Below are 47745 nucleotides of genomic sequence, written 5' to 3' on the forward strand. Positions count from 1 at the left end.
TTGGAAATACAAGGTTTTTAATAAAAAACGGGGTGTCAGACTTGACACTACCACACAGACACAGGGAGTAATCATATGAAAAAAGGCAAAGCCCCCGCTGTAAGCAACGGGGCATCAAATTTGGAACACGTAAACAACAGGGTATCGGGTCTGCGCACCGCTCCGGCCGGTGCGAAACAGGTGCCTCCGGCTGACCCGTTACCCGCGGGAATAATCCTTGAAACAAGGAAGCTGTGCAAGACCTTCACCAACGGGGGGATGCAGCAGCATGTAATAAAAAATATGGATCTGCAGATCCGGGAGGGGGATTTTACCATAATAATGGGACGTTCCGGCTCCGGCAAATCCACTCTGCTATATGCGCTGTCCGGTATGGACAGGCCCACTATCGGGGATATCTTCTTCGGGGAAGAGAATCTCTCCCATATGAGCAACGACAGTCTGGCACTGATGAGACGGGAAAACTGCGGTTTTGTATTCCAGTCCATGTATCTTCTTGATCATATGAACGTCCTGGATAACGTTCTTACAAGCGGCCTGCTGCCTAAAAACAAGGAGCCGCGCGTACCGCGCACCGGTTTCAGGGCTTATAAAAAGCAGACAGCCGAACGCGCTGCAGCGCTTCTGGGTTCGCTCGGCCTGTCCGAACAGGATTGGAAGAAATACCCGGATCAGCTTTCCGGCGGGGAAAAACAGCGAGCCGCCATAGCCAGGGCCCTGATTAACAGTCCGAAAATCCTGTTTGCGGATGAACCGACCGGCGCTCTTAATTCCTCTGCCAGCGAACAGGTCCTGGATGCCTTTACACAGCTGAATGGAAAAGGACAGAGTATCATTACCGTGACACACGATTTGAAAACCGCGCTGCGCGGGAACCGGATTCTGTACATGAAAGACGGCAGTATCTGCGGTGAACTTGAACTGGATCCGTACCGGCGGGCCGGCGATCCGGCCCGGCAAAGCAGACTGCAGCAATTTCTCGGGGAAATGGGGTGGTAATCATGATTTTATTGCATCTGGCAAAAGCAAGCCTGGCAAAGAAAAAAGGTATGGCCGCCACTCTCCTCTTCCTCTCTGCGCTGTCCACCCTGTTTTTAAATCTCGGGCTGACCATGAGCGGTCAAATGCAGGAAGCCTGTACCTCTTCCATCGAAAGGCTGCAGGGGCCTGATTTTTTTGCCGCATCGGACGCGGCGAAATATGATGCTTCCTTTGAGTCCTTCCTCCGGGAGGATGCACGCATACAATGGATAGAAAAAGAGGATATCATCTATCTGGAAATTACAAAAAACAATCATAACAGCTCCCGGGCAGGCGCCATTATTTTTAATATGGATCATGCGCGGCAGATCGAGCCGGTGACTCTGCTCCGCCAGGATCCTTCCATACCGGACAGCGAGGCCATCTACCTTCCTGAAGTTATGGAAGCGGAAGGTATCACAACAGGCGCCGAATATATCCTCACTTATAAAAATACCGATTATGCCTACCGCGTCGCCGGTTTTTTTGAAACCTCCTGCATGGGCACCACCGGTTATACCTTTATGAAATATTACATGCCCCGGGAAGCGTTTACCGTTCTTTACGAAACTGCCGGCGCAGGCAAGGCCCTTTCCGCCAGACTGGCGGACGGCCTGGATAAGGCGTCGGTGTCCCGGGAACTGAAGAAGGATTTTCTGGAGGCCACTGATTATTATAATAAAGTAGGGAGCCTGTATGGAGGCGCTGCCTGTATATCCTACGACGGGATGCTGGACAATATGCTTTCCCTGATCAGCATTCCCATGATGCTGATGATTTCCATTGCCTTTGTCATATGTGCCATCAGTTTTATAACTGTTTTTTTCAAAGTCAAGGAAGAAATCGGGGACAGCCTGCCGGAAATCGGAAGCCTCCAGGCCATGGGCTACACCACACGCCAGATCATTCTTTCCAAAACAGCGGAATTTTCCCTTATTGGTACGGCCGGCGGTGTGTTGGGTATCCTGGGTTCCCGGGCCGCGCTTCCTGCGGTCACGAATTACGGAGAAGGCATGATCGGCATCCGCCTCCGTTATACTCCCACCCCCGGCGGCTGTCTTATTTCCCTGCTGGTCACCCTTATTCTGATCACGCTGGCGGCTGTTACGGCCTCCTTTAAAATCCGGAAGCTGACTCCGGTTGCCGCATTAAGAAAGGGCCTGCAGACCTTCTGTTACGACAGGAATTTCTTTCCTCTGGGAAAAGGGCGTTCCGGCGTGGTATCCCGCCTGGCCCTAAAAAATAGTATTGCGGATTACCGCCGTAATACCGCCACCATCACGGCGATCGCCATGGGCACTTTTGCCGTAAGCCTGTCTGCTGTGCTGTATGCCAACTTCGGCTATGACACTTCCGCCGTCGCCAAAATGGCGGGAATAGAGGTGGCGAATGTCCAGGTCACACCGCTTCCCCACACGGATATCCTTTCGCTTCAGACACAGCTGGGGCAGCTGCCCGGCGTCCGTAAAACGAATCTTTCCGCCATTTATATGGCTGCCATTGAAGAGGAGGATATTTTCTGGGTGATAACCGGCGACTTTTCCAAAACGGAGCAGCTGACTCTGACGGAGGGGAGCTTTCCCCAATACGGGAATGAAGTCACGCTTTCCTCGGGCCTGATGCGCAAGCTTGGCAAAGAGACAGGCGATACGGTCAGCGTAACGCTGGACGGAATTACAAAAGATTACCTGATCACAGGCGTTTTCATCGGAACCAATAATAACGGAAAAGAAGGGCTAATGAGCCTGGAAGGCATGAAACGGCTGGATCCTTATTTCAGGCTTTCCAATATTGATATTTATCTGGAAGAGGACTCCATGCGTCAGGATTTCATCGATATGCTTACTTCGGACTACGGGGTATCTTCCGCAGATCCCCCTCCCTCCTCCGGGAAGGATTCCCTCTCCCCGGAAAAAGAGGAGGCTGACTATGCCGCTGCCAGGAGGCGGGCGGAGGAAAAAATCAGGGAAATGCTGGATCAGTACGGCGTATCCGACGCCGCATATGCGGTAATGCTGCGGGGAGAACTGATCCTGTCCGGCAGTTCCGCCGGCATCCGGATTAAAGAAGTCAGCAGCATGCAGGAATATCTGGACGGCCAGCTGGCCTCCTACGCCGCCACAATGACGGGAATGATGGCTATGGTACTCACCGTCATGCTGCTCGTCATGGGCGCTATTGTCTCCATTACGGTAAGCGCCCTGATCCGCCGGCAGAAAACCAGCTTCGGTATCTATAAGGCGCTGGGATATACCACCCGGGATCTCATCCGCATCGTGCGCCTGAACATGGCCGTAAATGCGGCTGCCGGTTCCCTGATCGGAATTTTGCTGTGCCGTCTTTTTGCCAACAGCCTTCTTCGCCTGCTGTTCCAAAACATGGGGCTGGATCTGGCGAGGTTCCATATCAATCCGTATCTGCTGGGCGCCTCCGCTTTATTCACGTTTCTGTACGTGTGGCTGCTCTCCTCCTGGAAAGCCCGCCGGGTAAAGGGGATTTCCGTATACGATCTTCTTACGGAATGAAGCGGGCTTCTGAAAAATAACAGAAATATGAGGTATATTTATGAAAAAACACTGGCTCCTTCTGTTCTTCCTCCTGTGCTGCAGCCTGCTCTTTTGGCCCGCGGCGGCACAGGCCGCCCCATCCGATGATACACAGGAGGTTTACGGGATCGGTTCCGTCAGCAAACTGTTCGGCACCGCCGCCGTGATGCTGCTTGCCGACAGGGGCGAAATCCTGCTGGACGCTCCCGTAACCGACTATATCCCGGAATTTGAAATGGCTGACGAACGGTATCAACAGATCACCGTACGCATGCTGTTAAATCATTCCTCCGGGCTGCCCGGAACCACCTTCCGGGATTGCTTTTTACTGGGGGAATCCCATACCGATTATCACAGCACCTTGCTAAATAACCTGAAATCCAGGCACCTCAAGGCGGATCCCGGCGCATACAGCGTCTATTGTAACGACGGCTTTACTCTGGCGGAAATCCTCGTGGAACATGTGAGTCAGATGAGCTTTTCCGCCTTTATCCAAAAGGAATTTATCCGTCCGCTGGGTCTTACCCACACCTTTATGCCCGAAGAGCTGCCGTCTTTAACAGCAACAGCTTCCATTTATTATAGGGACAGACCGCTTCCTTACGAAAACCTGCAATGCCTTGCCGCAGGCGGGATTTACAGCACAGCGGAAGATCTCTGCCGGTTTTCCCGGCTTTTCACGCAGAACGGAAGCGGGCTTCTGTCCGGGGAAGCTGTACAGGCCATGGCATTTCCCGAATACAAAAGGGATACCATCTGCGTGCAGGATGCAGAAAGCAACTTCGGCTACGGACTGGGCTGGGACAGTGTGGATGCATACCCCTTCCGGCGGTTCGGAATCACCGCACTGGCAAAGGGAGGGGATACCAAAAACTACGGCACGGGCCTGCTGGTACTCCCGGATCAGGAGCTGTCCGTCGGCGTTACCGCTTCCGGCGGAAGCGGGGAGCTTTCTCTGAAGCTGGCGTCGGAACTCGCTCTGGAAATCCTGAAGGAAGAGGGTCTTATCACGCAAGAAGAAGAGGAAGCGGCAGCGCAGCCCGCCATCGATACCGCACAGCCCTCCGTACCAATTCCGGAGGAACTGAAAAAATATGCGGGCTATTATGACTCTGCGGGAATCTGGAAGCTGGAATTTACGGAACAGGATACGGTACGCATTACTTCCCTAGAAAACAACGCCGATATGGTACAGGAATACCGGTATACGCAAGACGGCTATTTTGTTTCCACAGACGGAAAATACATCTCTTACACCGGCCTTTCCCAGGCCTCCGGGGGAACCGGCGGCATTACCGCATTTTATTTCCGGGAAGAATCCAACGGAAAAACCTACATCCTGGGCACCACCTATTCCCTGTCCGGCGGGAAGGCGGAATCCGCCATCGCCATGCCCTTTGCCGAAAAAACAGAGGAAAACAAACTTCCCGGGGCCATACAGAAGGTGTGGGACGGACGGGACGGCGAAAAATACTATCTGATAAACGATGCATACAACTCCTACTTTTACCTCAGCCAGCCCTGTATGAAGCTGGAGCTTTCCGCCGCATTTCCCGGATACACCGGGGCTTCGGAGTTGTATAAAAACTGCAGGATCACCGATGCCGACAATGCGGTCTGTGAGCTGGATCTCCCGGTCATGACCGGACGGGACTCCGCCGATTTTCATTTTTACAGGACAAAGGGGGTTGAATACCTGCAGGCCGATGCCAGCAGGTATATAGAAGAGAAAGCCATTCCCGACCTTACCCGGCAGGACGTACGGATACGGACAGCACAGACTGCGCAATGGTTCCGGTTAGGGAATCAGGCCGCCGGGCAGGAAATCCGGATCCGCCTTCCCGGGCAAAGCGCATATTATGTATATGATAAAAATGACATTTGTGTGGCTTCTTCCCTCTTTACCGACGAAAGGGATACTGTTATCCTTCCCCTGGACGGGAAATTACTTCTCACAGGCCCGGAGGGCAAATCTATTGCTATCACCTGGCTGAAGGCCGCTAAATAAGCTTAATCATCAGAACAACGGTAAATTCGTTTCCGGAACAGGTGCAGTATATTTCCCCCTGCATCTGTTCCATCAGCTTTTTGCATATATACAGCCCCAAACCGCTGCCGCTCACCTTCTCCGCATTCTTGCCCCTGTAAAATTTATTCATCAGAAGCGACAGCTCTTCTTCCGATACCGGGTTCCCGCTGTTACGGATATACAGCTTCAGATGGGAGTCGATCAGAGATGTGTCCACCCGGATATCCGATTCCCCATATTTGCAGGCGTTGCTGATAATATTGGACAGCACCTGTGTAAACCGGATTTCATCCAGATACAGCATGCAGTCAGGTATGCCTTCCGCCCGCACCTTTTCCCGGGGATCCGCGCTGCGAATCAGCCGTTCCAGCTCCCTGCTGTATACCGCTTCCGGGGTGACCGTCAGCTGCTCCATATCCTGCAGCGTAGTGGAAAACAGATTGGTTACCAGTTCTTCTATCTGTTCGGTTTTCCGGTAAATCATCCTGAGCTTTTCTTTCAGCCGCTCTTCTTTTTCCAGTTCCAGCAACAGTTCGGCGGATACCCGGATAGAGGTCACCGGCGTTTTGATATCATGGCTCAGGGAGGCCACCAGCTCCTTTTGGTTCCGGTTTGCCAGATATTCCTTTTCCCTGGCTTCCTTCAGCTGCTCCCGCATCAGGTCAAAGCTTTCCGTAAACGCGCCGAACATATTGTTCTTATTTCTTTCCAGGGCAAAATCCAGATTTCCTCCGGCCACCTCGGCCGCAAAATGCTCCAGCTTCCGGAACGGCCTGAGAATGGTATGATTCAGAAATGCCAGACATCCCCCTGTGCAAAGCGCAAATATAGCGGCAGCCGCCAGGACGCCAAGAGCGGCCCTGTTTCTGTAGGCAAGCAGAAGCTCCCCCGGATTCCGGGAGACAAGAACCTTTCCGATAATCCCGCCTTCCTTTTCCACATCCAGGACCGGATTTCCCATGGAAACGGCTTCCATCACCGAAACCGGAGCATCCTCCCCTGATCGGTAGCGGACGGTTCCGTCCAGCCCCAGCACGCTGAAGGAACCGCCGTAATCCGGAAATTCCCCTTTCTGCAAATCTTCCCAGCAGCGGGCGCTTTCTTGTGCGATACGGTTCAGCAGGATAATATCGTTATCCCAGCCGGCCGGCATCCGGTAAACGCCGGCAGCCCAGAAACAGCCGGCCAGAAAGACCAGGATCGGTAACAGCAGAAACCTTTTTTTCATATTACCGTTCCCCCTCAAATACATAACCCACGCCCCACAGCGTTTTAATCCGCCGGAGAGAATCGGGATCCTTTTCTATTTTCCGGCGCAGATGTCTGATATGTACGGAGAGCGTGCCCTCCTCCACAAAGCTGTCTCCCCATACCTTTTCAAATAATTCTTCTTTCGTGACCACGTTTCCCTGATGCTCCATCAGATAGTGCAGCAGCTTATACTCCATTTCTTTCAGAGCGACAGGTTTTCCTTCCACAAGTACCTGCCTGCGGCCATGATCCAGCACGATAAAAGCCCCTGCCTCCCCCGGCTTCCCGGCAGCCAGGCCGCCGTTCTGTCCCTCCTGCCTGCGCAGAATGGCTTTCACCTTCGCCAGCAGGATATTCAGGCTGTAGGGCTTGGTAATATAATCATCCCCGCCTATGTTGAGCGCCGTCAGGATATCATCATCGCTGGTGCGGGCGCTGATAAACAGAATCGGGATATCCAGGCTCTGCCGCAGCTGCTTGCACAGTTCAAACCCCGACCTGCCGTCAAGATTGATATCCAGAAGCAGGAGAGACACCCGGTTTTCTTCCAGGAATTCCAGGCACGCTTCATAACCGGTCACATAATAGGAGCTGACATCAAACATATTAAAATACTCGCAGGTGGTCTGCGCGATCACTTCTTCATCATCCACAATAAGACAGCTGTAGTCCATCCTTTCTCTTCTTCCCTTTCTGTTGAATTCCTTTTTCTATTGTACCATGTTTTTGCAGGAAACCTTACGTAATTTTATGGATACTGTTCCAAAAGTTTATGTCCGCTGTCTTGAAAGTCGGCAGCCCGTCCTTTACAATAGAATATATCGGAACACTTACCGCTTAATCGGAATCGGCTTTGCCGTTTTCGGAGACTGCCTGCAAAACACAGAAAATACGGATACAGGAATATAACAGGAGGGATTATGAGCGCTGCCGGAGATAACTGCCGAAACAAAGGGATACCCTGTCTATTGACCGTCATACTGTTTGCCGCCGTGCTGCTTCTTTCCGGCTGCGGGGGACAGGCTTTGTCCAAAGATGCTGCTGAAGAAAACCCCACCCTTTCTTCGCATCAGGAAGCGCATACGGAAGAAACAGCAGATGACCGGATGATCCTCTCCTTTATCCATGTGGGCAAAGGGGACGCTTTTCTTTTGTATATCCCCGAGGACGGCTACTATATGTGCGATACCGGGAAGGCGGAGGATTTTCCGCAGATCTCCCGGCTTCTCCGCCAAAAGGAAGTCACCTCCCTGCGCGGTATCTTCCTGTCCCACGGGCACAAGGATCATACGGGAAGCCTGGAAGCCATTCTTGCGGCATATCCCACAGAACGGATCTATCTGTCCGGCAGGGATACCGTAACCTATGAATCCGTGGATGTCCCTGCCCTGGCTGCAGAATATGGGGCTGAAATAGTGGCGCTTGCTGGCGGGGAATCGCTGCAGCTGGGATCCGCCCTGGCGCAGATATGGATCCCTGATAAGGTGTATCAGAAAAAAGATAACAACAATTCCATGGTAATACGCTTTTGCTATGGGGATACTTCATATCTGATGACAGGGGATATGGAGAAAAAGGCAGAGGCAAAGCTGTTGGAAAGCGGCTTCCCCCTGCAGGCTGATGTTCTGAAGCTGGGGCATCACGGAAAAACAGATTCCACCAGCCGGGATTTTCTGGAAAGAGTTCAGCCGGCTTACGGAATTATCACAGGTAATCAGGAGGAAAGCCCCAAATCCATGAACGAAGAAATTGCGGGGCGGCTGAAGGCCTGCCATGTACAGGCTTTTTATTCAGAGGGCGGACTGCTGGCCGTGGATTTTATATCTGACGGGACGCATGTCCGTACAGAAGAAATCCCCGCTTCGTAAGCATCGGAGGGATGCGCGCACATAGCGTTATATTACTGCCGGAACATTCCGCCCTTTGGCGCTACCTTAAAAGCAGGTGAACGCACCGTCAATCACAAAATCCGAACCGGTGGTAAAGGTGCTGGTATCTCCCGCCAGGTACACGCAGATGGACTGCAGCTCTTCCGGGCGTCCCATGCGTCCCATTGGGGCCATGTCATTCCACTGTTCGATCAGGGGCTTCAGGCTGGGGGAATTCAGGGTCAGTTCCGTGCCGATATAACCGGGACTGATGGAATTCACGCGCACACCGCGTTTTGCCCATTCCACGGCAAGTGATTTGGTCAGCTGGATCACTCCCGCCTTGGATGCATTGTAGGCGCACTGCGGCTGGGGAACATTCACAATATGTGCCGACATGGACGCCGTATTGATAATGGAACCGAAGCCCTGCCGGAGCATGACCCTGCCCGCCGCCTGCGCGGTGAGAAACACCCCGGTTAGATTGATGTCAATGACCTTTTTCCATTGTTCAAAGGTCATTTCCTCCGCCGGTATGTTCATACAAATACCCGCATTGCAGAAGGCCGCGTCCAGCCTGCCGAAGGTGCCCACTACCTGTTCCGTCATGGAATGAACCTCTTCCGGTATGGTGACATCTGCCTTAATTGCAAGCATACGGTTCCCATATGCATCTGCCAGCTCATCCGCTGTTTTCTTTGCTTCTGCAATATCCACATCCACAATTGCAATATCCGCTCCTGCCTCCGCAAAAGCGGCGGCAACGCTTTTTCCGATTCCCCTGGCGCCGCCGGTAACAAAAATTTTCTTTCCGTCCAGCCTCATTTTTTCAATAATTCCCATCTTTTCCTTCCTTTCTTTTTGTCATCTGTTTCCGGGTTATATCTGCCTATACCTTCATATTAATCTCCTTTTCCCATTCCTGCAATAAGGAATCCCGGGAAGGATAATTATCCGGTATTTGGGAAGCGGATATGCTATACTTACTCATATAACAAGTACGGCAAACATACAGAAGGGAGGAGCATGCGATGACAAACAGGGAATACATGGATCAGGCGATGTATCTTTTAAAACAGGGCTGCATAAGGCGGGCGGAGGATCTGGATAACCGGTATATAGGCGACGCCGTTACCACAAGCACCAATATATATAATGACTTCGGCAAAGGCTGGATTACCGATTTTTATGACCTTACCAGAGATCAGTATAACAGCTATTCTGCGCGGATGAATGAGGAAGGCGGCAGCCGGGCCTGTTTCGTATCGGATAATATGAGCCTGGAAACCCGGAAATATATGTGCATTTTCCCGTCCTCCATCATTTTGTCGGACAGCATCTCCGCCGGGACTACGGAAGGGGTTGTTTCCACAAACTATGCAATTCCGAAATCCTTTATCCGGGATTTACTCACCGGAAGAGAGCTTATAGAGAATGATGTTTTCACGCTGCTTCCGAAAAGCTTCCAATTACATATGTCCTACGGCGCAGGGCTTCAAGTCACTGCCTTAGGCGGTGTATACGGACCCGGAATGGAGGCGGATTACCTCGGGAAAAACGGGGTATTCGTAGAATCGAAAAGCGTGGATCGGCTGTTAGTCCGTTTCCCCTGGCTTTATGGGGCCAATACGGATGATTATCTGAATATTATTGAAAAATACGCTGCGGAATACAGGAATTACCGGATTTCTATGTATGATTTTCTTATATCGTGCAAAAATGGCTGTGCGGATTTTGAGAAAAAATACAAAACACTGGAAAACGCGCATGCCGGCATGCAGGTACAACTGGAGAAAGCCAAAAGCCGCTTGAAAGCCAGAGGTATCCAGGCCGTGACAGGCTTTGCGTTTACCTTTATCCCTTTGCTGCTGGATATCCCCGCCGAGGTCAAAGCTTCTATGCAGGCCGTACTGGGTATGACTTCCCTTAAGGACGCCCAGGCCGTACTATTCGAAGAACGGCTGAAGCTAAAAGAACTCGGGAGAGAGGATCCCTTCTATATCACATGGCAATGGGAAAAGAAAAGCCCGATAAAAGTGCCGAAAAATAAGAAATAGCCGGGGCTTCCAAAACGGAACCGTTCTTGTGCCGTTTTGTTTTCTTAGAAATTCTTTAGAGATTCAACTGCTATGATACCTCTTGAAGCAACCATCAAGAAAGAGAGGAATCCTACAAATGAAAAAAGAGAAGCAAAAGACCGGAAGGAAAAAACAGATGCTGCTGACGGCTGTTTTGTTATGTGCTATGGTTTTAGGAGCCTGCGGTTCCGCAGCCGACACAGAAGCCGCCTCCACAGCAAACCGGGGAGAGTCAGCGTCCCCTGCTGCCGCTGCCGGAGATACCGCAGAGGCCGGAGATAACGCTTCCGTTCCCGATACCGGGGATGCGGCCCCGGAAACGGCGCCCGCTTCTGAACCCCCCACTGCGGCGCCTGCCTCCCATGAGGAACTGGACGGATCAATCATGGAAATCGATGCCTCCAGCTTTAAAGTCAGCAAAACCTATTATGAGGATTTGGGAGAAGACGGCCTGCTGGCAGTAAGTCCTGCCAATCCGGATCCTGCGGATTCTATTGAAGTCAGATATTCGGAGGAAACTGTTTTTATTATCCGTTCCTCTTCTGACATGGGCATCACCTGCACCGACAGCGAAGCAACCGCTGCCGACCTGGAAGTCGGCAGGAGCATGATAGCCACCGGAACCTGGGACGGTTCTGTTTTCACTGCCAGTGAAATAGTAATTTACCATTTTGATTAATCTTCTTCTTCCATTTCCCAGCCCCGGCAATTTTTGCCGGGGCCTTTATACTCCATCCGGCCAGATGGAGTATTTAATTGGCTGTAAAAATATAATCCAAATTGGATGTTGAAAACCGATTAGATTGCGTTCATACTGAAATTGGTTCGAACCAATTGGAGGAAATATGAAAATTCAGATTGATAAAAAGAAAAAAATACCGCTGTATAAGCAGATTGCGGAACAGATACAGGCACAGATCACCTCCGGCGAAATTCCCGGCGGCTTCCCGTTTCCCTCGGAACGTCAGCTGGCAGATGCGCTGGGCGTCAACCGCACGACTGTACTGAACGCTTACAAGGAACTGAAGGCCGACGGGCTGATGGCTTCCCATGTAGGCCGGGGTACCGTCGCCGTATCGGCGGAAAACGGCCGGCCGGGCAGAACCGGCTATCCGAAGGAACCGATCTGGGAGTATCTGTACAGTGATTATGTGAAAAACCATGATCCTTTTGATGTGAACAAATATCTGGAAATAGCCAACCAAAAGGACGTCATTTCTTTCGCGGCGGGAATTGCCTCTTTTGAAAATCTGCCCGTACAGGCCTTTGAAGGAATCGAAAAGGAAATGCTATCCAGACAAAAGGAACTGCTTGTTTCCCCTGTGGCAGGCTTTTCCTCTCTCCGCAAGGCGATCAGTTCCTACATGCAAAAGCGATCCTGCTTCTGCCAGCCCTCTGAAATCATGGTTTTGTCCGGTTCCCAGCAGGGTATCGATCTCATTGCCAGAGCGTTCCTCAACCCGGGGGATATCGTCCTGCTCGAAGAACCGTCCTTCTTTCCCGCTATACAGAGTTTCCGGGCGGCCGGGGCAAAAATGATGGCGGTTCCCATGGAAGCGGACGGGATGGACATGGATATCCTGGAACAGCTCTTATCCAGGTACCGGCCCAAATTCCTATACACCATGCCCACCTACCATAATCCTTCCGGTATCTGCATGAGCCTGCCCAAGCGGATACGGCTGTTGGAAATGGCCGCCGGATACGGCGTTCCGGTCGTAGAGGACGACCCGTACGGAGAACTCTATTTTGACGGGCAGCCGCTTTCCCCCTTAAAATCCATGGATACAAACGGCTGTGTCCTGTACCTTTCCACCTTCTCCAAAACCATTTCCCCCGGCCTGCGGCTGGGTTGGATCTGCGCCAATAAGAAACTGATACAGAAACTCTGCACCATCCGCCAGCTCATGGATCTGCATACCAATTGTGTCTCGCAGCAGATAGTGGAGCGCTTTCTGACCGGAGGCGGAATGGCGGACTATCTGTCCCTTATCCGCAGGGAATATGAGGAACGAAGAAACATCATGACCGGTGCTTTAAGCAAATACGCACCGCCCGGACTTTCCTGGAATATCCCCTCCGGCGGCTACTACCTGTGGTGCACACTGCCCGATGGCCTTTCCGCAGAGGTTCTTGCTCCCAAAGCGGCGGAAAAAGGCGTTGCCATCCTGCCCGGGATGCCTTCCTATCTGACCGGGCAAAAGGGAGAAAGCCACATCCGGCTGAATTATACGTTTCCTCCGAAAAACAGGATCGCAGAAGGCGTACGGATTTTATGTAATGGCATCCAGGAACTTATACGGATGCAGAAAGAGGAAATGTGGCCTGCAGCCCATGAAATCAACCCTATTTTATAAGGAGCAAGCAAAATGGTATACAAATATGCAAAACGTATGGAAAACATGGAAGCGTCTGAAATCAGGGAATTGCTGAAGCTGACGGAAAAACCGGAGGTAATCTCCTTCGCAGGCGGTCTGCCCGCCCCGGAGCTTTTCCCCATCGAAGAAATCCGGGAGGTAAACAACTATGTCCTGGATCACTGCGGCGGCCAGGCCCTGCAATACTCCACCACGGAAGGCTGGCAGCCTCTGCGGAAATGGATCGCGGAACGCATGAATACCCAGCTGGGCACCTCCTTCTGTGAGGATAACATCATGATAACCCACGGTTCCCAGCAGGCCCTAGATCTCTCCGGAAAAGTATTTCTGGACGAAGGGGATGTGGTGCTGTGCGAAAGCCCTACGTATCTGGCTGCCATCAGTGCCTTCAAGGCCTATGGCTGCGAATTCGTGGAAATAGAAACCGACGGGGAAGGAATGCTCCCGGCAAGCCTGGAAAAAGCGCTGGAGGACTACCCCCGTGCAAAGCTGCTATACATCATCCCCAATTTCCAGAATCCCACAGGACGCACCTGGAGTCTGGAACGCAGAAAGAAGATCGCCGAACTATCCGCCCGATACCAGGTTGTGGTCATCGAAGATAATCCCTATGGCGAACTTCGGTATGAAGGGGATTTTTTACCCTCCGTGAAATCCTTCGACCGGTCCGGAAGCGTCGTATGCACGGGTACCTTCTCTAAAATATTCTGTCCCGGCTACCGGATCGGATGGATTGCGGGGGATGCGGAGGTTATCCGCAACTATGTGCTGGTAAAACAGGGGGCCGATCTGCAATGCAACACCATCGCCCAAATTGTGATTTCCACTTATATGGAGCACTATGACATCGATGCCCATATTTCTAAAATAAGGGAAGTCTACCGGAAGCGGCGTGACGCCGCCATAGATGCCATAAACACCTGCTTCCCTGCGGACACGGTTTATACCCGGCCCGAAGGCGGCCTCTTTCTGTGGGTGGAAGTAAAGGAATCCGTTAACACGGTCAGGCTCCTGGAAAGCTGCCTCGCCCGGAATGTCGCCTTCGTGCCCGGCTATTCCTTTTTTCCGGGCAAAAGCAGGCAGAACACGCTCCGGATTAACTTTTCCAATACCCCGGAAGATAAAATCAGAGAAGGCATTTCCCGTATAGGCCATGTTTTGAAGCAGGCTCCCTTTCAGTAAACGGATACTCCCTGCCTGGCGCCGCCCGGCGAACCGGGCATGGAGTTTACGCAAATAGCTGCCGGAGATATCCATAGCCCTCCTCTTCCAGCTTATCAAACGGGATAAAGCGGACGGCAGCGCTGTTGATACAATAACGCAGCCCGCCCCGTTCCTCCGGGCCGTCTTCAAACACATGCCCCAGATGGCTGTCCCCCGCACGGCTGCGTACCTCCGTGCGCACCATAAAATGGCTGGTATCCTTTTTTTCCTTCAGGACGTCCGGGATGATAGCCCGGGAAAAGCTGGGCCAGCCGCAGCCGGATTCGAACTTATCCTCCGAAGAAAACAGAGGCTCCCCCGTAACCACATCCACATAAATCCCCTTATCAAAATTACCGGCGTATTCATTTGTAAAAGGCCGTTCCGTGGCGTTTTTCTGTGTCACCTCATATTGGATCCCGGTCAGCTTTTCTCTCCGTTCTTTCTCCTCCGGCACCGGATAAACCGCTTCCCGGATGCGGCGGAAAAGGTCATCTTTTTCCCCTTCCTTCTCCCTGATGAACTCCTCCGCCCTGTTTAAATTGATATGGCAGTAACCGCCCGGGTTCTTATCCAGATAATCCTGGTGGTACTCCTCGGCCGGCCAGAACGCCGCCAGGGGAAGCAGTTCCGTCACCACAGGCCGTGTATTTTTCCGCGCCTGCTCCTCCCGTACCTTTTCCGCAATATCCCGGTCCGCTTCCTCCACATAATAAATGCCGGAACGATATTGGTTCCCCCTGTCATTTCCCTGCCTGTCCACGCTGGTGGGATCCACTACATGGAAAAACCCTTCCAGAAGCCGTACTGTAGAGATACAGGTCCTGTCATAATCCACCCTCACCGTTTCTGCATGGCCCGTTTTGCCGCTGCATACCTGCTCATAGGTGGGATTTTCCGTAGCCCCATTGGCATAACCCACAGCCGTATCCAAGACCCCGGGCAGTTTCTTCATATAAGCCTCAAGTCCCCAAAAGCATCCTCCTGCCAAATAAATCGTATGAATCTTATCCGTATTTCCCGACATAAGTATCACAGCTCCTTTCTTATTGGGCCAATCAGGCGTAACACATCCACCTGCCCGGCTTTTTCGGTTACAGGAATAAGGATTCTGTCACCGCCGAATAGTTACTATTTTCTATCATTCTAACCAGATACGGGTAAGCCAAACATTCCATTGAAAAAATACGTTGTATAATGCTATAATAATATAACTGGAACAGGCTGGTTCCTCCTTCTGCAAGCCTGTCTTTTACCGGTATCGCCGTTATTGTTCACGGCCTTTGCCTGCTGCCGTGAACAGTAGCTTATCGGAAGCTGTAATAATGCGGTCCGGCTTCCGTTTCTTTTTCTGCTTTTGGCGCGCAGCGCAGCGCGCAGATTGGTATGGTTATGAAAAAGGTCACACTGCAGGATATTGCCAATTCCCTCGGTATATCACGCACCACTGTCTGGAAGGTATTCAGCGGTCAGAAAGGTGTTTCCGATAGCCTGCGCAGGAAGATTCTTGCAAAAGCGCAGGAACTGGGTTATGAATTCCCGGAATGCGCTTTCCTTCCCCCGTCACCGGAGACTGCCGCGCCTCCGGTTAATATTGCGGTTGCCGTCTGCCGGCCGGAATCTTCTATTTTCTGGATGAATATTATCCACCAGATTGCAAAGGAGCTATCCTTTCATAAGGTCAATCTGATGTATACGTATCTGCCTTCTGCCATTGACAGGGATTATACGCTGCCCGACTCCCTGGTAAACGGAAATACACATGGGATTATTGTCATGAATGTATATAACGAGCAGCTGATCCGCCTTTTGTCAGAGGCTCCCGTTCCCAAGGTTTTTCTGGATACCGCCACATCTGTTCCGCCCTCCTCGCTGAACGGCGATCTGATTCTGATGGAAAACAGCAGCAGCATTTCGGAGATTACGGAGCATCTGCTGAAGCAGGGGCGCACTAAAATCGGCTTTATCGGGGACATCCGTTATGCACAGTCCAATTACGAACGGTACGAGGGGTTCTGCAAAACGCTGGAACGTCACGGTCTTTCGCCCTGTCCTGAGCTGTCCCTCACCGGCTCCATCGGAACCGATACGCATAAAGAAGAAATCGATGCTTTTCTCAATACCCTTCCCTTCATGCCGGACGCTTTTGTCTGTGTGAGCGACTACGTGGCCTGCCTTCTGATGCAGCTTTTGTTAAAACGCGGGCTGCGGATACCGGAGGACGTTGCGGTATCCGGGTTTGACGGAAATATGGAAAGCCCTCTGGCAGAGGAACTGACTACCGTGCAGGTATTCAACCAGGATATCGGGCTTCGGCTTGCCCTGCAGATTTTATACCGCATCGAACATCCCGACACGCGTCCGGAAATTGTCTATATTTCTTCCCAGACTATATTCCGTTCCTCAACAGGCGGCGTATTATAAATCAGTTTATTTTATGATGCATGTCCGTTTCCTGTCATGATACCAACTAAAAGGCCGCTTCCTCGATAGGTTTAGAAAGCCGGGCATTCCTGCCCGGCTTTTTTAGTTCCGCCCTTTTTATATCAATGTGTTTGCCGTACGGCTTCCGATTATAGCTGCGCCTCCTTCAGCAGATAATACAGCGTTGTCACGCCCGCGCCGGTTGCCCCTTTGCTTTCAAAGGCATAGGTGGGAGTCCCGCACCATGCGGTTCCTGCAATGTCCATGTGGATCCAGGGCTTACCTTCACAGAATCTGCGTAGGAAAAGCCCGGCCGTAATCGTCCCGCAGCATCCGCCTCCGATATTTTTGACATCCGCCACATCGCTGTCTATCATTTTTTCATGCTCTTTTCCAAACGGGAGCCGCAGATAACGCTCTGCCGAGCAGGTCTGCGCCCGTTCAAACATATGATAAAACGCATCGTCGTCGGACATGGTTCCTCCGATGGTATTCCCCAGCATCTGCGCCGCAGCGCCTGTCAGGGTGGCGATGTCCAGCACTTTGGTAATGCCTTCCCTGCGGATCCCGTAGCTGATCGCATCCGACAGCACAAGCCGGCCCTCCGCGTCCGTATTGAGCACCTCTATGGTCCTGCCGGAATAACCGGTGATGACATCGCCGGGCAGCAGCGCCGATTGGGAAATCCGGTTTTCACTCAGCGGCAGGCATGCCGTGATATTCACCTTAAGCTTTCTCGCCGCTGCCGCATGAACGGCGGCGGCCACCGCGGCGGCTCCTGCCATATCCCCTTTGATCCCTGCCATGGAGGAGCTTTCTTTTAAACAATAGCCTCCCGTATCACAGGTGATCCCCTTCCCGATGAGTCCATAAATATCGCCGCTTCCCGGAGCGCCCCGGTACCGCAGGATAAGCAGGCAGGGCGGATATTCACTGCTGCCTCCCACGCCATAAAGCGCTTCCAGCCGCAAAGCCCGCAGCTGTCCGTATACCAGCAATTCCGTTTCCACATCGCCGCCGTCCACGTAGTCTGTAATTTTTCTTGCAAAATCCATAGGGCGCAAATGGTTGCCCGGCGTATTCACCATATCCCTGGCAAAAAGGATCCCGTTTAAAAGCTCCCGTCCTTCCTGCAGGCTGTCCGCAAAGCCTTCCCCATTTTCCAGCTGGAAATTACAGTCCGAAGCGGTATCCTTCTCCGTTTTCCTATATGTATAAGAATAGCCGCCCAGACCCAGCCCTAATACCACAGCCGTAACCGCTTTTTTCCCCAGCTTCTTTACAAAAAAACCGGGATCCAGGGAAATCTCCCCGATATGCAATTCCTTACACCGCCGGGAAACAGCGGCCGTTATTTCCTTCACCTGTAAAAGCCCCAGCTCTTCCTCTTTGCCGCAGCCTGCCAGCAGCACGGCCTGGCCGCGCAGCGGCACCAGCATGGTTTCCAGGTATTTTCCTTCAAAAACCTTCTCCAGCCCCATCCTGTAGCTGCGGATATGGGCATCCTTTTCCCATACAAAATCGATGGAATAGGTCTCGTTTTTCTTTTTTACAACCGATATCATTTCCTGCTCCTTTATTGCTTCGCTGCCCCTTTGGCGTCCCCTTGGCTTACAACGGGGTATTGGCTTTCCTGCGCCGCTGTGTTATCTCGAGCATAAGCTCCACGCTCCCCACATGATAGCCGGCGCAGGCGTATATTCCGGCCGGCCCGTCTTCCGCAAGGATCAGCACAGGAAGCTTTTCCTTATCCACCCCCATGCTTTCCGCCGCTTTTTCCCGATCCTCATGCCCGGCGACGTATACGCGGATACCGGGAATGCTGTCCAGCACCTTCTGCAGCGTCCTGTTTTCCAACTCCTCCGGGCTGCGAAGGATCACCGCCAGTCCCGGGCCGCTCTTGTTCCACCGGGGCGCACAGTCCAGCAGCTCATTGAGCACATGCTCCGTCGGTTCTTCTCCCGGGCCGAGGAAGGCCAGGGCCGCCGTCCCGTCCGCCGTCAGGCCGGAGAGCACCGCAGCCTTCCCGTTTTCCTCCTTCAGGGCAAAATCCTGCAGAGGAATACTTCGCAGCGTTCCCCCCTTCCCGTCTTCCGGCCATTCCAGCTTTATGCGTTTCTCTTCCCCCGCTTCCAGGACAAACGTCCTGCGGAAAACGCACTGGCTCCCGTCCGTCCTGCGCCGGACGGTAAGCAGCCTGTAAATGCCTTTTCCCAGATCCAGACGCAGCGAATTTCCTTCCGGCCGGCAGCCTTCATAATCCAGGGTACGAAAACAGGTACCCTCCAGCCTGCCGATTGTCCAGTTGTGATAATATGTCCAGCTGCTGCCGTCATTTGCCGTAAGCACGAGCGCCGGCTGGCTGTTTCCGGCGCCGTTTCCGTTTTCTCCTCCGGTTACCTTCCTGATTTCCCCTCCGGCCTTCCTGCCGGCTTTGTTTCCGACAGCATCCTCAACCTTGTTCTCTGTCCATACCGCTGCTGCAAAGGCATCCCCCGTCCAATATTCCGCTTCCCCGGAAGCACGGTTCAGTCTTGCCGGAATGCCCAGGCTGCGGCATATGGCTGTAAACAGGATTTTCTGCGCTTCGGGGCTTCCATGTCTCAGTTTCAGGCAGCCTACTGGTGTTGCGCAAAGCGATGCATAATCCCGTTCCGGCTCATACCGGATATTCTGCTGTATATATTGCCGGATCCTGACGGGATGTTCCCGGAATTCCCTTTTCTCCGCCTCTGTAAAATAAGCCCGGATATAGCTGCGCCAGGCAGTCAGCTCTTCTCTGCCGATTCTGGGGCACAGAACGTATGGTACATAGATATCCTCCGGCAAGTCCCCTCTTTCGCACAGGAGATGATCTTCCAGTATTTCTTTCTTCAGATCCTTATAGTCCTTCACCGAAAGGGAATGCAGCAGGCGCTTTCTCTCCTCCCTGCCGTCCTGGCTGAGGAATGCGTGAAGTTCTTCAAAATTTTCTCCCGCAAGGCGCAGCATAGAAGCCTCTTCCGGATATTGTGCCGCTATCTCTTCTTTATAATAAGCGGCAAAACGGCGTTCCCTGGATATGGCGGCTTCGGCAGACCGTTGTTCTTTTCTTCGCTTCTGCTCCTCCGTCTGTATGCCGGGATGCATGGGATATTCCTGCGGAGGTATCCATTCTTCCTGTTCCCATATATCCGGCACCCAATCGGATTCCGCAGCCGAAAGCTTCGGTGTCAGCCTGATTTCCGTTTCCTCCGGCAGGGCCGCCAGGGTTTCCGCAAACCGGCCGTCCTTCCACGCCCGCACGCTGACCGTTCCCCTTCCAACCGTGATTTCAACCCTTCCCTGTCCGTCGGCGGTGAGTACGGCGGCAGGGTAATATTCGGCCATATTCAGGATTTCCACCGCCACGCCCGCATATCCGCAGGGCCGCCCCTGCTCATCCGTAACCGTGATCCCAAGGCGGCACGTTCCGGCATACGCCGGCGTATTGTTGTAATATACCACCGCTCCGTCCTTATACAGGAACTCGCCGCGTTCGACGTCCCCGTTCTGCCGCGGCCGTATGCTCCATTCCCGGCTTTCCTGCGCCGTCCCGGCGGAAAAATCACTGAAGGCCCGGCTGTGAATCAGTATGGCCCGGCTGGCGGGTTCGGCAAACCATCCTTTATTGAGCACCTCCTCCGGTTCACAGGCGCCCAGAAAATACCATGTGCCGCGGATATACACCTCCACCCAGGCATGATTATCGTCACAGTGCGCCCAGCGGGGCGTATAGATCTGCCTGGCCGGGATGCCTGCGCTCCGGTAAGCCGTAACCGCAAACACCGATTCTTCCCCGCAGCGGCCCTTCCCGGAACGGTACACCGTCAGAGGGGAAGCCGTTCGTTCGTCGGTCGCCTCATATGCCGCATGTTCCGCACACCAGTAGTTTATTTCCTTTACCGCCTCCGCCGGATCCAGGCCGTCGATCCTGTCCCGGATCCGAGAATAGAAAAAGGCCCTGCAGTCACTGATACCCTCGTTATTAACCCGGTAAGACAGAACATAGTCCGCAAAAATATCCTCCGGCAGCTCCCTGCACCATTTCACATGTTCCCGCAGCCACAGGGCATGGCGCACAAAACCGAGAAAGGTGGAAAAATCATATTCTCCGGCATCCCGCACCGGCATGGTGCCATAGAGGAACTTCATACAGACCGCCTCATCGCCGGTACAGCCGGAAAGCCCGTTTTCGATCTCCTCCCGAAGGGGGGCGTAAAAGTCTTCTCTCTCTGCATATTTCTTCAGGGCATATTCCTGAAAGCGCGCTGATACCATTCCTTACTTCCGCCTTTCTTCCGCCAGTCTGTCCATTTTCCCGCGGATGAAGCCTGTCAGCACACCGGCGGAGTCACATTTATATTCCCAATACATGATTCCGTACAAGCCTTTTTCCCGGCAATAAGTTATTTTTTCCGTGATGGATACCGGATCTTCATAGCTGATGAAGGTTTTCCCGTCAAACAGGTAGGGAGCCTTTGCTTCTTCATCCCAATAGCGGCAGTACCCGTTTTTTCCGATATAGGATGCTGTCAGTTCCCCATAGTCCGGCCCGTAACCTCCCACGGTGAGGGCTTCCTGTCCCAGCCCGGTGCCGCCGCCCTTCACATCTTCCCATTTCCTGGAGTAAAAAGGGATGCCCAGCACGATTTTCTCTGCGGGAACCCCCGCTTCCATAAAAAGCCTTACCGCTTTATCCGCACAGGCGTCGGACAGGTTCCTTCTGCCGAAAAAGAGAGCCGCATGGTGACCGGTCACCTTCTGGAAACCGCCCTGCAGGTCATAGGCCATCAGCTGGACATAATCCAGATACCGGATCGCTTCCTTCATATTCGTCTGCGCCGTAAAATACGTGTCCCCTCCGGCCGCGATGGTGAGCATATACCCGTTTCCCGCACGGTCCAGCTTTTCCCTGACCGCCCGGAGAAGCCGTGTAAAGTTCTCCTTGTCCTCCGGATCCGAACCGATGCCCGCCAGAGAGGTACCCGGGTATTCCCAGTCAATGTCAATGCCGTCCAGCCCGTATTCCTGAACGAGTTCCGCGGCGCTGCGCGCCATGTTATCCCTTCCTTCCCCGGTGCGGGACGCCTGGGAAAACCCATCGGCTCCCCAGCCGCCAACGGAAAGCAGGATCTTTATGCCGGGATGAATCCCGCGGATTCTTTCCAGCGCTTCCTTCGCGCCGGTTTCCTCCCACACCATGCGGGAATCCTTCACCTGTCCAAACGCGATATTGATCACATCCAGGCTGCGGATATCCGCATTCCGCATCCCTGCCAGATCCCTGGTGCCTACATATCCTATTATCTTATTCATCAGCTCTCTGCTCCTTCTTCCCTTTGCAGTGCATATACTCTGGCTATCGGTGCCGTTTTTTCCTGTGCAGGAGGCATGGCAACAAGAAGGCCTCCCTGCTTTGCGGTAAAGGAGACCTCTTTCCCGGAATCCGGCAGGGTCACCCTCCCCACTTCCCCGTCCCAGGGAATCCATACCTCCTCCGGGACCGGGGAATCCTCCTCCGGGAACAGCTCCAGCGCATAGACCGTTCCGTTCTTTTGGGTAAAGGCAATATTCCCCTTCTTATAGGGAGCGCATACCCGTGTGCCGTAAATGGCATCGCCGTATACCTTCAGCCATTTCCCCATACCCTTCAGGGATTCCGCCGCCCCTGCGGGCAGTCTGCCGTCAGGCTGCGGGCCTACGTTAATGGCGAGGTTTCCGCCCTTAGCCACGATGTCAATGAGCAGCAGCAGCAGCTCCCTGGGCTTTTTATAGGTATCCTCATAGGCAAAGGAAAAGGAGGTTCCCAGCGTAATGCAGCTTTCCCACGGCACGCCGAGAGGCCGATCCGGCACGCACTGCTCCGGTGTAACATAATTTTCATACGGCCCGCCCACCGTCCTGTCCGCACAAAGCATTCCCGGCTGCCAACCGCGTATTTCCTCTATCACCTCGCCCAGGCGTATATCCTGGCCGGACTGCGGGCATACCCATCCCGCGTCAAACCACATGATATCCAGCTTTCCGTACCGGCCGGCCAGCTCTTTGATCTGGTTCTGCGTAAACGTCACGAACCGCTCCCACTCCTCCGGGTATGCAGACGGATCATAGGAAGGGCCGCGCCACATATATTCTCCCCTGGCGCAGCCTTTTTTCCAGTAGCTGTCCGCATGCCAGTCGGCTTTGGAAAAATAGGCGCCGATCCCGATCCCTCTTTTACGGAAGGCTTCGAATAAATGCCCGCAGATATCCGCATATTTGTGGGTATGGAAAGGACAGTCCTCCGCGGTAATCCGGTAATCGGAATACCGGCTGTCCCACATGCAGAAGCCGTCGTGATGCTTGGTGGTGAACAGCAGATAGCGGATTCCTGCCTCCGCCGCCGTATCCGCCCATTTCTCAGGTTCAAACCGGATGGGATTGAAGGTCTTGTTTAAACCGAAGTACTGTTCTTTAAACTCTTCCCCGCTCGCCTCCCAGTCCACACCTTTTCTCGCCCATTCCGCGTCGGCATCCGATAAGGCCCAGGACTCCACAAGCCCCAGCTGGGAATAAGGCCCCCAGTGCATCATCAGCGCCAGCTTCTGATCCTGAAACCACTCCAGCTTCTGCCGCACCTTCGGGTCCTCCGGCCACACATAGGCATCTGCGGCGCTGTAATTATGTACACCCTCCTGCACCGTTTCTTCCTGCTTTTCCTTCTCAGTCATTGTTCGTTACCGCCTCTCCATGTCCCAGATTATAGGTTATTTTTCCTTCCAGCTCCACCTTCAGCACGGTTGCAAAGGGATGCAGCTGCATATGCTGCGCCCCTATCCACAGGGTTCCGGGAATCCCGCTCCAGGGCAGGGCGCCGGTATAGCGAAAGGACAGCTCTTCCCCACTGTGCAGCACCGTCACCCGCTTTACCGGTGTTTTCAGTCCCTTTACGCACACGGTTTCCAGGGGTTTGTCATACACGATTAAATACAGCGTTTCCTGATCCCCGGAAATCGTGCTTCCTCCCAGGAACTGATGATAGCTCAGGCCCTTCCCGGTTCCGTACACCGCTTCTTCATGATCATGGATCCAGCTTCCCAGATCCAGCAATACTTTTTCCTGGCGCTCATCCAGCGTCCCGTCCTCTTTGGGGCCTACGTCCAGCAGGAGCCTGCCTCCCAGCGTGATGCAGTCGCAGAACATACGGATGATCTGACCGCTCGTTTTATAGGCATTGTCGCTGGGACGGTATCCCCAGGAATCATTTATGGTGGTACAGAATTCCCATTCCCCTTCCGGCCCGTAAATAGGGATTCCCTGTTCGGGCGTCTCATAATCCCCATAGCCCTGCATCCGTGAGTTTAAGACCACGTTGGGATTCAGGGAATGAAGATATTCCCGGAACCGGGGCATCCGCCACTGTGCGGCGCTGCGTTCCCAGTCACCGTCAAACCACAAAAGATCCACGGTCTGATAACCCGTCATGAGTTCTTCCAGCTGCCGGTCGTTAAACCGCAGGAATTCTTCCCAGGCATCCGGATCCTCTTCCCCTCCCGCGGGGGATCCGTAAATATCCTTCCGGCAGTCCTCCTTTTTCATCCCTTCCGGATATACGCTCCGGTAGCGGGGATCCGACCAGTCGATCAGGGAAAAATAAATTCCTGTTTTCAGCCCCGCCGCATGCATGGCATCGCTGTATTCCCGGATCAGATCTCTTCCCGCCGGCGTTTTCTTCACCACGCTTAAATCACTGTACCGGGTGTCAAAAAGAGCCATCCCGTCGTGGTGCTTTGCGGTCATCACCACATATTGCGCCCCCGCCTTCACAAAAAGCGCCGCCCACGCGGCGGGATCGTATTGGGAAGCGGTAAAGCCTTCGCATTGCTTCATGTAATCCTCATAGGAAATATTTCCGTTATGAAAGGACCAGGACTCCGATACGTCTCCCACGGCATAGATTCCGTAATGGATAAAAATCCCCAGCCTGGCCTTTTTGAACCATTCCTGCATCATATTCTGTTTCCTCCGGTTTTTTCTTGCTGACCGGAAAAGGACATATTACTTTTTTACGGTAATATGCCTTTTCTCCCTGCCGCCTTTGCAGGCTCTCCTTTATTCCGCTACCTTTTCAACCCCGCGGACCTCCATCCAGTCCTCCAGGCCAAGTGCATAAAGGCCGTCAATATAATTCTGCCACTGGGTATCATCGTCAATGTCCAGCTCGCCGGATACAAACATGGCCTGCTGCTGGTTGAAATAATCGTTGATTGCGGTGGCAATATCCGAATACCGGTCGATTTTGTCGAGGGGGATCCAGAAGGAAGGAACGGTTTCTTTGGTCAGGTACGGCTCGTAGGCTTCTTCCAGCGCCTTCTTTTCATCATACAGCGGGTTTGCTTCGATGTATTTGAAGCCGGAGGGCATATATTTGGGAAGGGACTGCGGCCACAGGTTGCCCCAGCTCAGTTTTTCCTGTTCTTCCTCGCTGAGCGTCTTGGTATCGATGGCATGGTAGCCGTCCTCTTCTTTAAATACGACGGTTCCCACAGGGCCGCGGTTGCAGCCGATGCCGTTTTCCAATTCAAACGCGTTGTCGAACCAGCGGCAGATTACCTCGGGATTCTTGGCATTATCGGTGATTACGGCCTGGGTCCGGTATACGGAAAAGCCGTTGGTGTCTCTCATCCAGCTTCCGCCCTTGTCGGTATTCAGCACGGGCAGGACGTCAAACTCCCCTTTTTCCGTCGTCGCCTGGATCCCGGAAAACTCGCTGCTACCGTAGGCGATGGACACACCATACAGGTCCCGGTTCCCTTTTCCTTCCCAGGTGGCGCTGTCCTGTGTGAAAATTTCCAGATCGATAAGCCCCTGTTCATACATGCTGTTGAGCCAGCTTAACAGCTCCCGGTAGGTACTGCTGGCACCGGCGTATACCACTTCGGAGTTTACAATCCCTTCGCCGTATTTATTCATGGGAAGACCGAACCAGCCTGCCATAGCTTCGATATGTTTATTATTCGGGTCTGTGGAAAACGGGATCTCATCATTCGGATCCCCGTTTCCGTTGGCATCCTGTTCCTTGAAGGCTTTCAGCACCGCCTCGAATTCCTCTGTGGTTTCAGGCATATCCATCCCCACGTTTTCAAGCCATCTGCTGTTGATATACGGCGCATAGCCCACCGTTGTATCGTCACATACATAAGGAATGGTATAAATATGCCCGTCAGGGGCCGTCATTTCCTCCCGCACGCCGGGAAGCTCCAGTATCTCCGTAATCTTAGGGCAGTACGCGGCAAAATAGTCCTCCAGCGGAACGAATACGCCCTGGTTTACACCGTAGGTCAGGATCATGCTGTCATTCAGCGTCCAGCCGCCTATCACATCGGCGTAATCCCCGGAATTCAAGTCCAGGTTCAGCCGTTCCGTCGCCGTTTCATACGGGAAAATACGCATCTCCACATCGACGTTCGTCTGCTTCTTAAACTCATCCAGCATATAAAATTCCCCGCTTTCGCTGGAATCATCGCAGAATATGGAAAAGCTGTAGGTCCCTTCGTCTACAAGGGGCAGGCCTTCTTTGTACAGCACCCCGTTCACTTTTCCGCTTTCATCCACCTCTGCGCTTTGTACACTTCCCCCGTCCGGGGCAACCGCTTCCGCCCCTGTGGTATCGCTGCCGCCGCAGCCCGCCAGGGAACCCGCACACATCGCCGCTGCCAGCAGCAGTGCAACCGTTTTCTTTTTCATCCTCTTTCCTCCTGTTTTTTCTATATTTATCGGCACAGCACCGGTAAATACTCTTTTTCCGATTACCCCTTCAGGGAACCGATCATGACGCCCTTTACAAAATGCTTCTGGATAAACGGGTAAAGGAGCAGGACCGGAATACTGCTGATGATGATCAGTGAATATTTCATCACATCGATCAGCTGCTGTTTTTCCCGGAGCGCCGCTCTGGCGGCTTCCGTGGTGGCTGTCTGGGACAGCGCCGTTTCATTGGTGATCAGGATATTGCGCAGCACCAGCTGCAGCGGATATTTTTCCGAATCGGATATGTACACCAGGGCGGAAAAATAAGAGTTCCAGTGCCCAACCCCGTAATACAGCACCAGGATAGCCGTGATCGCCGCGGACAGCGGAAGTGCGATCCGGAAGAAAAACTGCCCCTGCGTACATCCGTCAATCTCCGCCGCTTCGTACAGCTCCTCCGATATATTGGACTTAAAAAAGGTTCTGGCAACGATCATGTTGTAAACGCTCAGGCAGCCCGGAAGGATCAGCGCCCACATCGTGTTGAGCATATGCAGGTTACGGATAACCAGATAGGTAGGAATCAGCCCTCCGCCGAAAAACATCGTAACCATATAAAAGAGCGTGACGGCTTTCTTTCCCCCGAACCGGTCCCGGGAAAGCGCATAGGCCGTGGGCAGGGTGACGATCAGGTTAATGCATACGCCGCATACCGTATATATGAGGGAATTCAGAAAGCCCTTCATAACGGCACTGTTTTTAAATACCTCCGCGTAGCCCTTGAGCGTGAACCCGATAGGCTTGTACAACACCTTCCCCCCGGATACGGCGGCAGGATCACTGATAGAGGAAATGATAACCCAATACAGGGGATATGCCACCACGAGCAGGATTACCGTCAGCAGGATAAATACGACCGCATCGAAGATCACGTCCTCCCGGCAGCGTTTCATTTTTTTCTTTGTACCGTTTTTATTGTTTGTCAAATTCATCGTCATCCTCCTACCACAAGCTGTTGCCGGAAAGCTTGTCTGCGGTTTTGTTTACAATCAGCAGCATCACCAGGTTTACCAAAGTATTGAAAAGTCCGATCGCCGTGGAATAAGACATATCATTATTGATCAGACCCACTTTATAGACATAGGTGGATATAATTTCCGAAACATTAAGGTTCAGGTTGTTCTGCAGAAGATACGCTTTTTCGAAGCCGATGGAAAGGATGCTTCCGCAGTTCATAATCAGCAGGATCGTTGCCGTGGGCAGGATAGACGGGAGATCAATATGACGGATGAGCTGGAATTTGGTCGCGCCGTCACATTTTGCCGCTTCATGCAGCTCCGGGCTGATACCGGACAGCGCCGCAAAATAAATGACGGAGCTCCAGCCCATTCCCTGCCAGATGCCGGTCCAGACATAAATATGGCGCCAGTACTCTTTTTTAGCCATGAAATTGACCGGATCGCCTCCGAAAAACTGCACAACGTTATTAATAACCCCGACCGAGGGAGAAAGGAACAGAATGATCATACCGCACATAACCACCGTAGATATGAAGTTCGGCGCATAGGTAACTGTCTGGATGATTTTCCGGTATCTCTTGTGCCGGAAGGAATTCAGCAGCAGGGCCAGAATGATGGGAATCGGAAAGGATACCACCAGTCCGTACAGACTCAGTATCAAGGTATTCTTAATCGTGGACACAAAATACGGGGATTCAAAGAAGCGCTGGAAATAATAAAGCCCCACCCAGGGGCTTCCCCATATCCCCGCTTTGGCATTGTATCTGCGGAATGCCAGCTGGACGCCGTACATGGGTATGTAACTGAATATAAATGTCAGTACGACGCCCGGCACACAAAACAGCCAGAGGGATATATCCCTTCGCAGCGCCCTCATTGTGGAACCTTTCTTTCTTACCTTTTTCGTTTTCATACATTCTCCCTTCTGAAAATACTTTCGCAGCCCTTTGCCGTATGCGATACCGCTATATTTTTTACATCCGGCAGCACTTTTTCCAAATATTTGTGAACATTAATGAACATTTTTTCCTCAAAATGCGATTATACATTATGAACAACCGTGGGCTTTAATTACCTGTTTGTCATGCATTTTTATTAATAAAATAATATGTTTTTACACCGCATCTGTCAACAATTCTGCCAATAGTTTTCCATTTTTTCCCTTTTAAATAAACTATCTTTTCTTTTTAGTGTATTTTTTTGTTCACTTTTACCATTAAAAATATTATATTTATGTTCATTTTATTACCTTGTATTGCAACTATTTTCTTCAGATGTTATAATCGGAATGCTGCATAAAACTATTTTTTTCTGTGTTGCACGTTCACAAGCTGTTACTTTGACTACGTGCAGAAAAGAGGTCGGTTATGGACAATATAAGAATCCCGGTTCCTTCGGTTGGTTTCCACCCTCCCGTCTACCTGTGCAGACGGGCCGTGCTCCCCTTTGAACCGGACGGGAGGCTGGACAAGCCCTTCTGGGAAAAGGCGGAATTTACGGAGGCTTTTACGGATATTGAAGGGGCACATATGCCTCTTCCCCGTTTTGTAACCCGCGCCAAAATCATGTGGGATGATGAAAACCTGTATGTCGGCGCACAGCTTGACGGGAATGAAATATGGGGGAATGTCACCCGGAGGGATGATGTGATTTTCCGGGATAATGATTTTGAGATTTTTATCGATCCGGATTCGGATACCCGGCAGTATTATGAATTTGAAATGAACGTTCTGAACACGGTATGGGATCTGTTCCTCCCCTGCGCCTACCGGGACGGGGGAAATGCGGTAGTCGGTTATGATATCCATGGCCTGCGTTCGGCCGTATCCGTCTGCGGGGAGATCAACACCCCTTCCCCGCTAAACAAAAGCTGGTCCGTGGAGGTGGCCATCCCCTTCGCGGCCATAACGGAATGTCTGCCCGATAAACGGCCTCCCAAAGCCGGCGAATATTACCGGATGAATTTTTCCAGGGTCCAGTGGAAGGTATCGGAAACGGATGGCTGTTACCGGAAGCTGACGGATCCGGAAGGGAATCCGCTGCCGGAGGACAACTGGGTCTGGTCCCCCACCGGCGTCATTAACATCCATTATCCAGAACTGTGGGGGTTTGTCTTTTTTACGGAGGAAGGCAGACAGGACGGAAGCTTCCGGATACCGGAGGATGAACGGCGCAAATGGGAACTGCGCAAGCTTTATTACGCCCAGAATATCCATATGGATACGTACGGCACCTGGTGCACCAGCCTGGATATCCTGCGGGATATTCTCCGGGAATCTTCCCCCTGCGAAGAAAACCGCAGCCTCAGGCCCCTGGACTATACGCTGGAAACCACTTCCCATACTTATGAAATATCCTGCCCTTCTACGGAGGAAGGGAAACGTATCCTTCTGCTTTCCGACGGACGGATCATGACGGAGAAACCAGACATAACGCCATCCTGTCTGCCCGTTTTATGAGACGCAAAATACCGTCCAATGCCCTGTTAAGCCTGCGTCAAGTCCTTATAATCCTTCGGCGCCAGCCCGGTGTGTTTTTTAAAGAAGTGCGAAAAATAGGTTACATTTTCAAACCCAAGAAGCTCTGCGATTTCATATATTTTCATATCCGTATGGGCCAGATATTCCATGGCCTTACGCAGCTTTTTTTCATGGATGGTATGGATTATCGTATTCCCCGTCTCTTCCCGGAATATCCGGCTCAGGTAGCTGGCATTCACGCCGATCCTGCCGGCGATATCCGCCACGGAAAGGCTTTCCGGGTAATGGGCGTCGATATACCTTAAACAGGCGTCTATGAGGAATTCCCGCCCCTGGGCGGCGCCCTTCATGGCCTGCGCAGCGTTCGTCAGCAGGCTTTCCATCAGCAGACTGTACTCCTCCAGATAGACACAGCTGTAAATCTGATGAGCGATTCCTCCCGGCCTGCCCTGTCTGCTGCGATCCTCCGTATCCCCCGCCGTCAGCAGCTTCCGGCACCGTTCCTGAAGGGACATCCCGGAACTTCGGATGGCGGCGGCGGTACAGCCAAATGCCTTCTGCCGCTCCAGCAGCCCGTGAAATGCCCGGACGGCATTTTCCGCATCTGCCTTTTCCACCGCGGCACAGATCTCTTCCATCCATTTATCTTCCTCCGGCAGACGCCGTTCCTCCTGCTCCGCCCCTTCCCTGTAAAAATGCAGTTTGCCGGCTCCGTCCGGGAACCGGTAGTCCAGGGCGGACGCCGCCTCTTCGTACAGGCGCTTCAAATCCCCCGCCCGTCTGCCTATGCCGCTGATTCCCACGCACACGGAAAGCTGCAGAAAATTATCCATCATCTCAAGGATTTGTCCGCATTTCGTGCCCATACGGGTTTCATACCCTTCCTGTACCCCGCCCAGCAGCACGCACAGCATATCTCTCTGAACGAAAAGCATTTTTTCCATATGCTCCTCAAATGCTATAGAAAAAAAGTCATTCAGGCTTTTATGGATACGGCTGCGCGTATCGCCGTCTGTTTCCGGGCCGAGGCGGAAACGGAATAAAAGCACCAGGTAATTTTCAAGCCGGAGGGGCAGCGTCCGGTATCTTAGCTCCAGCTCCTCTTCATCGTAAAGGCTTCCGTCCAGGACGGCCCGCAGGAAATTCTCCACAGCCTCTTCCCTTCCGTCTTTCCCCTCCGCCCTTTTCTCCTTTTCCAGCTGGCTGCAGCACCTGGAAACGGCCGATTCCAGACCGTCCAGCGCTCCAGTTTTCGTCACATAATCCGCCGCACCGTATTTCACAGCCGCCTGGGCGTAAGAAAAATCCGCATAGGCGGTCAGAATAATTACCTGCACCGGCAGCTCATGCTCCTTCACATATCGGGTAAGCGCAATCCCGTCCGCACCGGGCATACGGATATCCGTCACAAGGATATCCGGCGCTTCCTCCTCCAGATGCTCCAATACCTCCATCCCGTTGGACGCCACAAAAACCACTTCACATTCCAGACGCTTCCAGTCAATCAGCGTCTGCAGTGCTTTTCTCATGATCGGTTCGTCATCTGCCAGCATTACCCTGTACATGGCGCTCTCCCTTTCCGCTTACCTTTATCCGTCCTTCTTCTTCCCGCTTGCCCGGATTATCCGGATTTCCCGAAGCCCCTGCACACCCGGAATCTTCCGCCTTCCCTGAAGCTCCTGCATTCTCCGGTATCCGGATCCGCACCGTGGATCCCCTGCCGGGAGAAGAAAAGACGGTTACGCCGTAGGCCTCCCCGTACATGAGCTGAATCATATGGTGTACATTACTCAGTCCCACATGGTTATGGGCATTGTCCTTTGCCGCCTCCCCGTCCATACCGAACCCGACGCCGTCGTCCACGGTATCGATACAGATGCAGCCCTCCTGCCGGTAAACCTTCACTTGTACGAAGCCGTTGCCCACCTTCGGCTCCAGCCCGTGCACCACCGCATTTTCCACAAGAAGCTGGATACACAGCTTGGGAATATACTGCTCCTTCAGCTTATCTTCGGATACCGTAATCTCGTAGGACAGCCTTTCCCCGAAACGGTAGCTTTGCAGATACAGATAATATTCCACATAGGAAAGCTCCTGCCCCAGCGTCACCTTTTCTTCCCCGCTACGGTATATCTTGGCCTGGATCAGCTTGCTGAAGGTGGATATCATGCGGAACAGTTCTTCATTGCCGTCCATTTTGGCCTGCAGGGACAGGGTATTGAGAACGTTAAACATAAAATGGGGATTCATCTGTGTCTGCAGGAATTTCAGTTCCATTTCCTTGATGGAAATCTGCTTTTCGTATACTTCCTTGATCAGATTGTTCACATAAGCTGTCATTTCGTTGAATACTTTGCTGATTTCATGGAATTCCCGGCTGTCATAGGAAGGAAGCTTGGTTTCGAACTCTCCTTCCCGCACTGCCTGGAGCTTGTGTGTAATCTCCTCGATGGGCCTGGTCAGACGGTAGATCAGAACCAGCAGAAACAAGCAGCCGCAGCCGGTTACCACCGCGATAAGCAGCACGTAAATACGGACGGAGGAATACATCAGCCGCATGGCGTGGTTTTCCGGGATCCCCAGAAACACCTGTAATTCCATGGGCAGAAGCTTTCTGTAAACCCGGTAATCCTTTCCCCCCACATCCATACGGAAAGGTTCATAACGGTACTCCTCAAACGTTTCCCGTTTTGTACCTGCCGTATTCCAGAAGGCTTCCTGGTTCCCGCCGTCCAGAAGCTTTTCCTTCCTGTCGCAGAGCACCCAAAAGGAGCCGGGATAGCTTTCCGCCAGTTCTTCCATCCGTTTGTCCAGAGCCTCCTTGTTCAGCTTGAAAAGGACGGTGCCCGTTTTATCCATAAGGCTGTTATATAAGGGAAAAGCCAGATACAAAAAGCCCTCCTTTTCCTGGTAGGAGTATCCGGCGCCTTCCTCTGCCTCCTCCTTCTCATAGGCCAGGCAGACCTCCCGGAACACCTTCGCCCCCGCTTCTTTTTCCGAGGTCGGCATCGCATAATAACCGGTGCTGACAAAATCACCCTGCCGGCCGAACAGGCTGGCTTCAAGCACCAACGGCGTCTGTACATTTCCCAGGTTATCCGGGCTGCTGATATCCACCGCACGGGAAAAAGCGGCTTCCAGCGCTTTGCATTCCTCCCCAGTGAGCCTGCCGTGCCTGCTCTTATCCATAACCTCCATTACGGTTTCCGAGTCCCGAAGCGCATAGATCACCTGTTCCAGATACGAAAGTCCGGAATCCATACTGTCCGCCGTGGTGGTCAGGAAAAAATCCATGTCATGGTGTATGTAGTCGCTGACGATGAAAAACACGGAAAACACAAAGATGCCCCCGCACAGAAGCAGCGCGCCCAGCATGATTCCCATATTTACCGTTATCATTTTCCCACGTATGGAATACCGTTTTCTCTTCTTCCCTCTCATCGCTTCCCCGCCTTTTATATCCTGCCGTTTCCGTCAGAACCATTATACCCTTCCGGGAGCCTGAAGTCACGCCCTATACTTTGCAGCGGGCGCACTCAGCCCTTCACGGCGCCGGCCGTCAGCGATTTGACAAAGGTTTCGGACAAGAGGCAGAAAATCAGGATGGTAGGCACGACGGAGACAATAATAGCGGAAAACATTCCGTTCAGATTCTTGGAATAGGCCGTTGTGAACTGGCCCAGCAGCGCCGGAATCGTCATTTTTTCCTTACTCTTGAGCAGAATGGAGGCGAAATAAAACTCATTCCAGTTATTCAGGAATACCATGATAGCGGCAGTGGAAAGCCCCGGCCTGGCAATCGGTACTATGATCCGGAAGAAGGAAGCGCAGTAGCCGCAGCCGTCAATCCTGGCGGCTTCCTCCATTTCTCTTGGAATTGTAAGGAAATAACTGCGGATAATGAAAAAGGTTACCGCTATCCCAAGACCGGAATAGATGAAAATAAGCCCGCCCCTCGTATCCTTCAGCCCCAGATCGCCCAGCAGCCTGTATATAGGAAAGCTGATGGAAATGGACGGGATAAAAAGAGTGGTGGTAAACATCAGGGTAACAAGCCCCTTCAGCTTAAATTCCATCCGCGCCGACACATAGGCGGACATCGCTACCACCAATACGCTGATAAACGTGGATAGGACCGTAATAAAAATGCTGTTTCCAAAATAAGTCTGTATGCCCAGCTTTGTAAAAATAGTGATATACCCGTCAAATACCCATTCCGTAGGCAGCGCAAGCCCGCCCGGGTTCTTCTTGAAGGAGGACAGAAACACCCAGAGGATGGGGTAAATCGAGATAAACAGGACAGCCGCCATAATAAGGCCGCGTCCTGCGCTTGTCAGAAGATGGAATGCGCTGCGTTTTTCAGATGATTTATGATTCATACCGGTTCCTTTCTGTTCTGCATGTCGGCGCGCCCTTACCCGGCCCGCCCGCTTTTTCCTTAATCCACATAATCCGTACGGAAAGCCCTGTTAATCAGGCCTACCAGAAGCAGACCCAGCAGGAACTGGATCACCCCTGCCGTATTGCCTCGGGCAAAATTCAGCTTCGTGCTTCCCAGTGCGGTCTTGTAGACATAATAGCTCAGGCTGTAGGTGGCATTATCCGGCCCGCCGCCTGTAATCAGGGCGATTTCATTATACAGAAGAAGGCCATAATTGGCCGCCATCACGGATACCGTGCCGAGCATGGGACGCAGAAGGGGCAGGATGATTTTCCGGTCTATCTGCCCTGCATCGGCCCCATCCACCCGGGCTGCCTCCAGCAGGCTGGCGTCGATGCTGAAAATCTGTGTCAGCAGAAGCAGGCAGGAGGAACCGCCGAAGAGGATAAAGGAAAAGGTCACCCCCCAAAAAGCATAGGTCTCATTTGCCAGCACACTGATATCACTGCCGGGCCATATCCGGTTGCACAGCTCCGTTACAATCCCTCTTGAAGGACTGTACAGATTCAAAAAGATCAGGCCGATAGCCGCCGTGGAGATGATGTTGGGAATGATGAAGGTATTTCTGGTAAATTTCCAGCCCAGGGGCTTTTTAGCCAGTATCAGGGCCACAAGCAGCGTAAACGGGATTTGTACCAGCATGGTAAGGGCAACCCATTTCAGGGAATTCACCAGTGCCGTCTGAAAGTTCCTGTCTGCGGTAAACAGCCTGATATAATTGTCAAACAGACTGTCCCAGCCCAGGAATTCCGGCTTGAGGAAATTCTTGTAATTCCATTTGCAAAAGGAAGTCACAAAAATATTCACAAGAGGCCAGGCATAAATAATACCGAACAACAAAATCCCGGGCAGCAGAAACGCCAGGATAAACCCATTCTTTTTATTCAAGAATTTCTTATCTTTTCTCATACAAAATCCTCTTTTCCCCTACCGTTGTGTTCCCAGCCGAAGAAGGCCGGATGGGTACACATATGGAAAGAGGCCATCCCGGAGACAGCCTCTTGTATCCTTCTTTCCGTCCGTACTGCCGGCCGCCTTTATTCCGCCGCTTCCAGGAACGCGTCCAGTTCTTCCACAGCATCTTCCACGGTCTTGCTTCCATCCTTAAGGCCCGCATATTTGGCCTGGATCTCGCCTTCCGCATCCCCGAAGTTGTTGCCAAGCCCCAGCGCCTGGTAATCCGCACTCTGGCACAGCCTGCACGCTTCTACCAGAAGCTTTGCCTCCGGCGCTTCCACTGAATCCGCCAGCGCCTCATAATCCACCGCCGTGCTTGGCGCCATGCCGATTCCGTTTTCGATAATACGGGCTGCCACCTCCGGGCTGGTCATATACTTAATAAATTCCACCGCTGCGGCCGTCTGTGCCTCATCCAGCTTTGCGGATACGACATAACCGCAGCCACCGGACAGCAGTGCCGCCTTCTTACCGGCTTCCTCGGTAGGGAATACCGCCGGTTTGATGTTCTCCGCACCGGCCTCACACGCTACGGAACCGCCTGCATCCCACACCCCGTTAAAAAGCATTGCCGTCTTTCCGTCAAAGAAATCGGAACGGTACGCTTCATCATCGTCACCCCCCGGCCCGAAATTAGCCGAATCGATTTTCTGCAGGGCATTTTTCTGTATAAAAGAAAGCGTGTCCGCAAAGACCGTCTGCTTAAAACTCTCCACATTTTTCCCTTCTGCATAGAAGCTTCTGGAATCCGCGCTTCTCTGAAGATAGGCCGCGGTAAGGATATTAGCGGGCCATCCTGCATTCAGGCCGAAGGGCATAATCCCCGCTGCGGTCAGCTTATCCACCGCCGTATTAAAATCATCCCAGGTATTCCATACATCCGGCGTATCCGCTCCCGCCTGTTTAAAAAGCGCTTCATTATACCAGAAACCAACGCCCTCAATCTGCTCTCTCACAGAATAAATGTTCCCGTCTTCCGTCAGATTCTGCTCATAACAGACGCCGACTCCGTCCTTAAAGCTGCTGTCCTCATCCAGATAAGGTTTCAGATCCAATATCATTCCTGCCGCCGATGCCACGGGTGTGATGTCCCAGCCTCCGAAATCCGCAATATCATAAAATTCCCCGGCACTGATATCATTGAGCGCGGTGTTATAAATGCCTTCCGCTCCCGTCTCATCCGCTTGTATCACAAAATGGAACTCATCCTTATGGGCATCCGCAAATTCCTGGTAGATCGCGCGCATTTGTGCGGCAGCCGCCCATTCCGATTCGTCATGGTAGTAACCGTGTACAAAAGTGATGGTAGGAAGCTCTCCGTCCGCCGTCTGTGCATCCGCTTCGGATTCCGCCGGCGCGCTCTCCTGCGCAGGCTGTTCCTCCTGTTTACTCTCCGCCGGCTGCGGGGAATCCGCCGTTTCCGCGCTGTTTCCGCATCCTGCCAGCATAAGAGCCGTCATCGCCGAACAAAGCAGCCATACCAAAGATTTTCTTTTCATATCCTGTACCTCCCTATTGGTAACGAAGCTGCAACGGTTCCTGTTCCGCAGACAGAAGCCGCTGCGTTTTCCTGTTGCTTTCAATTTACCACGCCCGGGTTAGGTTCTGAATAAACAAAGCTGCAGATATCTATGCTATTTTTTCACCTGCTTCCGATGCCGAAAGAAAAAAGATGTTATTTTTTTACCCGCCGCCCTTTTTCGGGACGGAGCAGTAAAAAAATAACATCCTTTCCGGGAAAGGCCCGGGCCTGTCCGCATATCAGCCGGGTATCCCATACCATATGCCGCTGTCACCCTTTTACAGGCTTTGATCCAGCTCCGCGATCAGGGAATCCAGAGCCTCCTCCTCCGTACAGGCACGCCGGATATCCGCACCGATGGTTTCCATGATCCTGCTGTTCCAAACGCTGGTAATCGTCTTTATCTGGATATCCGCCCCATGCGCCTGCTCCAGCGCATTGCCCAGCAGCGGGTATTCTTCCCTGATTACCGCCAGATCCACATTGGGATTGGAAGGGGCCTGCCCCGTTTCCAGCGCCAGCTTCAACTGCACCTCCCCGCTGAGCATGTACTTTAAAAAACGGACGGAGGCTTCTTTTTTCTTTTCATCATAGCTGTCAAAGAGCACGTATCCGGAGGAAGGGGAGATATAAGAAAGGCTCTCCCCCGATTCCGTGGGATAGTTGGCGTATGCGATATCCGCCTCCGCCGCACAGCCCTTGAATTCTTCACATTCCCACACGCCGTTAAAATAAATGGCCGTCCTGCCCTCCCGGAAATATTCCCTGGCATCATCCAGGCTCTCCGCCTTCACCGAATGGCTGAAAATCCAGGCGAAATCCCGTACCGCATCCCGGAACACAGGCGTATCAAACGCAGCCGGCAGCGTACGGGCCATCTCCAGCCCCTGCGGCCCCTTCCCTGCCAGCACTGCAAGAAAAAGATTTTCCGCCACCTGCACCGTTTCCAGCGCACAGGCATCCGTCCTGTCCCCTCCCCAGGCATCCAGCTTTTCAAGGGCTTCCCGGAATTCCTCCCAGGTACGGGGCGGCCTGGCATTCCCCTTTTCATCCACGATCCCGGCCTCCCGGAAATATCCGGCATTGTACCAGTAGCCCATCACCTCCAGCGCATCCGGCACCGTATAAAGGCCGCCGTCTTCCCCCGTCCAGGTTTCCAGGACCGAGGGGTGGATACTCCGGATGAAATCCGCATCCGCTTCTATAAAAGGAAGGAGATCCAGCGCCATACCGCGCTTTATTGCATTCTGTACATAATAGGACTGTCCGTTCGTGCTGACAATTTCCGGCATTTTATCTACGGCAAGCATATTGTTGGCCTGCTCCACAGCGATATAGCTGTCGGAGGAGGGCTGGTAATTCAGCACAATATCCGGATTTTCCTCATCAAAGGCACGGTAAATCTCCTGCATGGTGGAATGTGTGTTGACCGTCCCTCCCCAGCCGTGGATAAAGGTCAGCTCCGTCACCTCCGGCTCCTCCTGCCTGCCGCAGCCGGTGATAACCGCTGCGGTTAAAAGCACCGGCAGAACACGCCGGAACACTCCCTGATAAATTCGGTTTCTTTTGTCCACTTCCCAGCCTCCCGTCAGCGTATCTGCACATCAGCCCCAGCCGGGCGTTTCTGTAAACAGCTGTGTGTCGGAAAACAGGGTCCAGCCCTCTTCTCCGGTACTAAGCCGTTTCATTTTTACATAAATCATATCCTCCGCAGCAGGCACGAGCGCAAGGCTGTTCATCTGTTCGCCCGGTTCCATAATAAAAGAGGGTTCGCCCGAAGGGTGCTCTTCCCACGCTTCATAAAAAGGGATGGCAAGCTGTGCCGTATACACATACGGTTCCTCACTTACAAGAGGAACCTTTATCTCATATTCCGGCTGCATCATCTGTTTCATCCGGTTTTCTTCCAACTTGAAATCCAGCTTTACGTAATAACATCCGAACCCCTGTGTAAAAACAGGAGTATCCGCCCATACTTCCATTGTTCCGTCACCCGGCAGCTTCATATATCTATTGCTGTCAAAATCGGATACCCCTATCCGGTACAGATTTCCTGTCCCATTCAGTACCTCAGCCTCCTTCAGATCCCCAAGCTCCCTGAGCGTTCCCTTCTCCAGGCTGAAAAATTTCATCATGGAAAAACAGTCGTTATCTTCCTGCCCCTGCAATACCAGTTCCTTTTTTCTGTCGGTTCTGTCCAGATCGATCACCCAGAGCCGGTAAGCGCTGGAAACCGTCTGCTTTGTTTCCCAGGCCGTCTTTCCGTTGATATCGATAGCAGCGCCGTCCGTTTCATACGCGTCCGCTTCCTTCCTGACATGATACCGGATGCTGTCCGGCATACCGTCACCGTCCAGATCAAACCAGGCCGTCTGCTCCGGCCGGACAGAGAAGAAAAGACCGTTTTCTTCTTGTTCGGCACACCGCTCCTCCCACAGTTGTTTTAACACACCGCCCGGGCCAAACCATTCCGCCGTCGCCAGTTCCCCCGTCAAAAGCCCGGCAATACCGTCATTTTCATTTTCTACCGTCAGTGCCCCGTCCTTCCAGCTGCAGGTCAGATTCACGTTCCGATCCTCTTTGCCCAGATTCAGCTGTACCAGGCCGTTTCCCCGCAGCCAGATTTCCTTAATCCAATAGTTATCCGACTCATAGGACGATAAGCATTCCGCTGCACCGGGCAGGGTGAGAAAGCTATCCCGACCCACAGGAACCGCTCCGTATTCATGGAAACTTCCCTCTTTATAGTAAAAATAACAGGGCTTTACCGTGCGCCCGGTCCCGTCCTCCCTGGCATCCAGGCTGCTTTGGTACAGGAGATAGGTTCCGTCCCCGCTGCCCGTAAAAGCTTCCCCCTTGCCGGAAAGTACGCTTTCATAGGGCCTTCCTTCCGAAACACCCCACAGCAGGGAACATGCGGAGCTTCCCCCGCCGGACTCCGTATACCAGAAAGCGGTATTTTCCGGTGTTTCCACAACAGCGCTTATATCCTGCAGAGATTCCGGCGTTTCTCCCCCTGTCCCCACAGGCACGGCTCCCTCCTCCGATACAAACCACCGGCGGCCTTCCAGAACACCGTTATGATTCACTCCGGTAAAAGCGAAGGCCTCCCGTTTCCCGTCCCCGTCGAAATCGGCACAGTCAAACAGCAGAATCTCCTCTCCGGCCGTTTCCTCCACCAGGGAAAACAAAACGGCATCTCCGCTGCTCTTATCCTCCTGCGCCCCGGAACCGGCAGCCGGAAGCTGTGTGTCTTTTCCTTCGCAGCCTGCCAGCAGCAGGCCCGATAACAGGCAGAGAATTATTACACGTTTTATTTTCATCATTTCCACCTCTTCCTTCTAATAAACAATAAAAATAAAGGTTCCGGAGGAATCCTCCGCGGCTTCCAGTATTACTGCATAGGTTCCGGTTTCCGGTATGGTATACTGACAGTTAAACGGTGTTTCCGTATCCATCTGAATTACCTTATCTCCCTTTTCATTCGTTAGGGTAAGTTTCATTTGCCCGCTTCCTGCATTTCTTGCCGCAGCTACAATATCCCCTTTTTCCAGTTCTATTTTTCCTTTCCGTTCCTTTGTCAGCGCCAAATCACAGGAAAAATCTCGCTGCTCCAGATATTCCTTTTTATCCTCGTATATGGTTTCCTCCGCTTCTGTCATCTCCTGCATGGTAAAACGAAGCCTGATATTGAAATTCTTTCCTTCCGGCTTTTCCAGTATGAGCTTTACCGGCCCCTCAGGAAGCGTAATCCCTGCATCAATGGAATTGCTCCCGGTCCAGCCTGCGCCGCTTCCCATCAGGCTATTTACGTATACTACCTGCTCCGTTCCATCCTCTTCCACGAACTTTAAACGGAACGGATTTTTGATTTCCGTCCGTTTTGCACCTGCTGAAATAAGCGCCGCTTCTCCCTGAATGACGATATTTTTCGGTACGGCAAGCTCTGTATCCAGAAGCACCGTATCCCCTTGTGTATCATCGGTAAAATTGGCTTCATACCGGCCGCTCACAGCCGCTTCGTCCAACTGCTGCCAGCCTGACGCAGGGTCTGCCTGCGCCCGGCCGGATACACCGCAGCCGGATACAAGCATATGAAGAATTACTATGGATATCATGAGCTTTCCCGTTCCTGTTTTCATCCACTTTCTCCCCGCTCCCGTTTTACTTTTATCCTTATGTTTTGCCGTTGCAAACAACGGATACGAGCTTTTTATATTATTCTACTCCAAAACAGCCGCGATGTATAGAAGCAAGACCAATTGGAATCAGATAAAAAACATCTCTGATTTTACGCAAATACGCCCCTCATAGACAAATCTACTTTTAGCCGGCAGTAAAATCCTGTTAAATTTTTTATAATTCAATAAGAAACACCCCCAATCAAAAAGTCTGTACCTGCTGCGCCGGAACGATATGCCTTTTTAATCAAGGGCGCGAAGCGCAGAAGCCGCATAAAATAAGGCTTAGAGATTCCGAGAGTCTATATAAGAAGTGCAAAGAAGGCTGAATATGGAAGCAATAGATAGGGGTAACAGAATTACAGAATAAAAAAACAAAAATCATGTGCATTGTATTGCAAATTAGGTGCAAACAATATAAACTATAAGTATCAGTTAGAAGGGAGTTGATAACATGGCCGGCAATACAACCAACATCAGCATTCGTATGGATGCGGAACTGAAATCTCAAGCGGATGAACTTTTTGCAGAATTAGGCATGAATATTTCCACAGCGTTCAATATTTTTGTCCGTCAATCGCTCCGTGAAGGTGGTATTCCTTTTGATATTTCGCTGAATAAGCCAAATAAGGAGACTGCAGCCGCAATGCTCGAAGCGGAAAGGATTGCGAAAGACCCTGCTATAAAGGGTTATACTGATTTAAATCAGCTTTTCGCAGATTTGAGAAAATGACAAAATATACCGTTAAGCCTACCACGCAATTCAAGAAAGATTATAAATTGGCAATCAAGCGCGGTCTAAAAATTGAACTATTAGAGGAAATTATCTGCAATCTTGCAAACGGTGTACCTCTGCCAGAGAAAAACAAAGACCATGCACTTGGCGGCAACTGGAACGGACACCGTGAATGCCATATCTTATCCGATTGGTTACTTGTTTATCGGCTAGAGAATGATGTTCTTGTCTTAACTTTGGCTCGCACAGGCACACACAGTGATTTGTTTGAAAAATAGGAAGATACCGCATGAGGAAACCTATATATTTTTAATCAGCAATATAGAAGTTTTTGCAATGACTCCGGGCATAAGGGTAATAGATCTTTCCCGGACAGTCTGCCCGAACAAAGGGACGGAATTACTTCCGCAAGACAGCAGCAATCCCTGAAAACCAAGGCCGGCAAATCCATTTTCAGGATTTGCCGGCCCAAGTATTTAGTACATATGCCCGGCAGCCACATTTTCATTTACCGGTACATTTACCGGTTCTTTTTCAGATGGTCGCCTGAATCAGCGACTGTTGGTTGCCGGCCGCCAGCTCCCGTACCTTCTCCATATCCAGGCCCAGCGCCTCCGTCATACGGCGTCCATACTCTTCATCCGCCCAGTAACAGTGCACCGCATGTCGGTACTTGATATTCTCCGTTACGGGTTCGATATTCCCCGCCGTATTCTCAATCAGCAGATCCCGTTTATCCGGCGCCATCACCCGCCACAGATCACCGCCTGCCCGGAAGCAGTCGTCCGTGGGATCCTCCTGGGGATCATAAGCGTACAGGGCGCCTTCCAAATCGAGAGGCGGTTCGCAGACATCCGGCTGCGACGCCCATTCGCCCTGACTGTTGGGGGAATATGCCGCCGCGCGTCCATAGTTTCCATCGGTACGCATCAGCCCGTCGCGGTGATAATCATGTACCTCCACCTTGGCGCGGTTTACCGGAATCTGGTTATAATTGACACCGAGCCGGTATCTCTGGGCATCTCCGTATACAAACAGCCTGCCCTGAAGGAACTTGTCCGGTGAAAAGCCGATTCCCGGAACCACATGGGCCGGTGTAAACGCCGCCTGCTCCACCTCCGCAAAATAATTTTCGGGATTCCGGTTAAGCTCCAGCACACCAACCTCGTGAAGGGGATATTCCGCATGACGCCATATTTTGGTAATGTCAAAGGGATTTTCATAGTGCTTTTTCGCCTGTTCTTCCGTCATGATCTGCACATACATTGTCCAGCGGGGGAAATCCCCTTTCTCTATGGCGGTAAACAAATCCCTGCCGTGGCTTTCCCTGTCTTTGGCAATCAGGGCTTCCGCCTCATCGTCTGTCAGGTTTTTTATCCCCTGCTGTGTCCGGAAATGGAATTTGCACCATACTCTTTCCTTCTTCTGGTTATAAAAAGAATAGGTGTGCTCCCCAAAGAAATGCATGTGCCGGAAGGTGGCGGGAATCCCCCTGTCGGACATGACAATGGTCGTCTGGTGGAAGGTCTCCGGAAGAAGCGTCCAGAAATCCCAGTTATTCTGTGCGGAGCGCATTCCGGTACGGGGATCCCTTTTCACGGCGCGGTTGAGATCCGGGAAATTATGTACGTCCCTCAGGAAAAATGTGGGGGTATTGTTTCCCACCAAATCCCAGTTTCCTTCATCAGTATAAAACTTTACCGCAACCCCTCTGATATCCCGTTCCGCATCGGCGGCTCCCCGTTCGCCGGCCACAGTGGAAAACCGAAGGAACAGATCGGTTTTCGTGCCTTTCTGCAGGACCTTGGCTTTCGTCCATTGGGAAATATCGTGCGTACATGTAAACGTACCGTACGCACCCCACCCCTTGGCATGCATACGTCTTTCAGGAATCACTTCCCTGTCAAAATGAGCCAGCTTCTCAAGAAGCCACACATCCTGAAGCGCTACCGGCCCTCTCGGCCCGGCTGTCAGGGAATGCTCGTTTTCCGCTACGGGCGCCCCAACCTCATTGGTCAGTTTTTTGTTCTCCATAAAATACCTTCCTTTCTAATCGATAACAATTATCAATATCATTATTATAGCATGTCTCACAAAATAACACAAGACATTTCGCATAACAATTATGCAAAATGCCTTGTAATATGCAACAGTTCAGCCGGCCCCCTGTCGTCCCTAAACCAGCTTTACTCCCAGCCCCTGCCGGATAAACGGCAGATATTTGACATATGCAGGATCCACCTGCCCGATAACCGTTACCCTTTCTTCCGCCGGCAGATCCACCCGCGCGATTTCCAGTTCCCCCATATACCGCAGATATTTTTCATTGGACAGGGAAATGCTTCCTGCGGGCCTTTTCCCTGTGCCCAGGGGACTGATGTGCTGTTTGCACTGTCTGGATTCCTGGGAACGGATGACCAGTTCGCCGGAGTCCGGCCGGTCATGGTGTATGGTATCCCTCACGAAATCGAATTCCGGCAGGATATCCGCCTTCAGCTCCACATAATCCCGGCTGAGGCAAGCGATATCCTGCCAGGCCTTCTCCGTCACATCCACATCCCCCACCAGAACCACGTCGCACAGCCCGTCATAATACAGCTCCAGCATATTCAGGAGAACCTCCTCCTTCCGGTTCCGGTGGGACTCCGCCGTGGGCAGCCCTTCCTCCAGCGGCCCGCGCAGTTCCTTGTTCCCGGGTACAAAACCCAGGATGGTAAATCCAAGAAAACGCAGTCTTTGGTTGATTTCACGGATTCTCTGCAGGGAAAGGCCCGTCAGCGGTTTTGGGTAGAAATTATGACATGCCGTAAAACGGCTGAAATCCGCCCCGGCCTCCCGCCACGCCCCAATATCGCTTTCTGTTATGGTGGAGGCGTTAAAAACCACATGGAAGCTTTTTGCAAGACGTACCGTATCCGCAGCCGAAAAGCCATAATCCAGACGGATATGGGTAATTCCCATGGGCTGCAGTTCGTCAATCCGTTTTACCCCCAGCAGTTCCAACGTTTCAGGGCCGACATCCACAATCAGGTTCATGCCGTTTTCCCGGCAGAGCTTCAGCATATGGCGGATGTCCCCGCGGTAATCTGCCCCGGTTTCCTCCGGTATATGGAGGGAGGTAAAGGCATATTTCACTCCGCAGGCAGCCGCTTTTGTTATAATCCGCTCATTTTTCCGGATTCCTGTTGAGAAATAAAGTGAGATCCCCGTATTCATATCTGCTCCCTTCTGTACCCGCCGGCACGTCACTGCATTCTTTTTTATGCGGCATGGCTCATTCTCCGTAGACTTCGTTGATCCGATCTTCATCCACACCAAAGAAATAGGTTACCAGAAACCCACCCACATAGGCTATCAGCATGGAAATAAGAAACGTAAACTGTTGTCCCGGCTGCATGATCAATAAGCCGAACAAGCCGGAAACACCCTGGGATATGGCACCCAGATGGAACAGGGCTGCCGCCGCGCCGCCAAAACCCGAACCGATGCAGGCCGTCAGGAAAGAACGTCCCAGGGGCAGAGTTACCGCATACATCATGGGTTCCCCGATCCCCAGGATTCCAACCGGTATGGAATCCCTGATATACCCTTTCAGCTTCTTGTTTCCGGTTTTTATATACAGGGCCACTCCTGCGCCGACCTGTCCGCCTCCTGCCATCATAAGCATGGGAAGCAGATAATTGATGCCGCCGGTCGCCCCGGCCGGATCATTGAGCATGGCATGGATCGGTGTGAGCGCCTGGTGAAGGCCCACCGACACCAGGGGCAGGAAGCCGGCTGAAAGAATAAAACCTCCCACGACTCCCAGCTTTGCATAAACAAAGGTGAGTACCGTAAAAATCCCGTTTGTCAGGATTTCCCCCACAGGCTGTATTACCAGGAGCGCCGCAAGGCCGCCCAGGATCAGAACTAGCAGCGGGCTGATGAAGGTATCAATGATATCCGGCATGATCCTGCGGATCGTTTTTTCCAGAAAAGCAAAGAACATACCTGCAATCAGCGCTGCCAGAAGCCCTCCCGCCGCCGGATTAAATACGTCGTTGGTAAAGGGCAGCAGGATCTGGGAATCCTTATAGACAGCCAGCAGGGGCATGGCAGGATTGGCAATGGACATGGCTCCCGCAATCGCGCCGAGTACGCCGGATCCGCCGAACTCCTTCGCCGCATTGAAACCGACCAGAATAGGAAGGTATGCAAACAGTGCCCATCCCATGGTCCGGATGCACTCATACCACCATATGCCCGACAGGGTTCCGCCTGTGGAGACATTGATGACATTGCAGATCCCGTTAATCAATCCGGCCGCAATGATCCCGGGCAGCAGAGCCACGAAAATATTTGCTATTTTTTTCAGGAAACGCTGCACCGGTTTATCATGTCTGGCTTTCTGCTTCGCCTTATTCTCCGCCGTCACTGCGGATACATCCTCTTTCTTTTTCGGGGCCGCCCCCGGATCCTCCGCCACGCCCTTGGCAATGCCCGTTAACCCGCAGAACGCCTCCAGAACCTTATTTACCTTTCCCGGCCCAAAAACAATCTGCAGGGTATCGCTCTCCACCACTCCGAGAACACCCTCCAGCTTTTTAACGCCTTCCAAATCCACGCTGTCCATATTCCTGATACCCACGCGGAGCCTTGTCATGCACGCCGCATTGGAGGATACATTTTCTATGCCTCCCAGGAGTACCAGAAGCTCCTTTGCTGTCTGTTTGTAATCCATACTCGCTTTCTCCTTTTCCTCGATTCACCCGATACGATTCCGGTTTTCCTTCAAGGCCTCTTTTATTTTGCCGCCGGCCCCGGAAAGCTTGTCCTGGGCCTGCGCCGCACCGCATCCCATAATCAGCAAGGTAACGGCTGTTTTCACATGGCCGCCTGCCTGCGCCAGCGCAGCTTCCGCTTCTCCTCTCGTACAGCCGGTAGCTTCCATGGTGATATTCTGCGCCCGCACCACCAGCTTTTCATTGCTCTGCTTCACATCCACCATCAGGTTTTCATATGCCTTCCCTATCCCAACCATACTCGCGGTGGATATCATATTCAGCACCATCTTCTGGCAGGTACCGGCTTTCAGACGCGTGGAACCGGTGAGCACCTCCGGCCCGGGCACCGGCTCGATGGCAATCCGGGCTTCTTTGCCAACCTCGGAACTTTTGTTGCAGGCTATGGCCACCGTTTTGCATCCGATAGAATTGGCATATTTCAGGCCATATATCACATAGGGGGTTCTCCCCGATGCCGCAAGGCCGATAACGGTATCCTTTTCCGTCAGCCCCAGTTCCTTCAGATCCTGTTCACACAGGGTATGGCTGTCCTCCGCCCCTTCCACCGCTTTCATAAAAGCATTCCGGCCGCCGGCAATCAGGCCAACCACCATTCCCGGATCCACGCCGAAGGTAGGCGGGCATTCCACCGCATCCAGGACTCCAAGCCTTCCGCTGGTTCCTGCGCCCAGATAGATGATTCGTCCCCCCTTTTCCAGACTCTCTGTAGCCCATTGGATCGCTGTGGCGATTTCAGGCAGCACTTCTTCCACGGCCTTCACGGCTTTTGTATCTTCCCGGTTCATAATCCGGGCTATTTCAAGAGGAGTCATTTCATCCAGCTTCATGGTATCCGGGTTGCGTGACTCCGTCGTTAATTTTGATAAATCAATCATGGCGCTTCGCCTCCTTTTTTCTTAATATGTGTCCGTTCTTACCATTTCATACAAATATTTTTCCAAAACCTGTAACTGCCCCAGGATGGCAGTCGGGGAAACCATGGCGGCACCAACTTTTTTCTATATCCAGCGGCTATATCCAGCGGGGGTAAAATTTCAAAGTGAATTCGTGATATCTACCAAACATTGATTTTATAGCA

35 protein-coding genes and 1 pseudogene are annotated in these 47745 nt (G+C 52.4%); 12 read left to right on the top strand and 24 right to left on the bottom strand.

The window, feature by feature from the left end:
- The first annotated feature begins 75 nt into the window (after window positions 1–75).
- Genes DXA36_RS29350 through DXA36_RS29360 form a run of 3 tightly spaced genes read left to right on the top strand, consistent with a single transcriptional unit; the run spans window position 76 to window position 5574 of the window.
- Window positions 76–999, top strand: a complete 924-nt coding sequence (locus DXA36_RS29350) for an ABC transporter ATP-binding protein (RefSeq protein WP_118682813.1) — start codon at window positions 76–78, stop codon at window positions 997–999.
- 2 nt (window positions 1000–1001) lie between these two features.
- Complete coding sequence (locus DXA36_RS29355) at window positions 1002–3545, top strand: ABC transporter permease (protein WP_118682814.1); 2544 nt, start codon at window positions 1002–1004, stop codon at window positions 3543–3545.
- A gap of 40 nt (window positions 3546–3585) precedes the next feature.
- Window positions 3586–5574, top strand: a complete 1989-nt coding sequence (locus DXA36_RS29360; protein ID WP_118682815.1) for a serine hydrolase domain-containing protein — start codon at window positions 3586–3588, stop codon at window positions 5572–5574.
- Here DXA36_RS29360 and DXA36_RS29365 read toward each other — a convergent pair.
- Together DXA36_RS29365 and DXA36_RS29370 are read right to left on the bottom strand one after the other, a co-directional pair.
- The gene (locus DXA36_RS29365) at window positions 5567–6823 is read right to left on the bottom strand and encodes a HAMP domain-containing sensor histidine kinase (protein WP_182479315.1); all 1257 of its coding nucleotides are present in this window, start codon (window positions 6821–6823) and stop codon (window positions 5567–5569) included. The genes DXA36_RS29360 and DXA36_RS29365 overlap by 8 nt on opposite strands.
- A gap of 1 nt (window position 6824) precedes the next feature.
- Window positions 6825–7520 (bottom strand): response regulator transcription factor, encoded by a 696-nt coding sequence (locus DXA36_RS29370; RefSeq protein WP_118682817.1) that lies wholly within the window; start codon window positions 7518–7520, stop codon window positions 6825–6827.
- Window positions 7521–7766: 246 nt separating this feature from the next.
- On the opposite strand from DXA36_RS29370, the gene DXA36_RS29375 reads away from it, so the two are divergent.
- Window positions 7767–8714 carry a ComEC/Rec2 family competence protein gene (locus tag DXA36_RS29375; protein ID WP_118682818.1) on the top strand — a complete coding sequence of 316 codons (948 nt, stop codon included), beginning with the start codon at window positions 7767–7769 and terminating at the stop codon, window positions 8712–8714.
- Window positions 8715–8780: 66 nt separating this feature from the next.
- On the opposite strand, the gene DXA36_RS29380 is transcribed toward DXA36_RS29375, so the two are convergent.
- Complete coding sequence (locus DXA36_RS29380; protein ID WP_118682819.1) at window positions 8781–9557, bottom strand: SDR family oxidoreductase; 777 nt, start codon at window positions 9555–9557, stop codon at window positions 8781–8783.
- 188 nt (window positions 9558–9745) lie between these two features.
- Here DXA36_RS29380 and DXA36_RS29385 point away from each other — a divergent pair, with 188 nt between their 5' ends.
- From DXA36_RS29385 to DXA36_RS29400, 4 genes are all read left to right on the top strand, one after another.
- Window positions 9746–10771: a hypothetical protein gene (locus DXA36_RS29385; RefSeq protein WP_147366659.1), complete on the top strand. Its 1026-nt coding sequence runs from the start codon at window positions 9746–9748 to the stop codon at window positions 10769–10771.
- Window positions 10772–10889: 118 nt separating this feature from the next.
- On the top strand, window positions 10890–11471 hold the full coding sequence (locus tag DXA36_RS29390) for a hypothetical protein (RefSeq protein WP_118682821.1): 582 nt from the start codon (window positions 10890–10892) through the stop codon (window positions 11469–11471).
- Between the two features lie 166 nt (window positions 11472–11637).
- Window positions 11638–13149 carry a MocR-like pyridoxine biosynthesis transcription factor PdxR gene (pdxR, locus tag DXA36_RS29395; RefSeq protein ID WP_118682822.1) on the top strand — a complete coding sequence of 504 codons (1512 nt, stop codon included), beginning with the start codon at window positions 11638–11640 and terminating at the stop codon, window positions 13147–13149.
- Between the two features lie 12 nt (window positions 13150–13161).
- Window positions 13162–14352, top strand: coding sequence for an aminotransferase-like domain-containing protein (locus DXA36_RS29400; RefSeq protein ID WP_118682823.1), 1191 nt, complete (start codon window positions 13162–13164; stop codon window positions 14350–14352).
- A gap of 46 nt (window positions 14353–14398) precedes the next feature.
- Here DXA36_RS29400 and msrB read toward each other — a convergent pair whose 3' ends face one another.
- On the bottom strand, window positions 14399–15400 hold the full coding sequence (gene msrB / locus DXA36_RS29405) for a peptide-methionine (R)-S-oxide reductase MsrB (RefSeq protein ID WP_118682824.1): 1002 nt from the start codon (window positions 15398–15400) through the stop codon (window positions 14399–14401).
- Between the two features lie 359 nt (window positions 15401–15759).
- On the opposite strand from msrB, the gene DXA36_RS29410 reads away from it, so the two are divergent.
- Window positions 15760–16797 carry a LacI family DNA-binding transcriptional regulator gene (locus tag DXA36_RS29410; protein ID WP_118682825.1) on the top strand — a complete coding sequence of 346 codons (1038 nt, stop codon included), beginning with the start codon at window positions 15760–15762 and terminating at the stop codon, window positions 16795–16797.
- A gap of 149 nt (window positions 16798–16946) precedes the next feature.
- Here the strand turns inward: DXA36_RS29410 and DXA36_RS29415 are convergent, their stop codons facing one another.
- From DXA36_RS29415 to DXA36_RS29450, 8 genes and pseudogenes are all read right to left on the bottom strand, one after another.
- Complete coding sequence (locus DXA36_RS29415; protein ID WP_118682826.1) at window positions 16947–18362, bottom strand: leucyl aminopeptidase family protein; 1416 nt, start codon at window positions 18360–18362, stop codon at window positions 16947–16949.
- Between the two features lie 46 nt (window positions 18363–18408).
- A complete protein-coding gene (locus DXA36_RS29420; protein WP_118682827.1) occupies window positions 18409–21096 on the bottom strand; it encodes a transglutaminase domain-containing protein in 2688 nt (895 codons plus the stop codon).
- Window positions 21097–21099: 3 nt separating this feature from the next.
- Complete coding sequence (locus tag DXA36_RS29425) at window positions 21100–22134, bottom strand: glycoside hydrolase family 18 protein (RefSeq protein WP_118682828.1); 1035 nt, start codon at window positions 22132–22134, stop codon at window positions 21100–21102.
- A complete protein-coding gene (locus DXA36_RS29430; protein ID WP_118682829.1) occupies window positions 22134–23528 on the bottom strand; it encodes an alpha-L-fucosidase in 1395 nt (464 codons plus the stop codon). Before DXA36_RS29430 ends, DXA36_RS29425 begins: the two co-directional genes overlap by 1 nt.
- Window positions 23521–24816, bottom strand: a pseudogene (locus DXA36_RS29435) (alpha-L-fucosidase); the annotation flags it as partial. The pseudogene DXA36_RS29435 and the gene DXA36_RS29430, both read right to left, overlap by 8 nt.
- Window positions 24817–24909: 93 nt before the next feature.
- Window positions 24910–26544, bottom strand: a complete 1635-nt coding sequence (locus DXA36_RS29440; RefSeq protein ID WP_118682831.1) for an extracellular solute-binding protein — start codon at window positions 26542–26544, stop codon at window positions 24910–24912.
- A gap of 62 nt (window positions 26545–26606) precedes the next feature.
- Window positions 26607–27539 (bottom strand): carbohydrate ABC transporter permease, encoded by a 933-nt coding sequence (locus DXA36_RS29445; protein ID WP_207666388.1) that lies wholly within the window; start codon window positions 27537–27539, stop codon window positions 26607–26609.
- 10 nt (window positions 27540–27549) lie between these two features.
- Window positions 27550–28479 carry an ABC transporter permease gene (locus DXA36_RS29450; protein ID WP_118682832.1) on the bottom strand — a complete coding sequence of 310 codons (930 nt, stop codon included), beginning with the start codon at window positions 28477–28479 and terminating at the stop codon, window positions 27550–27552.
- Between the two features lie 454 nt (window positions 28480–28933).
- Between DXA36_RS29450 and DXA36_RS29455 the strand changes: the two genes are divergently transcribed.
- Complete coding sequence (locus DXA36_RS29455) at window positions 28934–30025, top strand: carbohydrate-binding family 9-like protein (protein WP_118682833.1); 1092 nt, start codon at window positions 28934–28936, stop codon at window positions 30023–30025.
- A 26-nt stretch (window positions 30026–30051) separates the two neighbouring features.
- Here DXA36_RS29455 and DXA36_RS29460 read toward each other — a convergent pair whose 3' ends face one another.
- The 8 genes from DXA36_RS29460 to DXA36_RS29495 all read right to left on the bottom strand — a co-directional run bounded on the left by DXA36_RS29460 (window position 30052) and on the right by DXA36_RS29495 (window position 41108).
- Entirely contained in the window at window positions 30052–31611 is a 1560-nt protein-coding gene (locus DXA36_RS29460; RefSeq protein WP_118682834.1) for a response regulator, read from the bottom strand.
- Window positions 31586–33487, bottom strand: coding sequence for a sensor histidine kinase (locus DXA36_RS29465; protein WP_118682835.1), 1902 nt, complete (start codon window positions 33485–33487; stop codon window positions 31586–31588). Before DXA36_RS29465 ends, DXA36_RS29460 begins: the two co-directional genes overlap by 26 nt.
- Before the next feature lie 95 nt (window positions 33488–33582).
- Complete coding sequence (locus tag DXA36_RS29470; protein WP_118682836.1) at window positions 33583–34425, bottom strand: carbohydrate ABC transporter permease; 843 nt, start codon at window positions 34423–34425, stop codon at window positions 33583–33585.
- Between the two features lie 59 nt (window positions 34426–34484).
- Window positions 34485–35396 carry a carbohydrate ABC transporter permease gene (locus DXA36_RS29475; protein WP_118682837.1) on the bottom strand — a complete coding sequence of 304 codons (912 nt, stop codon included), beginning with the start codon at window positions 35394–35396 and terminating at the stop codon, window positions 34485–34487.
- A 128-nt stretch (window positions 35397–35524) separates the two neighbouring features.
- Window positions 35525–36943 (bottom strand): ABC transporter substrate-binding protein, encoded by a 1419-nt coding sequence (locus DXA36_RS29480; protein WP_118682838.1) that lies wholly within the window; start codon window positions 36941–36943, stop codon window positions 35525–35527.
- A gap of 301 nt (window positions 36944–37244) precedes the next feature.
- Window positions 37245–38540: an ABC transporter substrate-binding protein gene (locus DXA36_RS29485; protein WP_118682839.1), complete on the bottom strand. Its 1296-nt coding sequence runs from the start codon at window positions 38538–38540 to the stop codon at window positions 37245–37247.
- A gap of 30 nt (window positions 38541–38570) precedes the next feature.
- Window positions 38571–40292: a hypothetical protein gene (locus tag DXA36_RS29490; RefSeq protein WP_118682840.1), complete on the bottom strand. Its 1722-nt coding sequence runs from the start codon at window positions 40290–40292 to the stop codon at window positions 38571–38573.
- Window positions 40293–40307: 15 nt separating this feature from the next.
- The gene (locus tag DXA36_RS29495) at window positions 40308–41108 is read right to left on the bottom strand and encodes a hypothetical protein (RefSeq protein WP_118682841.1); all 801 of its coding nucleotides are present in this window, start codon (window positions 41106–41108) and stop codon (window positions 40308–40310) included.
- A 493-nt stretch (window positions 41109–41601) separates the two neighbouring features.
- On the opposite strand from DXA36_RS29495, the gene DXA36_RS29500 reads away from it, so the two are divergent.
- Window positions 41602–41880, top strand: a complete 279-nt coding sequence (locus DXA36_RS29500) for a type II toxin-antitoxin system RelB/DinJ family antitoxin (protein ID WP_118682842.1) — start codon at window positions 41602–41604, stop codon at window positions 41878–41880.
- The gene (locus tag DXA36_RS29505) at window positions 41877–42161 is read left to right on the top strand and encodes a type II toxin-antitoxin system YafQ family toxin (protein ID WP_118682843.1); all 285 of its coding nucleotides are present in this window, start codon (window positions 41877–41879) and stop codon (window positions 42159–42161) included. Before DXA36_RS29500 ends, DXA36_RS29505 begins: the two co-directional genes overlap by 4 nt.
- Window positions 42162–42417: 256 nt before the next feature.
- Here the strand turns inward: DXA36_RS29505 and DXA36_RS29510 are convergent, their stop codons facing one another.
- The 4 genes from DXA36_RS29510 to murQ all read right to left on the bottom strand — a co-directional run bounded on the left by DXA36_RS29510 (window position 42418) and on the right by murQ (window position 47542).
- Complete coding sequence (locus tag DXA36_RS29510) at window positions 42418–43917, bottom strand: catalase (RefSeq protein WP_118682844.1); 1500 nt, start codon at window positions 43915–43917, stop codon at window positions 42418–42420.
- Window positions 43918–44058: 141 nt separating this feature from the next.
- The gene (locus DXA36_RS29515) at window positions 44059–45099 is read right to left on the bottom strand and encodes a MupG family TIM beta-alpha barrel fold protein (RefSeq protein ID WP_118682845.1); all 1041 of its coding nucleotides are present in this window, start codon (window positions 45097–45099) and stop codon (window positions 44059–44061) included.
- 58 nt (window positions 45100–45157) lie between these two features.
- Window positions 45158–46603 (bottom strand): PTS transporter subunit EIIC, encoded by a 1446-nt coding sequence (locus DXA36_RS29520; RefSeq protein WP_118682846.1) that lies wholly within the window; start codon window positions 46601–46603, stop codon window positions 45158–45160.
- Between the two features lie 24 nt (window positions 46604–46627).
- Window positions 46628–47542, bottom strand: a complete 915-nt coding sequence (gene murQ / locus DXA36_RS29525) for an N-acetylmuramic acid 6-phosphate etherase (RefSeq protein ID WP_118682847.1) — start codon at window positions 47540–47542, stop codon at window positions 46628–46630.
- Window positions 47543–47745: the final 203 nt, after the last annotated feature.

The organism is Eisenbergiella sp. OF01-20 (assembly GCF_003478085.1).
GTDB lineage: Bacteria > Bacillota > Clostridia > Lachnospirales > Lachnospiraceae > Eisenbergiella.

Coding starts and splice junctions, on each gene's coding strand:
- DXA36_RS29350 (WP_118682813.1), top strand. CDS start 76: ATGAAAAAAGGCAAAGCCCCCGCTGTAAGCAACGGGGCATCAAATTTG.
- DXA36_RS29355 (WP_118682814.1), top strand. CDS start 1,002: ATGATTTTATTGCATCTGGCAAAAGCAAGCCTGGCAAAGAAAAAAGGT.
- DXA36_RS29360 (WP_118682815.1), top strand. CDS start 3,586: ATGAAAAAACACTGGCTCCTTCTGTTCTTCCTCCTGTGCTGCAGCCTG.
- DXA36_RS29365 (WP_182479315.1), bottom strand. CDS start 6,823: ATGAAAAAAAGGTTTCTGCTGTTACCGATCCTGGTCTTTCTGGCCGGC.
- DXA36_RS29370 (WP_118682817.1), bottom strand. CDS start 7,520: ATGGACTACAGCTGTCTTATTGTGGATGATGAAGAAGTGATCGCGCAG.
- DXA36_RS29375 (WP_118682818.1), top strand. CDS start 7,767: ATGAGCGCTGCCGGAGATAACTGCCGAAACAAAGGGATACCCTGTCTA.
- DXA36_RS29380 (WP_118682819.1), bottom strand. CDS start 9,557: ATGGGAATTATTGAAAAAATGAGGCTGGACGGAAAGAAAATTTTTGTT.
- DXA36_RS29385 (WP_147366659.1), top strand. CDS start 9,746: ATGACAAACAGGGAATACATGGATCAGGCGATGTATCTTTTAAAACAG.
- DXA36_RS29390 (WP_118682821.1), top strand. CDS start 10,890: ATGAAAAAAGAGAAGCAAAAGACCGGAAGGAAAAAACAGATGCTGCTG.
- pdxR (WP_118682822.1), top strand. CDS start 11,638: ATGAAAATTCAGATTGATAAAAAGAAAAAAATACCGCTGTATAAGCAG.
- DXA36_RS29400 (WP_118682823.1), top strand. CDS start 13,162: ATGGTATACAAATATGCAAAACGTATGGAAAACATGGAAGCGTCTGAA.
- msrB (WP_118682824.1), bottom strand. CDS start 15,400: ATGTCGGGAAATACGGATAAGATTCATACGATTTATTTGGCAGGAGGA.
- DXA36_RS29410 (WP_118682825.1), top strand. CDS start 15,760: ATGGTTATGAAAAAGGTCACACTGCAGGATATTGCCAATTCCCTCGGT.
- DXA36_RS29415 (WP_118682826.1), bottom strand. CDS start 18,362: ATGATATCGGTTGTAAAAAAGAAAAACGAGACCTATTCCATCGATTTT.
- DXA36_RS29420 (WP_118682827.1), bottom strand. CDS start 21,096: ATGGTATCAGCGCGCTTTCAGGAATATGCCCTGAAGAAATATGCAGAG.
- DXA36_RS29425 (WP_118682828.1), bottom strand. CDS start 22,134: ATGAATAAGATAATAGGATATGTAGGCACCAGGGATCTGGCAGGGATG.
- DXA36_RS29430 (WP_118682829.1), bottom strand. CDS start 23,528: ATGACTGAGAAGGAAAAGCAGGAAGAAACGGTGCAGGAGGGTGTACAT.
- DXA36_RS29440 (WP_118682831.1), bottom strand. CDS start 26,544: ATGAAAAAGAAAACGGTTGCACTGCTGCTGGCAGCGGCGATGTGTGCG.
- DXA36_RS29445 (WP_207666388.1), bottom strand. CDS start 27,539: ATGAATTTGACAAACAATAAAAACGGTACAAAGAAAAAAATGAAACGC.
- DXA36_RS29450 (WP_118682832.1), bottom strand. CDS start 28,479: ATGAAAACGAAAAAGGTAAGAAAGAAAGGTTCCACAATGAGGGCGCTG.
- DXA36_RS29455 (WP_118682833.1), top strand. CDS start 28,934: ATGGACAATATAAGAATCCCGGTTCCTTCGGTTGGTTTCCACCCTCCC.
- DXA36_RS29460 (WP_118682834.1), bottom strand. CDS start 31,611: ATGTACAGGGTAATGCTGGCAGATGACGAACCGATCATGAGAAAAGCA.
- DXA36_RS29465 (WP_118682835.1), bottom strand. CDS start 33,487: ATGAGAGGGAAGAAGAGAAAACGGTATTCCATACGTGGGAAAATGATA.
- DXA36_RS29470 (WP_118682836.1), bottom strand. CDS start 34,425: ATGAATCATAAATCATCTGAAAAACGCAGCGCATTCCATCTTCTGACA.
- DXA36_RS29475 (WP_118682837.1), bottom strand. CDS start 35,396: ATGAGAAAAGATAAGAAATTCTTGAATAAAAAGAATGGGTTTATCCTG.
- DXA36_RS29480 (WP_118682838.1), bottom strand. CDS start 36,943: ATGAAAAGAAAATCTTTGGTATGGCTGCTTTGTTCGGCGATGACGGCT.
- DXA36_RS29490 (WP_118682840.1), bottom strand. CDS start 40,292: ATGATGAAAATAAAACGTGTAATAATTCTCTGCCTGTTATCGGGCCTG.
- DXA36_RS29495 (WP_118682841.1), bottom strand. CDS start 41,108: ATGAAAACAGGAACGGGAAAGCTCATGATATCCATAGTAATTCTTCAT.
- DXA36_RS29500 (WP_118682842.1), top strand. CDS start 41,602: ATGGCCGGCAATACAACCAACATCAGCATTCGTATGGATGCGGAACTG.
- DXA36_RS29505 (WP_118682843.1), top strand. CDS start 41,877: ATGACAAAATATACCGTTAAGCCTACCACGCAATTCAAGAAAGATTAT.
- DXA36_RS29510 (WP_118682844.1), bottom strand. CDS start 43,917: ATGGAGAACAAAAAACTGACCAATGAGGTTGGGGCGCCCGTAGCGGAA.
- DXA36_RS29515 (WP_118682845.1), bottom strand. CDS start 45,099: ATGAATACGGGGATCTCACTTTATTTCTCAACAGGAATCCGGAAAAAT.
- DXA36_RS29520 (WP_118682846.1), bottom strand. CDS start 46,603: ATGGATTACAAACAGACAGCAAAGGAGCTTCTGGTACTCCTGGGAGGC.
- murQ (WP_118682847.1), bottom strand. CDS start 47,542: ATGATTGATTTATCAAAATTAACGACGGAGTCACGCAACCCGGATACC.